This is a genomic window from Psychrosphaera haliotis, from assembly GCF_039523615.1.
Lineage (GTDB): Bacteria > Pseudomonadota > Gammaproteobacteria > Enterobacterales > Alteromonadaceae > Psychrosphaera > Psychrosphaera haliotis.
On sequence record NZ_BAAAFQ010000007.1, the window covers coordinates 57672 to 114130 of the forward strand.

The window sequence follows — 56459 nt, forward strand, 5'->3', positions numbered from 1 at the left end:
ATCCTGCGTGTTCTACGGCTAACGAGTGATCAACAATTAACTGCGTTGGGACAACCGGGTTTACTTTGGCCGGGTCGCCACCTTTTTCAGCAATGGCATCACGTAAGCCAGCTAAATCAACTAATGCTGTTTGGCCAAGAATATCATGACACACAACGCGGGCAGGGAACCAAGGGAAATCTAAGTCGCGTTTGCGCTCGATTAATTGCGTTAATGAGTCCGTCAGTTTATCTTCCGGGCATTTTCGTACTAGGTTTTCTGCTAGTACTTTTGATGTATAAGGTAATTTTGCATAAGCGCCTGGCTTAATGGCATCGACTGCTTCTTTAGTATCGAAAAAGTCGATACCTGCATTTGGTAGTGGCTTTCTGTAATTCATATTCATTTTAATCACCAATTCATTGTTTTGAATGAATGTTGTTTGGTTTTATAAAAAAGAAGCGGGAGTTTAAAAGTCCCGCACCTTTAGAGCATCAAATGCTTTAAAATGTTGAACCTACAAGTGTTTGTAAACTCAATTTAAAGCCTGACGTTAGGGGTTTGCTATTGTCGAGGTATTAACGCTCTGCAATTGGCGTTACTGGACGTAGCTCTTCACCTGTGTAATCTGCAGAAGGGCGAATGATGCGGTTGTCAGCACGTTGCTCCATAACATGTCCAGCCCAACCTGTAACGCGAGACATTACAAAGATAGGTGTAAACAATGGTGTAGGGATACCCATGAAGTGGTATGCAGACGCATGGAAGAAATCGGCATTACAGAATAAGCCTTTTTCACGCTTCATTACTTCTTCACAACGAACAGATACTGGGTATAAAACCGTATCGCCTACATCAGCTGCTAGCTTTTCAGCCCAACCTTTGATGATTTCGTTGCGAGGGTCAGAGTCAGAATAAACCGCGTGGCCAAAGCCCATGATTTTTTCTTTGCGCTCAAGTTTGCCCATCATTTCTTGTTCGGCATGATCAGCAGATGTGAAGCCTTCAATCATTTCCATCGCCGCTTCGTTTGCGCCACCGTGTAATGGACCACGTAAAGAGCCAATCGCACCAGTTACACAAGAGTGCATGTCTGACAATGTTGACGCACAAACACGTGCAGTGAATGTTGACGCGTTAAACTCATGCTCAGCATAAAGAATTAAAGACACGTGCATTACTTGCTCATGCAATTCATTTGGCTTTTCACCGTGAAGCATATGTAGGAAGTGCGCGCCAATTGAGTCATCATCTGTTTCAACATCAATACGAACGCCATCGTGTGAAAAGCGGTACCAGTAACAAATGATGCTTGGGAAGCTTGCTAATAAACGGTCAGTAACGTCTTGTTGTTGATCAAAGCTAGTTTCCATTTCTAGGTTACCAAGCATTGAACAACCTGTACGTAATACATCCATTGGGTGCGCGTTTGCAGGGATGCGCTCTAGCACATCTTTAAGTGCTTGAGGAAGACCACGCATACCGTGAAGCTTCTTCTTATATGCATCAAGTTCAGACTGAGTTGGCAAGTTGCCTTTTAGAATTAGGTACGCCACTTCTTCAAATTGACAGTTGTTCGCTAAATCTTTTACGTCATAACCACGGTAGGTTAAACCTGAACCTGACTTACCAACGGTTGAAAGGGCTGTTTTACCTGCAACTTGACCGCGAAGACCCGCGCCACTTAATACTTTAGCCATGATTTCTCTCCTGAGTTAACCTGTTAAATTTATTCATGTTGAGCGCCTTATTTACGACGCTTTATTATTTTTTAAGCGAGCCAAAAATTGACTCACTTTTTATCTAGTTGTACTAATCAATATTTATAAATTGACTGTTTTTATTACTTATTTTTGCCTTCGGCAAATAGTGAATCTAGCTTTTGCTCGTAGTCGTGATACCCAAGGTAATCATACAAGTCCATACGAGTTTGCATTGAATCTACTACGGCTTTTTGATCGCCATCGTTCAAAATATGTTTATAAACATTCTCAGCAGCTTTATTCATTGCGCGGAACGCACTTAATGGATAAAGAACCATGTCGCAGCCCCATTCACCTAGCTGTTCTTTGTTCCAAAGTTCAGTTTTACCAAACTCTGTGATGTTCGCTAGAATTGGCACATCTAACGCATCAGAGAATGCACGGTAATGCTCTTCTGTTTGCACAGCTTCAGCAAAAATACCGTCGGCACCGGCAGCAACATACGCTTTAGCACGGGCAATAGCCGCTTCTAAACCTTCTTGTGCAAAAGAATCTGTACGCGCCATGATGAAAAAGTCTGGATCAGTACGAGCATCAACCGCCGCTTTTATACGGTCAACCATTTCAGCAGTAGACACGATTTCTTTGTTAGGACGGTGACCACAACGCTTTTGCGCCACTTGGTCTTCCATGTGAACGGCAGCTGCACCAGCTTTTTCCATATCACGAATGGTTTTGGCAATATTAAATGCGCCACCCCAACCAGTATCAATATCCACCATTAATGGTAGGTCACAGGCAGATGTAATGCGCTGTACGTCAACAATAACGTCATTTAATGAAGTCATACCTAAATCAGGCAGACCATATGATGCGTTAGCAACACCGCCGCCAGAAAGGTAAATAGCTTGGTGGCCAATTTGTTTAGCCATCATTGCTGAGTACGCGTTAATTGTGCCTACAATTTGTAGAGGTTTGTTGTTTATTAATGCTTGGCGAAACTTCTTACCTGCGCTCATGCTGTTCTCTCTTTTTTGTTAAACCTGTTGATGACATTTAATAGCAATGTCGGTTAATTTGATTGCATCGAGATTAATTTGTTCTCGATATTATTTTTAGAATAAAGGATGTGTCGACGCATTAGCATTTCAGCGAGTTCTTCGTCGCGGTTACTAATGGCCTGAACAATATGTTTGTGCTCATCAAAAGCAGTAGTGACACGAGGGCCTGCCATGCCTAGTTGCACACGATACATGCGAACTAAATGGTAAATTCCGTTAATGAGCATATCGATCAAATGCTGATTTTTACTGCCTAATATGACACGGTAATGAAAGTCTAAATCGCCGGCTTCTTGGTAATAAGACTCGCCATCTTTAACCTTGTCAAAATGTTTGCTGAGGAGTTTGTTAAGGTCGGCAATTTCTTTATCCGTCATATTTTTAGCTGCTAGCCTGGCGGCCATACCCTCTAAAGATTCGCGGACTTGATAAAGCTCGATTAAACCTTCTACCGATAACGTTGCAACACGAGCGCCCACATTGGCTTTGCGTTCAACTAAAAAGCTAGACTCCAATCGGTTCATAGCTTCGCGGACAACGGCTCGGCTGACACCATACTTTGTCGACAACTCTGCTTCGCTCAATTTTTGTCCAGCAGCAAGGTCGCCTTCAACGATATCCGCTCTTAATTTAATAAAAGTCTTGTCTGCCGCGGTAACTGGCTGTTCAAATGGAAGTGTAATTTTGCCCACAATCAAACTCTAGGTTTTGTAAATTGTAGACAATATAGGGGCGAAGAGTAAAAAAATCAAACATTAGGACAAAATTTAATAGCTAGAATATTTGGGTTGTCGACAAAACTGTATTGAGAAATTGACAGCTTTGCCTTTCGTTAAAACGGGCTCTATGGTTTTAAGCCGTTTATTTCCCATGCTGACCATTTGTTTAATTTAGCTAACTCCTGCGCGCGCAGGTACATGGCTTTTGCGAGTTCAGGTTTATTCTGTGCTTGCAGTACATCAGCCTTAGCTTTGTACCATTCTGGCATTTTTTTAGCGGCGAGTTTTACTTGTGCAATAATCGCATCGGCTTTACTAAGCTCACCGGTTTTTATTAAACCATTGGCGAGCTGAATAGCGACTTGCGCGTGTGAATTTGGGAATTGTTTATGGACAGCGTTAAGGATTTCAGAAATTTTATCCGTTTGTTCTGACCAAAAAACATATTTACTAAATTGGTAAGCTTGTAACCATTCAATTTGAAAGCCAGCCCATTGAGTGTTTATTGATTCAAAATATTTCAGCACAGCTTTATAATCACCCAACGCCGCAAGCTCACCGCCGTCTTTGCCATATTCAGGTGCCAAAAACTCTAAGCCCTTTAGTAGCGCAGGCAATGCGGTGGAAAAGTGGTTTTCTTCAGGTATAGACGCAAAGGTCCAGTTATCTATCGCTGGATTTACTTTTATTGCGGCAACTAATTCTGTAACGCCCATGCCTTGTTCATTCGCAACGGAAATAAACAATGGCTTTTTATGAGTTGTAGCTGAGTTTGAAGCGTCTATTGAAGCAGCTGGTATTTGTTTAAATCGCTGAATAATAGACATGTCGTCATACCAAACACTTGGGCTCATGGCTAAAAAAGCACTAAACGGTGAGCTCGAATTTAAGTAGTTATTGAGCACAAATAAGCCACCTAAAGAATAGCCAGCTATGGCCCGTTTATCGTTGGTTCTAAACGCTTTATCTATAATTGGCACTAGCTCTGAATTAACGTATTGGTCAAACTTCTGAATACCGCCATATTCTGGCTGTGCTTTGTTTGATTGAGCCGCATCTGCATCTTCATTTTTAACTGTGCCAGGGCCAATCGACCACGTTGTATGATACACGTAGTCAGGATCACTTAAGGTCGCAACGCCAACCACAATCATAGGTGGCATTTTTCCCATGCGAGTTAAATGTTTAATGGTGCTGGCTACATGTAAAAAGTGAAAGTCAGAATCAACGATGTAAAGAGTAGGGTACTTTCGTATAGTGCCTTCGTAGCGTTCAGGCAACGACACTTGGTACTTGCGAGGCGCATTAAGCACTTTAGAGTTATGCCAGTACTCTTCACCTATCACGACTTTAGAAGTGTCTGCTGCATAGACAGATTGACTGCCCGACACCAATAGAAGTAATAACCCTAGAAAAGCTAAAAGTGAAATATGCATGATAGAGCTCCGGCTTATCGTTAACCTATTTTAATACTTGGCTGATAATAACAAACGTCAACATTGCCATTGCCCGGGTATACCAAAAATGGGCCAGGGTTATGTTTGGCATTGTTAATTCGTTTGATAAACTTATCAGACTTAGTATTAGCAATACGAATGTTTTTTTGTTGTGCTTTTAATAACGATGAACCAATAGCCGCACTAAGTATTTTTACTTGTTCAGATTTAGGTTTAACAATGCCGCCTTCTGCTCGTTCTCCGCGATTCATTGCTTGCACAATTGACATGCCATGAACAACTCTGCCAATTACTGACATGTTTCTATCGAGATGGCGAGGTGCTTGTCCAATAACAATATAAAACTCAGTAGACGATGAATCTGGGTCGTTGTTTCTAGCCATCGCTACTGCGCCAGGGCAATGTAATAACCAACGCTCTTTTGTAGAAGGGTCTTGGCCTGCAGGGAAGTTATGCCAGTAGCCTGTTTCAGGTGCGAGCAACGCAGGCGATTGCACAACTTGAAACCCCGATTGCTCACTACTCACGTTGGTAAATTCAGCCGATATAGAACGACGAAAATTCGATTTTTTACTGACACCCTTTTCATAATCCATTTCGCCAGCTTGAGCCACAAAACCATCAATGACTCGATAAAAACTTTGGTTATGGTAAAAACCTTCAGTTACTAAATTTGAAAACTGTTTGGCGGCCATTGGTGACTGTAAGTCAGTTAATTGAATAATAACTTGGCCAATATTGGTTTCCATATAAACAAGCGACGATTGCTCTACAGGAAGGTACTCCGGCTCTGCGTTAGCGCTAGTTGAAAATGCCATAAACTGACTGGCGATAATAGATAGAGTGAAAACAGCAGCGGTCCAAAGTTTCATTAATTTGCCTTAATTATTATTGATGTTGGCTTATCACGGTTGCGTAACCGTGGTTTTTATATAACCTAACGTTATTCTTAAAAAAAACAACTGGAAGATTCGCAAACGTGGACTTAGTAAAAGACTTTTTTAATCCAGATAATATCTACTTCATTGAGCTAATGACGCTGACAGTAACGGCAATTACGTTATTAGTACTTCGCGCGGTGAAAAGTAAGTTACATGCACAACCTCAAAATAAAATATGGGGAGCCAGTTTGTTTTCGCTTTACCTTCCGGCAAAGTCCTTTCTAATTTTCCTTACTTTGTGGCATGCGCTTAAACTTGTGAATCAGTTTTGGGTACTCAAATTAGGTCTATCTGAAATGCCAGTAATACCGCTTCTTATTGCGGTTCATATGAGTTGGTTTGGCTTTAGAGTCGTAAATACATTGGAGTTTGCGTTTCTAGACTCTTCTGAAACGGGTCGATTAGATCAAACGGCCATTATTGGCGTTGCTAAAGTATGTCGATTATTGCTCATGGTAATTTTAGCCATTGTTGCATTTGATTTACTAGGTTTAGATGCCAGTGGCTTAATTGCCTTGGGCAGTGTATCAGGTGCCGCATTGGCGTTTGCCTCAAAAGATTTAGTATCAAATTGGTTCGGCGGCATCATGTTATACATGGATAAGCCTTTTAAAGTTGGCGACTGGATTTGCTCACCAGATAGAGAAATTGAAGGCACGGTTGAATACATTGGCTGGCGAATATCTAAAATTCGAACTTTTGATATGCGTCCGTTATACGTGCCTAATGCCATGTTTAATAATATTGCTGTGCAAAACCCGTCAAGAATGACTCACCGTCGTATCAAAGAAACCATAGGGGTGAGATACGATGACATCAAGCAGGTAAACGCCATTGTTGAGGATATAAAAACCTATTTGAAAGGCTCAGAACATATTGCTCAAGACCAAACTATTATTGTTAATTTTAACGGATTTGGCTCATCAAGCTTAAACATCCTCGTTTATTGCATGACAGTCACTACGTCTTGGGTAACCTTTCATGAACATAAGCATACCGTGCTGTTAGCCATTGCGGATATTGTTGAGCAACACGGTGGAGAGTTTGCGTTCCCAACTCAAACATTACATGTAAACGCTGAACTTGAATCAGGACCTGAGCCGGAAATTAGATAGTAACTATCATTTAGTAAGTATCCGTTAATAAGTATCAGTTAGTAAGTATGAGTTGATAAATATATGCTGGTAACTATGAGTTAGTAAGTATCCGTCGCTAGGTAAGAGTTATTCGATATCGCCCAGTAAGCTAAACCATTTTAGGCCTAGCTTACAGGGGATTATTCACTAAAGTGAGTGATACACTTCGAGGCTTTTTTGTGTTTCGCCTAACAATGCAAGTTCTTGCGCAAACAGTTTAGTGTCAGTAGCGTTGTTTTGGCTGTACACCACTTTCTGTAAAGCTTGTTTAGCCAGTTGATGATCTCGCTGACCGGCTGCTAAATATCCTAATAATGTTAACAACTCTTTGTCGTCGGGCGAATTTACTAAGTGTTTTTGCACTCGCCCAAATAAAATATCCATTTGCACAGAGTGATTAAGTTGATAATAGCGGCGGATTATATTTAGTATAAATTTGTTATTCAGAACCTTCTTTTGCTCTAAAATTATCGATTCTACTTTGTCCGATTGTTGTGCTTTTGACAGTGCAGACAAGTAAGCAAATAGCAGCGCAGGTAATTGTCTATTAGACTTATGCAGCCCTTGCCACGATTGTTCCAACTGATTTAAAGACTTCTGAGCTACGAATGAAGAAAAACCTCTTTCAAACCAAGTTGTAAGTTGTGTCTGCCAAGCTTCAAAAACAGGCTCTGAGCTTTGCTTTTTAATTTGTTTATTTAGCTTTGGTAGCAATTCATCAACTTCTTTCCAGTTATGTTGATAAATATTCACCTCTAGCCATAACTGTTGAAACGCAATGGTTTGCTTCAATACGGGCGTGCTAAGTGTGTTTAATAGTTGTTCAGCTTGCTGATAGTCTTTGGATTGACAAGCCAATACTAATTGAGAAAACGGCACGTTAGACTTATCAAAGGTTAGATTATTCGCATCGTCTAAGTTAGATAACTTTAACTTTTCTTGAACATTCTTAGTCACTGTTTCGTTATTTGCATGAGCGGCACACACTAAGCTCAACGCTTTTGCAGATTCAATTCGGTCGGTGCGACGAACTTTTAAAAATTCCTCTGCGGCTAAATCCCATTGACCTAATGACATAAGGTTTAAGCCATTTTGATAAAAACTGGTGCTCTTTTTTGCATGAAACTTTTGCCACCACTTACTGGGCCAAATTAACATTAAAAATAGATATTGAATCAGCTTAACCACAACGTAAATTGCGACAGCGATAATGATCAATGCCGCGATAACTTGAAAGACAGAGCCTTCAAGAGTCCAGTTAGCAAACGAGATTAAAACGTATCCTTGCTCGCCAGTTAGGCTCGACGCAAAAAGAAATGCACAAACAATGAGTGCTAACGCCAGCAGTTTTTTTAGCCAACTATTCATTGCCGGCCTCCGTGATGCTTTGTAGATTTAGTTGTTGTGCAACGTAAGCTTTTAAAATAGGTTGTGTTGTTAAACCTGCAGGTAGCTGCAATTCAACTTGTTTGTTTTGAATTGCTTCAAGTGTGGTAATTGCTGAAATAACCGCTGGGCTAGATAAATCAAAATATTGGCGTAACCAAGTTAAAGACTGATCAATACTGGTTTGATAAATTTTTTGTTTGTAATTTAGACTCGCGTTTTGCGCTGCCAATAACTGACTCGTAACATTAGCTCTAACAAACCATTGTTGTTTAGGCGGTAGTTCAGGTTCAATTGGCGTATCTCGACGAGTAATGGTGACAAAGTTACCCATAAATCGCTCAACGCTATTTGCTAGGTTTTGCTTCCAATCACTGATGTCTTCCGAAACTTGTGGTTTGCTTTCATTAGCGACAGGATCTGGTGTGTATTTTCGAGCTAAAGGTAAAGTTTCTAACTGGCTTATAACGCCAGATATCGCTAAAAATGAAGACTCTGTATCAGGTTGAACAATGCTATTTAAAACCGCTATGTCTTCACTAATCGCAGTGCGAATGTAAAACACACTTGGATCTTGCATTGCCACTAATCTTACGTTGGCAGCTAATAACAATTGTACAGCCGTTGCAGTGTCTTTTTCGATCAATAAGCGGTGCTCTGCTAAGTTAACCAAGTATAAACTTTCCGCTGCGAGCCATGTATTTGGTTGGCTTTGGCCTAATTCTTTAATTCGATTATTAAGGCTTTGCAAACTTTGCTGAGTATTAAGCACAAAGTCATTGCCACGCTGTTGATTCAGTTGCAATTGTGCCAAGTTATCTTGAACGTTTTGTAACGTATTTCGAGTTTGTTGATAGCTTTGTTCCGCAAGCGTTTTTGTTTGCTCTAAGTCTTTTTGTTGGGTTTGCGTAAATTGCTGAGCTTGCCACCATAAATATGCCACACCGGACACTGCAACAAGGCTAAATAGGAATGCAAATAAAGCTAACCAACTAAATGGTTTTTTAGTTTTGTTTACCGGTACACGAGATGAAGTATTGTGTGTTGAACCTGAACCTGAACCTGAACCTGAACCTGAACCTGAACCTGAACCTGAACCTGAACCTGAACCTGAACCTGAACCTGAACCTGAACCTGGAGCCGGCTTCACGTCTGGCTTAGAGCTTGATGGCTTTGTCTCTTGTCTTGAAGGCGTAGGCTTTGAAGTTGCTTCTGATAATGCTGCCTGAGCTTTTAATTCTGCTTCTAGCTTTTCTATTTCAGCGTTGGCCTTTGCGGTTTTTTGATCGGCTTTGCTCTTTTTTTTGTTCTGCTCATTGCTCACGTCAGACTGAGTGTTCTTTTCTACTTTTGAGTCTGCACCCGCTTTAGGTGTTTTATTGTCCTTGCCTTGCGCCATAATCGTCTCACTTCGCCAATCGTTGGATACTATTGATAATAGAAGAATTGTTCATTTGTTCACAGATAATAATACGAGAATCATCAATTCCCTTTGTCTGTAAATATACCTTTATTCGAGGGCTAAAAACTAGCCATTGCCATTTATTTAAATATTGGGGGAAGTTCTCCGGATTACTGAGCGCCCCATTGTTAGTCTTACTTAAAGCTAGCTGCAATCCATTTACCAGTGCGTTAGCAATATCAGTGCTGGTGGCCAATAGTGTTTGAATGTCTGTCCAAGGCACAGGCAAAGCTTTAAGATCATTCGGGATTCGTTTGTAAAGTGACCACTCGCTTACGTCAAATCCTTTTTCAATTAAAGTGTCTTTAATCAGCTCACGGCCATCATTACCTTTAACAATAATCACGCTTTGCATTCTATTGGCATGATTAAATGGAGCCATGGCTAACAAGCCGTCGCTGTCACTTTGAAGTGGGTAATGGATATTTGTTTTTGGAATTGTTAATAACTGAGCTAGGTACTCCGCTGTGCCTTCACCTACCGCAAATAGTTGTTGGTGACTTTTAGCTGCGTTTAATAACTCTGGGTATTGGCTAATAGCCTCAAAAAACTGCTTAACCGCATTTTTACTAACGAAAATAAACAGGGTGTTTGATGATAGTAACGCATTAAAAATAACTGAAGGTTGCGGTGTAGGTTCAATGGATATAGCAGGGCTATGGATTGATGAAATGTTAGATTCATCAAGTAAAACAGTCAGTTCCTCGCCCATTGGAGTAGGGCGAGTATTTAGTAACTGAATAGATTGAGGTTGCTCGTCTTGTGAGCTCATTCACTAACCTTCGGCGTAAACGGCTTTCAAAATTACGTCAGCCCCTTGCGCTAATAATTTGTTGGCAAGTTCAGCACCTAATGCTTCGGCGTTAGACACAGGACCTTCAATGGAATCACGAATAATGGTTTTACCGTCTAAGCTTCCCACTAGGCCTCTAAGCGAAATGGTATCGCCCTCTATTTCTGCATAGCTACCAATTGGTACCTGACAGCCACCTTCAAGTCCGCGGTTCATGGCACGTTCAGCCAAAACTCTTGCTCGTGTTGGTGCATCTTCAAGTGCCGCTAACAATTGTTTAATTTCTGTGTCATTACTACGACATTCAATACCCACGGCACCTTGCCCGTTAGCAGGAAGTAATAACTCTGTAGGTAAATACTGTTTAATACGCTCAGGCATTTCTAATCGAATTAAACCGGCTGCTGCTAAAATAATGGCGTCGTACTGACCTTCATCAAGCTTACGTAAACGCGTATTAACATTGCCTCTTAAGTCTTTAATAACAAGGTCTGGACGTAATGACTTTAATTGACATTGGCGGCGTAACGACGACGTTCCTACTACCGCACCTTCTGGTAATTCATCAAAGTTAGCATGGTGGTTACTTACAAACGCATCACGAGGGTCTTCTCGTTCGCAAATTGTGTTTAGCATAAGTCCGTCAGGGAACTCTACAGGCACGTCTTTCATTGAATGAACTGCAATGTCTGCACGATCTTCCAACATGGCTACTTCTAGCTCTTTAACAAACAGGGCTTTACCACCAATTTTTGCCAAAGGAGTATCTAAAATTTGGTCGCCTTTAGTGGTCATCGGCACTAATACAACATTAACCGAAGGGTGAGCAGCTTCAAGCTGCGCTTTTACATAATAAGCTTGCCACATAGCTAACGCGCTTTCACGGGTGGCGATTCGAATTTCGGTTACAGAAGTCTGGGTCATAAAATAACTACTAACGGTTGGATTAACATAAGAAAGTGTCGCTAAGACTACCAGTTTTAGCGACACTTCTAAATAATAAAGTGTGGATTAATAGGTAAAGGTTGTGCTCGCGATTACTCGGTTTTGCTCATCAACCGCCTCGACCAACCAAGTGCCTTTTAGGATTGGTACTAAATTTTTACTCGAGTAAGTACGCCATCTATTTGAACCAATATTTAGCGAAACCTCGGCCTGTACTTTACCATCCAAAGACCAGCGGTGAGTGATGCTTTGCCCTGATAAGTCAGTTACTTCCGTAAAAAAGTAAACTTTAGCAGTATTTTCATCAATGGCTGTGGCGTTAAGATTATCCACCGGTTCGCGATCAGTCACCTCAGTGGTTAATACCGCTCGCTGAATAAACTTATTAGATAATTGGCCAGTCTCTTTCGCGATTAAATGAGTAGAGCCTAGCAGGGCAATGAGCCCAATAAAAAAGCCAGCTATGCGAGTCGATGTCACATTATTTTTGTTATTCATAAAGAATCCCTAACTTAAATGTTTAATTGCTCGACCAATTCCATCTACCGTCAATGGAAACATCTGATCTTTAACGAGTTGCCTCATTAAACCAATAGAGGCGTAAAATGACCAATGCTGCTCTTCTTGTGGGTTTAACCATGCAACTTTGTCAAAGTGATTAAGTACTTTGTTCATCCAGTCGGCACCAGACTTTTCATTCCAGTGTTCTACGGAACCGCCAGGCATCATAATTTCATAAGGACCCATAGTGGCATCACCAACAAAAATGACTTTGTAATTACTTCCGTAAGTCCTAATTAACTCGTCTACATCTAGGCCTTTGTCATAACGTCTGGCGTTATCTTTCCAAACTTGCTCATAGAGACAGTTGTGAAAATAAAAGAACTCTAAATGTTTAAATTCACCGTGTGCCGCGGCAAAAAGCTCTTCGCAGATATGAATATAATCGTCCATAGATCCACCAACGTCAAAAAACATCAACACATTTACTGCATTGTGTCGTTCGGGTTGGGTTTTTATATCTAAGTAACCCGCATTGTTAGCGGTGGCTCTTATGGTTTGTTTTATATCTAGCGTTTCACTATTGCCTGTGCGGGCAAATTTACGCAGTTTCTTTAAGGCTAATTTGATGTTTCTTGAGCCAAGGGCGTTGTCTTTATCAAAGTTTTGGAATTCACGTTTATCCCAAACTTTAACGGCTTTACGATGACGACTTTCGTGTTGGCCAATGCGCACACCTTCTGGATTGTACCCGTAGGCGCCAAAAGGCGATGTGCCACCAGTACCAACCCATTTGTTACCACCGGCATGACGCTCTTGCTGTTCTTTTAAGCGTTCTTTCAAGGTGTCCATCAGTTGATCCAGACCACCTAAAGACTTCAGTTTAGCTTTGTCTTCATCGCTTAATTGCTTTTCAAACTCTTTTCTAAGCCAATCTTCAGGAATGATGTGTTCGCTTAAATCAATATTTTGCACGCCTTCAAAGTAGTCGGCAAAAGCACGATCGAAACGGTCATAGTGGATTTCGTCTTTTACTAGGATCAACCTTGAAAGATGATAGAACTCTTCAACATTGGCAAAAATAACACCCTTTTTTACCGCTTCAATTAAGTCCAACAGCTCTTTTAAAGATGTTGGGACCTGATACTTTTTTAGCGTTAGAAAAAAATCGATGAACATAGCTTAGCTTTTTCTTCTGCTCATAAAGGCCAGTTTTTCTAATAACTGTACGTCTTGCTCATTTTTAAGCAACGCGCCAAATAAAGGCACCACGCTTTTATCTTTATCTAGTAACACTTCTTGTGATACGTCGTCGGCAATTAACAGTTTTAACCAATCAATCAATTCTGATGTTGACGGCTTTTTCTTTAGGCCATTTAATTCACGCAAATCAAAAAACACTTCTAGTGCTTCGCGAAGCAAAGTGGCTTTAACGTCTGGGTGATGAACATCAATGATTTTTTCCATTTCTTCACGAGTTGGAAATTGGATGTAGTGGAAAAAGCAACGACGTAGAAATGCATCCGGTAACTCTTTTTCGTTATTTGAGGTAATGATAACGATAGGTCTTTGTTTAGCAGCAACTAGCTGTTGAGTTTCATAAACAAAGAATTCCATTTTATCGAGTTCTTGAAGCAAGTCATTTGGAAACTCAATATCGGCTTTATCTATTTCATCAATTAGCAAAATAGGGCGTTTATCAGCTTCAAAAGCTTGCCACATTTTACCTTTTACAATGTAGTTGCCAATGTTATGCACACGCTCGTCGCCAAGTTGGCTGTCTCTTAATCGTGAAACGGCATCGTACTCGTATAAGCCTTGTTGAGCTTTAGTGGTGGACTTTATATGCCATTGAATAAGCTCAGTATCGAGTGCTTTTGCTAACTCTTCAGCCAACTGGGTTTTACCCGTTCCAGGCTCACCTTTAATTAAAAGTGGCTTTTCAAGCGTAATAGCAGCGTTTACCGCTAAGCGAAGTTGTTCTGAAACAATATAATTATCAGTACCGTTAAAAACCATGCTGTTGATATCCTAACTGCGATTAACTAAAAGAAATGGCGGTGCCAGCTTGTTTAGTGCCAGCGTCATTTAATAGTGTGAACAGCTCTACGTCGGTACGATTATCTATCCATACGCCATCTTTATATTCAAAGTGATGACCGTTAAATTTAGTGGCTACCCAAATTTGATGAAGAGGCGCTTGTTTGTTAATAATGATTTTTGTGCCATTTGGAAAAATCACTTCTAAAATGCCGCCGGCCGTCTCGTAATCAAGATCAAAATCAATTTCGTCAATGTTGTCTTGAAGTTGATTTAAAAGGTCATCGGCTAATTGATGATATTGGCTGTCATTCATAGTAGTTTCCTATTGCATTTACGGATTATGATGCGATTATAGGCGGCAATTAAAATAGATACAGTAAAAACATGACTAGTCGACTTAAATCCCGCATTTTCAACGTCTCGCCTCTTATTGCCGTGTTATTTTTAGCTGGCTCAATAACGGCCTGTGGACAAAAAGGTCCGTTGTATTTACCCGGCGATAAACCGGAGAAGCCAGTAGAATCAAAGGCTGAAGAAAAAGAACAACCGTCTACTGCAAGTAAACCGGTAACTTCAACCCAATAAAACCCTTAATCGGTTTTGGTATATATACTAAATAAAAAGTATAACCGATTAATAAAACAAGAACTTATAAAAGATAGAGCTTAGTACTGTGGATTATTTTAACTTTACCAACCGTCGCCTTCTTGCCGAAAACGTAGACTGTCAGCACATTGCTGAGCAGTTTGGAACGCCCTGTTTTGTCTATTCAAAATCAACAATTGAGCGCCATTATTTGGCATTTGATGATGCGATGAAAGGTTACCCTCATTTAATTTGTTATGCCGTAAAAGCGAACTCAAACATTGCGGTTTTAAACGTACTTGCAAAAATGGGCTCTGGTTTTGATATTGTTTCTGGTGGCGAATTAGCAAGAGTCCTGCACGCCGGTGGCGAAGCAAGTAAAGTTGTATTTTCAGGCGTTGGTAAAACCGTAGAAGAAATTAAGTACGCATTAGACGTTGGCATCAAGTGTTTTAACGTAGAGTCAGAAGCTGAGCTACAACGAATTGCTGCAGTCGCTAAAGAACAAAATAAAGTGGCGCCTATTTCCATCCGAGTAAATCCTAACGTTGATGCTGGTACTCACCCGTACATTTCTACAGGACTTAAAGAAAACAAATTTGGTATTGAATTAGAGCAAGCAATTTCACTCTTTGAATGGGCAAACCAACAGCCATCATTAAGTGTGCAAGGTGTAGATTGTCACATTGGCTCGCAGCTTACTGAAATTGCTCCGTTTTTAGATGCACTTGATGCGCTAATTGACCTTATTGGTAAATTGCAAAGTAAAGGTATTGAATTAAGCCATCTAGATTTAGGTGGTGGTTTGGGCGTTCCTTACAACGGTGAAGCGCCGCCTCATCCAAGTGAATATACTGCCGCTCTTATGTCCAAGTTAAAGGCTTACCCTAACTTAACTATTATTTTTGAACCTGGCCGTGCCATTATGGCCAACGCAGGGATCTTGTTAACCAAAGTAGAGTATTTAAAGCAAAACGCGGACAAGAACTTTTGTATAGTTGATGCTGCAATGAATGATTTAATTAGACCTGCGCTCTATTCAGCGTGGCAAAAAATTGAACCTATTCACCAGCAAGACCTACCGGTTAAAAGTTATGACGTGGTTGGCCCAGTTTGTGAAACTGGCGACTTCCTTGGTAAAGACAGAGAGTTGTCGGTAATGGCTGGAGATATTTTAGCCGTGCGTTCAGCGGGGGCTTACGGCTTTACAATGAGCAGTAATTATAACTCTCGTCCAAGAGCTGCGGAAGTCATGGTAGATGATCAAAACGTTCATTTAATTAGAAAACGTGAAACCATTGAGTCCTTGTGGCATGGTGAGTCGGTAATCACCGATTAATTTGGGAAATAAAATGTTGTTAAATTTTACAAAAATGCATGGTTTAGGTAATGATTTCATGGTGGTAGACGCCGTGACGCAAAATGTATTTTTGTCTAAAGATCAAATTAAAGCGCTAGCGAATAGAAATTTTGGAATTGGTTTTGACCAGCTACTAATGGTTGAGCCTCCTTATGACCCAGATTTAGACTTTCATTATCGGATATTTAATTCAGACGGTACCGAAGTTGCTCAATGTGGCAATGGTGCGCGTTGTTTCGCTAGATTTGTTCAGCTGAAAGGCTTAACAAATAAGTCAGCCATTAAGGTAAGTACTAAGTCTGGCAATATGGTGTTGTATCTTGAGGGCGAAGATAAAGTGACGGTAAATATGGGACGACCTGTGTTTGAGCCGAAACAAATTCCCTTTATCGCCAATCAGCAAGAAAAAACGTACTTGTTAAAAACGAGTCAAAAAACAGTAATGACAGGCGTGGTGTCGATGGGCAATCCGCATTGCGTTATTGTGGTTGATGACTTAGATGATACTGATGTATTGGCTTTAGGAGCAGAGTTAGAGCAACATGAACGCTTCCCTGAGCAAGCCAACATTGGTTTTATGCAAATTATTAACAGTGAACATATTAAGCTAAGAGTCTATGAGCGAGGTGCTGGTGAAACCTTGGCTTGTGGTAGCGGAGCATGTGCTGCTGTGGTAGTTGGTCGAATTCAGGATTTACTTGGCAGCAAAGTTCAAGTAGATTTACCGGGTGGAAGCTTACATATTCGTTGGCATGATGAATCGTCACCGGTCAAGATGACTGGTCCAGCGCAATATGTGTTTGATGGACAAATACATTTATGAGTAAACTCGTTACCCCAAATCTAGATGATTTGGTTTTAGATGCTGACTTAGTAAAGGAATACCTAGAGCAAAATCTAGATTTTTTTGCTAAGTACCCAGAGTTAGTAAATCAACTGCAGATCACGCATGTGTCTCGCGGTGCGGTTTCGCTATTGGAAAAACGCCAAGAAATGCAGCGTGCTAAAATCACTCAGCTAGAAGAAGAGCTAACCACCTTAATTGGTAACGCTCGGGTTAACGAAGTTATTTTTAAAGCGATTAGTGAAATTTATATCGCTCTGGTTGGCTGTAACAGTATTCAGCAATTAGAAGATACAGTTAACAAGATTTGCCAAGAGCATTTATACCTTGTTCAATTCAGACTGTTACAACCTCAAGACGAAGCCTACCTGCACTTACAAGCTAAGCTGGGTGATAGAGGTACTTATTTAGGCCGAGTTTCTCAAGAATTAATGGAAGTGGTTTTTGATGAAAAAGCGCATTCCATTGCCTTAATTGAAGTGGTTCATGAGTCTGAAGATACCGAAGAAATTTTTGGAATCGCAGCCTTTGGCGCCAAAGATGCCGACCACTTTCAACCACAAATGGATACTTTCTTTATTCGAGAATTAGCGCGTTTGTTAAGCCGTCATTTTGTTCATTTAGTTCGTTAAAACCATGCCTTTTGAATTGGAAGAATATCCAGTGTCGCTGGGTGTTCCTCTTCAGCGTTATCTCAACTACCTTAAAAACGAGCGAGGTTATTCTCAGCATACCCTTGCCTCATACACTCGAACACTTTGTCATTTGTGTAAGCACCTACTAGAAAACCAGATAAACTCATGGGTACAGGTAAAGCCTGATGATTTAAAAGGCTGGCTAATGGTCTTTAGGAAGGAGCAATTAAAGCCTTCATCAATTCAAGCAAAGATTTCCGCATCGAAAGGTTTATTCAAATATCTATTGCAAAAGCAGCTAGTTAAAAACGATCCCAGCGAATTACTTATGGCACCCAAAGCGGGTAGAGCCTTACCTAAAAATCTTGCAGTAGATGAAATGGACGTTTTGCTGTCTTTTGTACCTGAGACCACCATTGAATATAGAGACAAAGCCATGTTAGAGCTTTTTTATAGCAGTGGTTTACGACTCTCAGAATTAGCAACGTTAACGATTGGCAATATCGACCTAGCAGAAAAGCAAGTGAGAGTATTGGGTAAGGGAAAAAAAGAACGAATTCTACCCATCGGTCGAATGGCCGTTAAGGCTTTATCTGATTGGCTGTCAGTTCGTATCGAAATTAATAAATATCAATTGGATGCGTTGTTCTTAAGTCAGCTAGGAAATTCAATATCGGTAAGACAAATTGATCAGCGATTGAAGCACTGGGCCAAGAAACAAGGGATTCATAATATCGTCCACCCTCATAAATTACGACACTCCTTTGCCAGCCACATGTTAGAGTCTAGTGGCGATTTAAGAGCTGTGCAGGAGTTGCTTGGGCACGAAAATTTGTCTACAACGCAAATATATACGCATTTAGATTATCAGCACCTGGCGTCGGTTTATGACAGTGCTCACCCTAGGGCTAAAAAAAAGCCAAATAACAAATAAGATTAATATGTTTGCTAATTTAGGAACTATAATACTCAGTCTTATAAAGTAACAAATACCCGAACGGAGACCCAGAAGTAGATGGAGTTTGAAGGATTAAAATCGATTGAAGAGCTTAACGTATTAATAATTGATGACAATTTACTAGTGCATGATTTATTAAAGCGAGCGCTTTATGACCTAGAAATACGAAATGTCATGTGTGCGGAAAACGCTTATTATGGGCTTAGGTTATGCGCTCAAACTCGATTTGACGTGGTTATTTGTGCTTTTAATGTAAAAAGCGATAAAGATGGTTTTCATATTTTAGAAGAAATGAAATTTAAAGGATATGTCTCAAAAAGTACAATCCTCATATTTTTAAGCTCTGAAACCGATGAAACATTAGTTAACAGTATTTCTGAACTTCACCCCGATGACTTTTGGGTAAAACCATTAAACACAGGCCACGTAATAAAACGTCTTTCCTATGCGATTGCGGTTAAGCGCAAGTTATTTAACGTGTTTGAATGTATAGATAATCGTGATTTTGGCAAAGCTATTTACTACATAGAACGCCACCTACTAAATAAAGACTTAAAAAAATATCATATGCAACTCATGCGCATTAAAGGCGAATGCTTGTTGTCTTTAATGGAATACAATGACGCTGAGGAATACTTTAGAGAACTCCTCACGTTAGGAAAAAACTCTTGGATGTACCTTGGTTTTGTAAGCGCTCTATTAAAACAAAACAAAATTGAAGAAATTAAAAAACTTCTGGAAAATTTAACTACGAAAGTGGAAACCCGTTTTGCCACTTACGACTTATTGGCTCAGTTTTACGTTGAAAATGAAGATTTTGTACAAGCTTACGAAACTATTAAAAAAGCCGCAGCACTTGCACCTCGAAATATTGCACGAAACAAAAAGGTATGGGATTTAGCAAGGTTAAATCATGATCAGCGCGAGCAGTATAATGCTACCTTGATGATGGCTAAACATGCCAAAAAGTCTATTCACGACTCTCCTGAACTATTATTGAATGTCATGCGTTCTTGTATCGACTTAGCATTGTCTGTAGACGCTGCAGAGTCATTTGAACTGTTAAGCCGAGTAGATAAGTATATTGCTGAGCTTGAAGCCGACTACGATGATATAAGCCACTTTAAAGAGCAACTTGTTATAGTGCGAGCAAGAGTGTTGACTGCAAGGGAAGAGAAGTCCAAAGCAGAACGTTTGGTGGAGCTGCAGGTTTCATTACGTCCAAACAATTCATTGGAAGACAACTTAGACAAAGTAAAAGTGTTCCATGAAGTAGGCATGAGAGAAGAGGCCTTAGATTTATTAGAGGCGGTTAAAAAGCAGATAGCATGTGACTCTCTGGCTGGGGCAGTAACCAGTAAATTTGTTGAGCAGGAAGCAAAAGAAAAGTCAGAAATTCATTTTACTCCAAAGCAACTCAATAGCATGGCAGTAGAGTTTTTTAAGAAGAAAAAAATGACGCCAGCATTGCGTTCACTTGAGCAAGCACTTCAGCTTACACCTCGAAATGTCAAAGTGGCGCTGAGCCTCTTAAAGGTATTGGTTGCTATTCATCGTAGTGAAGGTTTGGATGACTCACAGAAAGAGCTAGCATCAAATACGATAAACGCGTTACATGTTGGTGATCTTGATGATACCCAGATGATTCATTTTAATGAAATTGTGAATGAGTTAGCGTCGGCCATTGATGAAGGTAAAGCGACCGCTATCAGCTAACGTATAAAAAACCTTAAAGTTTCAGTGGAACATAAAAGAGCCAAGTTAATTAAAGGTAATAATTATTTGGCTCTTCTAAAACAGTATATCTAGCTTTTTACAGGCAAAATAATACTAGTAAGCAATTCTTCTTCCGCTACACTTTTAGGCGAGTTTCTATAAACCTCATAGTCTGCTACACCCTTTAAAGATTTTAACTTAGCGTACTGCTGATAACCTTTTGCGGTTGCCCAGCCGTTAGACAAATAGTTGTAACTACCAGTATGATCAACTTGCAAACCGTCATGTTCTGGAATTTCGCCAAATACCATATTGGTAGGCACATCAAAGCTTGGTTTATTAAAATAAGCAAAGGCACCGGTTAATTCACATTCGCCAGTAACAAAGTCGAACTTGTGGGAAATAGTCACCATCATGTCTGGCAACGGAACCTTTTCGTCAATCAACTGCTGAAAGCAAGGTCCCATGACTTGTTTAATGTCTTCAATGTTGCACTTGTGCCTAAAGCCAACATAATGAAAGCCTTTCTGCTTTTTAATGCCTTGTACCTCTACAGAAGACTGCACGCTACCGCTTTCAATATACTCTTGGAGCATATTAAGGCCACGATCGTAGTCAAAGCTTATAAATGCGATCATCATCTTTTTCATAAAGAATAAGAAGAATGGCAAGCTGCCTTGCATTAACCAGTTCACTTTTGTTGCTTCTTCTCCGCTGTCCGTAGTGATAGCTTCAAAGGTGAATTGAGTTTTTGATTTGCTTTTCCAAGGTTTGAAAAACTCGAGGTCATAACTTAGTTGTTTATCTGCAATAACCTCAGTTAATATCATTTGGCCTGAACCAATTCGCTCGCCATCCCAGTGCTGTTTGTGGTTCTCTTTGCTAGGCTCGCCAGTAACGGTAACTGGACAGCTAGGCTCTTGAATGATCCACGGAGACCAGGCATTCCACTGGTTAAAATCGCCAACAATTGCCATCACTTCACTAACAGGTCGATTGACGGTAATTGAACGCGTCAACGAAAATCCAATTGAAAACATACTGACTCCACTTTTTATTTTATTATCAGAGCGCATTTATCAGTAAGATGAGCGCTTAGCGAATAACTAATTGTTAATATTTTGTCTAACTATTATCTATTTGTGAATTACTTTTTTTTGGCATTCGCAAAGGCGTCAGCAAAAGCACTGTTAACCATGCCACCAAATGCCCCATTGTTTTGTTTATTCTGCTTTTGCGCCGGTGCTTTTTTCTGTTGAGCTCTATTTTCAGTTGGCGCTTTTTTATTGGCGTTTGCTGGTTTAGGTTGTTCCTCTAAACGCATCGTTAAGCTAATTCGCTTTCTGTTGACGTCAACTTCCAACACTTTTACTTTTACAATATCGCCTGCTTTTACAACTTCTGACGGATCAGCAACAAACTTATCTGTAAGTGATGAAATATGCACAAGACCATCTTGGTGAACACCTATATCTACAAAGGCTCCAAAATTAGTAACGTTAGTGATCACACCTTCTAAAATCATACTAGGCTGTAAGTCACTAACTTTCTCAACGCCTTCCTTAAAGGTTGCCGTCTTAAATACAGGTCGAGGATCTCGGCCAGGCTTTTCAAGTTCTTTTACAATGTCTTTAATGGTCAATAAACCAAAAGAGTCGTTTATATAGTCGTTTGCATTTAAAGACGTTAAGAAGGCGTGGTTTGCAATGATATCATCAACGGCACGGTTATGGGTTTCTATTATATTTTTAACGACAGGGTAAGCCTCAGGGTGAACCGATGAAGCGTCTAATGGGTTATCGCCATTCGCTATTTTTAAGAAACCAGCACATTGCTCAAAAGCCTTTGGCCCTAAGCGCTCCACTTTTTTGAGTTCTTTACGGTTATTAAAGCGACCATGTTCGTCTCGGAATTTAACAATGTTATTAGCAAGTGTTTTGTTTAGACCAGAAACTCGCGTAAGCAGTGGCACTGATGCTGTGTTTAAATCTACGCCTACAGCATTAACACAGTCTTCTACTACTGCTTCTAAGCTTTTTGATAATAAATTTTGACTAACATCGTGTTGATATTGGCCAACACCAATAGACTTAGGCTCTACTTTAACTAGCTCTGCTAGAGGGTCTTGTAAACGGCGAGCGATAGATACCGCGCCACGAATAGATACGTCTAAGTCTGGGAATTCATTGGCAGCAAATTCGCTTGCTGAATATACTGATGCACCCGCTTCGCTAACCATGATTTTGGTTAAGTTCAGCTCATTGGCTTTCTTAATAACCTCAGCGGCCAGTTTATCTGTCTCTCTTGAAGCTGTGCCGTTGCCAATAGCAATCAATTCAGCTTTGTGCGTACGAGCTAAATGCTCAATCGTACGTATAGACTTGTCCCAATGGTTTTGAGGCTCATGTGGGAAAATGGTCGCGGTATCTAAAAGTTTACCTGTCTTATCAACAACGGCAATTTTACAGCCGGTTCTAAATCCAGGGTCAATACCAATGGTCGTTTTGGCACCAGCAGGCGCCGCCATTAATAAATCACTTAGGTTTTTAGCAAATACACGAATGGCTTCTACTTCTGCCTTTTCGCGTAGTTCGGTCATTAATTCATTTTCTACAGACAAAGATATCTTTATTTTCCAAGCCCACTGAACAACGGTTTTTAACCATTTATCCGCTGGTTTTTGATTAAAGTTTAAATCAAAGTGGTGAGCAATAATGGCTTCACAATGTGACTCACGAACTGGCGCTTCCGCACCTGGGTCTGCATTTAGTGTTAGTTGTAATACGCCTTCATTACGACCTCTTAACATAGCCAATAAGCGGTGCGATGGCACTTTAGTGGCGAGCTCTGAATGTTCAAAGTAGTCTTGAAACTTTGCGCCTTCTTTTTCTTTGCCCGCAATAACTTTACTTTCAAGGTGGCCATTTTTACGTACGGTACGACGAATCTTATTCAGCAAGTCTGCTTCTTCCGCAATACGCTCCATCAAAATAAACTTAGCGCCGTCTAGTGCCGCTTTCTCATCGGTAATAGTGTCGTTAAAGTACTTAGTCGCTTCTGCTTCAGGATTAAGCATTGGGTTATTAAACAGGTCATTAGCCAGTGGTTCTAGACCTTGTTCTTTGGCAATTTCACCTTTTGTACGACGCTTTGGTTTATAAGGTAGGTATAGGTCTTCTAAGCGAGTTTTGTTGTCGGCGGCTAATAATTTAGTTTTTAATTCTGGAGTTAACTTGTCTTGTTCAGTAATACTTTTAATTATAACGGCACGTCGGTCTTCAAGTTCTCTTAGATAGCTTAATCGACTGTCTAAGTTACGAAGTTGAGTGTCGTCTAGTCCGCCGGTTTTTTCTTTACGATAACGAGCAATAAAGGGAACAGTGGAACCTTCATCAAGCAAGGCTACTGCGGCCGCAACTTGTTCTGATTTAACGGCTAGCTCTTCTGAAATTTGATTGATAATCTGGGTGTTAACTACAGTCATAAAAATTTTATTCCAACAACTTCATTTAATTTGGTTTGGCAGGGTATGCGATAGTATTGATAATCCATACTTTCTTGCCGCTTGGGGTGTTCACTTCAAACTCATCATCTACCGATCGTTTTAGACACGCGCGTGCCATTGGAGAGTCAATGGAGATGTAATCTTTGCGGCCATATATTTCGTCAGGGCCAACAATTCTGAAAGTTAAAAGCTCTTCTTGTTCGTTTTCGATTTCAACTAATGCGCCAAAAAACACTTTGCCTTCTTGCTGAGGGGAATAATCAACAATTTGAAGGTCTTCTAGTCGTTTTCTTAAAAAACGGATGCGTCGATCTATTTGCCTAAGCAATCGCTTGTTTTCTTTGTAATCTGCATTTTCTGAGCGGTCACCAAGGCTCGCTGCCCAAGTAACTTTTTTGGTGACTTCCGGTCGGGTTACCCGCCATAACGTATCCAATTCAGCTTGCAGCGCAAGGTATCCTTCGCGAGTAACTAAGTTTGTATTCATAGAGTTCAAGTTAGTTTCGATTAGTTGATCATTGTAGCAAGATTATTTAAATCAAGGCTACAACAAACGGTTTTTGGTACGTTTTATACACAACTGACAAACTTTGTAACAACCAAGTTGGCTTGGTGCTTTGGCAATCCATGCATTTTACTTTATATTCGGACTTGTTATAGGCACATAGGATTTGAAATGGAACAGGAAACGACAAAAATATTAGTAGTAGATGACGACATGCGTCTGCGCAGCTTATTAGAGCGCTACTTACTGGAACAAGGTTTTATCGTAAGAAGTGCAGCGAATAGCGAGCAAATGGATAGACTACTAGAGCGTGAAAATTTCCATTTATTGGTGCTAGACCTAATGTTGCCTGGTGAAGATGGCTTGTCTATTTGTCGCCGTTTACGCCAAAACGAAAATGAAATTCCAATTGTTATGCTAACGGCTAAAGGTGATGAAGTTGACCGTATTATTGGCTTAGAACTCGGCGCCGATGATTATTTACCAAAGCCATTTAATCCAAGAGAGTTATTAGCAAGAATTAAAGCAATACTACGTCGTAAATCCAAAGAGCTGCCAGGTGCTCCGTCTACGGAAGAAGAAGAAGTAAGCTTTGGTGACTTTACCTTAAACTTAGCAACTCGCGAGATGCGCAGTGGCGATAAAATCATGCCATTAACCAGTGGAGAGTTTGCGGTATTAAAAGCCTTAATTAATCACGCCCGTGAACCTCTGTCGCGAGACAAGTTAATGAACATGGCTCGAGGTCGAGATTATTCAGCGCTTGAACGTAGTATTGACGTACAGGTGAGTAGGCTTAGAAAGATGATTGAAGAAGATCATACTAAACCTCGTTATATTCAAACAGTTTGGGGTGTGGGTTACGTTTTCATACCGGATGGTAAAGGTTAGTGATATTTTTAAAGGGGCTTAAATGAGATTGTTACCGCGCAGCGCATTTGGCCAAACGGTTTTTCTTTTAGGCTTTGTACTATTAGTAAACCAAGTGGTGTCGTATTACAGCGTTGCGTTATATGTCATTAAACCTAGCTATCAGCAAATAAATAATTTACTGGCCAAACAAATTAAAGTGCTGTTTATTGCTGATGACCGTGAATTCATTATTAGTGCAGACTTGTCTAAAAAATACTTAGAAGCCACCGATATTAATATTCTAAATGAGCGTCAGGCTATTGAGAATGGCCTCAATGACGCGGAGTATTATCAACACTTTTCTTCACAAATGTCCGAACAACTTGGTGGTCCTGCGGAAGTTAGAATATCCCAAGGGGATATGTTTTATGTTTGGATAAGACCACCTCAGGCTCCTCATATTTGGGTCAAAGTTCCCTTAGACGGTTTTCAAAAGAAAGATTTATCACCACTACTCATTTACCTGATTGCAATAGGTGTGCTCAGTGTTGCTGGTGGTTGGTTATTTGCGCGTCACTTAAATCGCCCTATGCAATCCTTAAAACAAGCGGCTGAACAGGTTGGTAAAGGTGAGTTTCCACCGGAAATAAAAGCACAAGGCTCAGAAGAAGTCGTGGCGGTAACACAAGCCTTTAACCATATGTCTAGCGGTATTCAGCAGTTGGAAAAAGACAGAAGCTTTTTAATGGCAGGTGTATCTCATGACTTGAGAACGCCATTAACTCGAATTCGCCTGGCAACAGAGATGATGTCGCAAACCGAGCAATTTCTTCGAGAAGGCATTATCAAAGATATCGAAGACATGAACGCAATTATTGATCAGTTCATGGAATATATTCGTCATCATAAAATGGAAGAATTGGAGTTTTATCAAATTAACTGTTTAATTTCTGACGTTGTTGAAGCGGAAGAGGTCAACAGGCCACGAAGTTTTGAATTGAAGCTAGATGATAGCCTGCCAGCAATCACCATCAGGCCGGTGGCAATTAAACGTGCCATTTCAAATTTAGTGGAAAATGCGTTACGGTATTCATCTGATGAAATAATCGTCAGTTCATATTTAGAAGAAGATAAGCAACACATAAGCTTTGAAGTTTCTGATAAAGGGCCGGGTATACCAGAGCAAGATATGAAACGCTTGTTTGAACCTTTCACCCAAGGCGACTCAGCTCGAGGCGTGGAAGGAAGTGGTTTAGGCTTAGCTATTATTAAAAAGATAATAGATATGCATAACGGTAACATTGTCTTAATTAACAGAAAAGAAGGTGGTTTGACGGCTAAAGTTACACTACCAGTCAACATTAAATAGCATCAAGGAGTATTGGTTATGTCACAACAAGGTTCTGCTGGGAACGTTATTGCCGCTTTGTGCAATGTCTTTTTTCCAGGCTTAGGTTTTTTAGTTCAAGGTCGAATTTTAGCTGCTATCGTGACAGCAATGCTAGTGTTCGGTGGTTATGCGTTGTTTTGGTTAGTTGTACCAGCAATTATTGGCGGGCTTATCCACTTGTGGTCAATTATTAATGCCGCTACGTTTAAAGGCGACAGAGTGATTGTGGTTCGAGACGAATAAGCTTTTAGAAGAATCGTTGTTTCAAAAATAATTGTTTAAAAAAAATAGTTGTTTTAAACGAATCATAACGACTGTTCAGCAACTCTACTTATATCGAGTTGCTGAACAGTAATGTATCGTATTTACTCTTTTGTAAATAGGTGTGCAATTTCCGCTAAGTCACTTTTACCCGACTGCAACTCTTCTTGCGTTAAGCCTGAGAGCTCATGTGGAAATACAAGCCACTCATCACTTTCTTGAACAAAGTAGTCAGGTACAATATCCACTTTAGAATTTGTAGGTTTGTACCAAGGGCACGCAATTCTAATATCCGACGGTGTATTAAGCCTAGACAGGCTTTTGATTTGCTTTATCAATGCTTCAATACTTCTGCCGGTATCAAATACATCATCTACAATAAGCAAACTGTCGCTAGCGTTCGCATTTTCAATTAGATAGTGCAAACCATGTACTTTTATTTCTTTAGATTGCCTACCAATGCCATAGTAAGAGGATGTACGGACGGCAATATGGTCTGTTTCAACCTCTTTAAAGTCAAAAAACTCTTGAACCGCGATACCTATTGGTGCACCGCCGCGCCAAATACCAATAATGAAGTCAGGGCGAAAACCATCTTCATACACTTGGTGTGCTAGTTTAAAAGAATCAACTAATAATTCTTGAGAGGTAATGTATTTTTTATCTGTCATTAGTAATGCCTAGCGTAAAAATTAAATCTGAGTATAGGTTAGTTTTCATTAGAAAGAGATCGTTGAGTATGTGATTCTAATGCGCGCTTTGTGTAATCGTCAAAGGCATCGGCCTCTAGTTCTTCCATAGAACCGCTATCACTAATATCCGTATTTAAAGGCTCTGAAGGGTCAGAGCTATCTTTGGTTAATTCTGCTTCTAAATGCATTTTAATTGTGTAGTCAATTTTGTCATTTAGGTTGTCTACAATTTTAGGAGCACGGTCGGAATAAAACTGTGCGTTATATTGTGTAGGCACTTTAGGAAGGCGCTGTGCAACATTATTTAATGCCTCAATAAGGTCCTCTTTGACAGTAAATGGTGCTGCTTTTAGCTTATTGATCGCACTATCAAGTTTGTTCATCAACTCGTAAAAATGACTGCAATTTATTTCATTTACGGTTTGAAAAACAAAATAGTTATTGGCAAGCATAATAAATGGCTGCTTTTGTTGCGGGTTTAGCCAGCCTTCTTTTTGTATGGATTGAAGAAGATCTCTAAACTCACGCTGCCTAATCCTGCAGTTGTGAGCAATTCGCTTTTGCTTAAGCTCTTTCAGTTTCAACTCTTGGTAGCGAGAATAGATAATTATCGCAATAAATACGATGGCAACAACCAGTAATGTGGCCAAAAACCACAATGCCACGGTAATCATCCCAGACCTCCAAAATCCATCATTTCTTCTTATTATTTATTGTTATTATTTTATATTTTAAATATTTTTCAGTGCCTTAAAACACTTGTACCATTCTATTACTAGTATTGGTACTTTTCTTTAGTTATTGATTGGTCAGAAATTTCCTTAGGCATATAATTTTCGTCATGCTTAGCTAATACTTCACTTGCTAAAACGCTGCCGTTTGATTGCAAAGTTCCATTGGCTACAATGCCTTGCTCTTCTCTAAATAGGTCCGGAAGAATGCCACTGTAAGTCACGGTAACCGTTGGGTCCGTGTCATTAAAAACTAATGGTGTCGCCATGTCTATAAGGTCAAAACTAACTTTCAGGCTAGTAGGGTCACGCTTTACTGAACCAGGTACAACAATGCCACCAATTCTTAATCGTTGTCCTGCTTCAGGCTTAATGCCCGTTTCTACTTTGCCAAAATGTATTTCAGACGGTTTGTAAAATAAATCAATATTCTGGCTCAACGCATAAAGAACCAAACCAGAAATTGCACTAAAGCCAATAAGCAATGTGATAACTATAGTGAGTCTTTTTTTTCTGCGGGGATTCATTTCTTTTTACTACCTTTTAAATTCTAACGGTGATTATTCTGTTGTTGAGCAGCCAGCTTTTGCTTTTGTTCGGTAACAATGCGCTTTGCTATGTCACTCTTTGCGCGCTTTAATGCTGACTTACTTTGTAATACTAATATCAGCAAAGCAATAAACCCAAAACCAAAAGACAACCAAACAAAAAAGCCATATCCGCCCATATCTAAAAATGCGGTGATACTATCAAATTGCATAATGACTCCTACTTAGCTTGCTCAAGCATTAAGTTTTTTACCCAAGGGCGACTGCTATTACGAAGTAAAATTTCCGTTTTAAATCGTATACAGGTAACCGTAGCGACAAAAAATGCAAACCCAAGAAAGCAAACTACAAATGGCCAAAACATTTCTAAGCTCATTGCAGGCTTGCCCAACTTGCTTACTGTTGCACCTTGGTGAAGGGTGTTCCACCACTCCACTGAATATTTAATAATAGGCAGATTAATGACGCCAACTAAAGCAATAATTGATGCAGCTTTACCTGCCATTTGCTTGTCTTCAAAGGCGTTGTTTATCGCGATAACGCCAAGATATAAAAACAGTAACACCAACTCAGATGTTAAACGCGCATCCCAGACCCACCAAGTGCCCCACATAGGTTTTCCCCATGCTGCGCCGGTAAACAATGCTATAGCTGTAAACACCGCGCCAACAGGAGCTAGAGCTGCAACGGCAGCATCTGATAGCTTTAATTGCCAAACCATGCCGCATAGTGCAGCGATGGCCATACCTAGATAAATACCCATCGATAAACTTGCCGCTGGCACATGCAGATAAAAAATTCTGAAACTGTCGCCTTGTTGGTAGTCAGCTGGAGCAAATAGTAGTGCCCAAACTAAACCTATTGTTAGTAAAGAGCCACTTAACCAGCCAAACCAAGGAATAACTCGGTCACTCAGGTGGTAAGTTGTTTCAGGGTTTGCGTATGGGTGTAACCATTTCCACATTTAATTCGTACTCACTTTTAAAGCTGATGTAATTGCAAAAGGGGTTAATGTTAATGCACCCACTAGTAATGCGCCAATAATAGCAAGTTGACCACCATAGGGTAAACCATATGACGCTGCGTCAATTGCACTAGTGGCGAATATTAGTACAGGAATATAGATAGGTAGAATAATCAAGCTCAATAAAACACCGCCTTTTTTTAGCCCTACCGTCAATGCCGCACCAATTGCACCAATAAAACTTAGTACGGGAGTACCTAATAAAAGGGTCCAAAAAGTTGCTAAAAAACTCTCAGCCGGTAAATTAAGCATAGCTGCAAGGACAGGCGCAATAATGATCAACGGAATACCAGTTAAAATCCAATGGGCAATAACTTTTGCTAATACCCAAATAAAACTCGGATAAGGACTTAATAAAAGTTGCTCAAGCGCGCCGTCTTGATAATCAGATTTGAACATTCTGTCTAACGATAACAAGGTCGCTAAAAGTGCCGATACCCAAATAATACCAGGTGCTATTTTTGCTAAGGTTTGTGGCTCTGGACCTATTCCAAGCGGAAATAAGGTGATAATAATAATAAAAAACAGTAATGGATTAAGCACATCGTCGCGGTGACGAAGCGCAATTTTTAAATCTCGGCTTAATACCAACTTAAATAAGTTAAAGTAGGAAAGTACGTTACCTTGTTCCATATTAAAACCGATAATCCAATTCTAGGCGTGACACTCTGTTGCTAGGAAGATTTAATTCTTGGTGAGTCGTCAATATAACGCAACCGCCATTATTGGCATGTTCTAGTATTTTTTGCTCAATAGCTTCAACCCCTTTTGCATCGATTGCGGTAAAGGGTTCGTCTAAAATCCAAATTTTGGCTTTGCTTTGCCACAACTGAGCCAGTGCGATACGCCTATTCTGGCCAGCACTTAATTGGCCAGCTAATGACTGTTCAAACGCCAGTAAACCAACATCTGCTAACAATGCTTCAGCGTCGCTGTTACCATAGCCATGCAGAGATAGTTGAAACTCTAGGTTTTCCTGGGCGGTTAATTCACTTTTAACACCAGGTAAGTGGCCCAAATAAAGTAGGTTTTGTCGGTATAGTTCAAGTTGTTCATTGATATTATTCTGATCAAACTCAATAGTGCCTTCGTAAGGCTGAGCTAATCCAGCTAAAATTCTAAGTAAGCTTGTTTTTCCGGCACCGTTAGGCCCCGCCACTTGGATAATATCTCCACGGCGAAACTGAACGTTTAGATCTTCAAACAATATGCGGTCTTGTTTAATACAAGTGAGTTGTTTGGTTTCTAAATAAATTTGTGCACTTAAACTTTGCAAAGCAATAAATAAACTAATGAATTCAATTGTGTTGTTATTCTCCCACGGCAATTAAAAATTGCCAATATATACTTACCGATAAACGGACAACACTTTAATACACATCAAACAAAATAGGGCTAATTGTGAGAAAAATGCGAAACGTGACAGACCAACCTAATGCTGAGTTTAGTTGGCGAAGCCTTACTGCGCTAGTGCCATACCTGTTGGAGCATAAGGTTAGGGTGTTTCTTGCATTATCTTGTTTAGTGCTAGCTAAAGTTGCCAGCGTTGGTTTGCCTTTTGTATTAAAAAACTTAGTGGATACGTTAAATGCGAAAGACTCAGTAGAGCCTGCGTTAGCCATTCTTGCCGTGCCAGTTGCTTTAGTTGTTGCATACGGAGCCATACGCTTTTTAAATGTCATTTTAGGTGAAGTCAGAGACACTTTGTTTGGGCGAGTTACAGAACGCGCTATGCGTAAAGTGGGGCTTAAAGTTTTTAATCACTTACATAAACTAGAGTTAGATTTTCACTTAAATCGTCAAACGGGCGGCCTATCTCGAGACATGGAGCGGGGCATCAGTGGCATCAGCTTTTTGATGCGATTTATGGTCTTTAATATTGTCCCAATTTTATTGGAAATCCTTTTTGTTGTCGGTATTTTCTTTACTAAATACGGTTGGGATTTTGCGGTCATTACGTTATCGGCCATCGTTTTATATATTGGCTTTACCGCTTACGCAACAGAATGGCGTACTCGCTACATTAGAGCCGCTAATGAAGCCGACTCACAAAGTAATACCAGAGCCATTGATAGTCTATTAAATTACGAAACAGTTAAATATTTTAACAATGAAAAGTATGAAGCAAATCGTTATGACGAAGATTTAGAAAAGTGGGAATCTGCAAGACGAAGTAACCGCTTAACCTTATTTGGACTAAACAGCGGGCAAGCGCTTATTGTTGCAACTGCCATGACTTGTATGTTGATGTTAGCTGCTCAAGGTGTAGTGGATAAAAGCATGACGATTGGTGACTTTGTATTAATCAATGCCTTTATGATGCAACTGTTTATGCCTCTTAACTTTCTTGGCTTTGTGTATAGAGAAATCAAAGGGTCACTCGCCAATATTGAAAAAATGTTTTTGTTGTTAGAGCGAAAAGAGCAAATCACTGATAACCAAGACGCCACTGATTTAACCATTAAACAGCCAAGCATTGAATTTAGAAATGTAGACTTTGCCTACAACAAAGAGCGACCTATTTTACAAAACGTCAGCTTCACAATTCATCCAAAGCAAAAAGTAGCGGTTGTTGGATCTAGCGGCGCGGGCAAGTCTACTTTGGTTAAAGTTTTGTTTCGTTTTTACGATGTAAATAACGGCCAAATCTTCATTGACGGTCAAGATACAAAAACCGTGACTCAAACATCGCTTAGAGAAAATATAGGAATTGTGCCGCAGGATACTGTGTTATTTAACGATACTATTTTTGAGAACATTCGTTATGGCAAACCAACTGCAACCGATAAGGAAGTGTGGAAGGCCATAAAAATGGCGCATTTAAACGACTTTGTTAATTCCTTACCTGACGGTAAAGACTCAAAAGTAGGTGAGCGCGGATTAAAGCTGTCTGGTGGTGAAAAACAGCGAGTAGCCATTGCTAGAGTCTTATTAAAAGCGCCTTCAATTTTGGTATTTGACGAAGCAACTTCATCGTTAGATTCAGGCTCGGAGCAAGCAATATTAAAGTCGTTGAGAGAGATTGCAGAAGGTCATACATCTTTGGTGATTGCGCACCGCTTATCAACCATTGTTGATGCTGATCAAATAGTTGTAATGGAGCAGGGCAGAGTAGTTGAAGTGGGTAATCATAAAACGCTATTAGAAGCTGAAGGGCGTTATTACCATTTATGGAAAATGCAAAACGACAAGCTTTAAGCTTGTCGTTATTGATATTGATAATGAAGTTATTTAAAGCTTAAGCAACATGGGTCGCAGACTCCATGCTTTTACGGCGCTTTTTAAAAAAGTTGATCATAAAAGTAGGGTATAAAAAATAACCTTTATTACGTGATATTTTTTTTATCAGTAAATACAAAGTTACCATCATTAAGTACAGTACGTAAACTCCACCAATACCCGATGCAGCGCTTAGCGCAAATAAGTTATCGAGTTTGAATAACAGTAATAAAATGACACAAATACACCACATCTTGTGGAATTCAATACCAGGGTACGAGTGAAACTCAAAATACTTTAGCTTGTTATAATAGAGGTTTCCGTATTTGTCCCCTACATATTCCTTATGGGTTGACTGTCGGTATTGACGTTTCACTCTTGTTCCTCGTTACCAAACATAAACATCAGTGGCAGGTGGATTCTACTCGCCCATGATACTTCGTCATGTTTGTGGCCCGGGAAAAACTCTGTCTTCCATAAATCATTTGGATAGGATGCGGCAAAGATTGCATCGATACGCTTTTGCAACGGAGGATATACCGCGTCTAAAGTTTGATCACCCAAGTCAAAATACACTTTATGGCCATCTAACTTGTTTATATTTTTTCGTATGTAGTCTTCAAACCCTTTTGGAAACGGATTGTCCACATCGTACATACCAGGCCAATGTGTTGACATAGCAATCGCTCCGCCAAACACATCAGGTCTTTCTAGCAATGCATACCATGACATTAAGCCGCCCATGCTAGAGCCGCCAACAAAACGATGTGCTGGTTCAGAATGAACATTAAAGTTTTTCTCAATGAATGGCACAACTTCATTAGCTAAAAAACGAACGTAATTATCGCCGTAAAAGAAGTCACCAATAGGCGCAAAGGACTTTGACTGAAATGCCAGCCTAGTTTTTATAATCGTTCTGTCTAAAAGAGAAAGCTCTCGGTATACCTTTTCAGGGAAGTACTCTGGGTAACGTTTTTTACCCGCGTTCCAAATGCCAACCACAATAAACGGTCTAACTTTTCCTTCCTTCATCAGCTTAGCTGCCGCTTCATCCACTTTCCATTCTTGGTTATTCCAAGTGTCAGATGAATCAAATAACATGTTGCCGTCGTGCATGTACAAAACGTCATATTTTTGGTCGTAGGAATAATCTTCAGGTAGCCAAACATCAATAGTTCGGCTTGATATAAATTCAGAATGAAAATCTTCAAAGCGTTTGATAACACCACTTGAAGGAATAGCAGATGGGTCGGCATTGACCGCAAAAGTCATTAACAACACTATGTAAAATATTAGTTTTTTCATTAAAACTCCGTCTTTAAAAAACTATGAATTAATAGAATAAGATGCTTTGTGTTTTTGCGAATATAAAATTGGAATTAACTGATCCATATGTCCGTATGATTCTAGTGTACTCTTAAACCAGTCGTCTAAAAGTCTTGATGGATACACCTTGTTAAACAAATAGAAATTAGCAAAATCACCTATTATTGGTACGTTCATGCCCATACTACCGTTTATTTGTATAGAGGTGCCATTTTTATTCGCAGTATATTTGTATTCTATACTTCCAATAGCATAGCCAGCATGCAGAACGTCAAGCGTTAGGCCTTCGTCGCCAAAAGAGCGAATTTTATATCGCATTTGCCATTGCTCATCGTCAAAGCTGGATTGTTCTTGAAAGACAACTCCGTGTAAAAGGCGGTTATTTTGAGGCTCAGGCGAAGTGACAATAAAAAGATTACTGAGGGTTCTAGGTTGCGCAAGCTTAAACCAAGATAAGCTTTGACCATTAAAGGTTAGCTTATTTTGAATTTGATTTTGATAAAACCAATGTAGCATTCTAGGTGTTACATTGATCAATTCTGATGTGGCGCTAAATTGATAGTGACCGTTTGTAGACTTTTGTAGTCTCTGCGGCTTTAAACTCTCGTTTAATTCCGTCGATTTCAACGTCCATGGATGTGCCATCACCGGCACGCTATCAAAGGTAGCCTGGGGCTTTAACCATAAGCCTGCTAGCAATAGTACTAGCAGGTAACCTGAAAATTTTAAAAAGTACTGCATAATAAGCTTTTTATTTTTATTATTGCTTATAAGAAGGATCCTACCAGAACATCTTTAAGCCTTGCCACTGTGTATCGAACCCGTCCATTGGGCTACGAGTGAATCCTGAACGTACAAACTGATTCATTTTACCTTCGGTGTAAGCTAACAATAAATTAGCTAAAGCAGCGTCGTCAATTGGAAAGCTTTTGCCTTCACGAAGTTTACGCTCTCGTAAAACTTGCTTAAATTGTGTTTCAAGCTTCTCGAACAAAGACACAACACGCTCTCTTAATCGGTCATGCTCACCTAAAAGTGCATCACCAGTTAAAATAGCAGTAATGCCACGATTCATTTCTGCGAAACCAAGAATTAGCTTCATGATATTCTGAATGCGACCTTCCGTTGTTTTGTCTTTTTCCAAAATAACGTTAATACGGCTTAATAAAGTGTTTTCTATAAATTCAATTAACCCTTCATACATTCTCGCTTTGCTTGGAAAATGTCGATATAACGCAGCTTCAGAAACACCGACTTTCTCGGCTAGTTTAGCTGTTGTAATCCTTTGCCCCGCGTGGCTTTCTAACATCTCAGCAAGACATTGTAGAATTTGCTCTTTACGGTTACCCTTTTTAGCTGCAGGCATACTTCCCCTCGGCGCACATTTATAATTTAATGATTAAACTTTATTTAACTGCTCAAACACAACGTCTAATAAATCATAAGACAGGTGTTTTTTGGAATTCAGAGGTAAGTCCTTACTTCCATCATTCCAGTATACTTTTAATGCATTATTGTCAGAATTAAACCCTTGACCAGATACGGATACATCATTTGCACAGATCATATCTAGGTTCTTTTTGGTAAGTTTCCCTAATGCATATTTTTCTACCTCTTGTGTTTCGGCCGCAAAACCGATTACAAAAGGTCTATTTTTATTTAGTGCTGCTACATCAGCAACGATATCTGGATTTTTCACCATAGTGACGGTCATGTCGTCATCATTCTTTTTTATTTTCTGGTCGGCACAAATTTCAGGTCGATAATCGGCAACTGCAGCACAAGCAATAAAAACATCTGACTGTTGTGCTAATTCTAACGCTGCGTTTTGCATTTCTCGGGCACTTTGAACATCATAACGAAGCGTATCTTTAGGTGTTGAAAGAGAAACCGGACCAGCAATAAGATTTACTTTTGCGCCTAGCTCTGCCGCAGCTTCAGCAATGGCAAAGCCCATTTTTCCACTTGAATGATTTGAAATATATCTAACCGGATCAATTGACTCGCGAGTTGGACCTGCGGTAATTGTGATTGTTTTACCAGCTAATATTTTTGTATTTGATTTGAACATTGAAACAGTGCGTTCAACAATTTCACTTGGCTCAATCATGCGGCCTGCGCCTACATCTCCACAAGCTTGCTCACCAACAGCGGGTCCCCAAATATGGACTCCACGAGAGGACAATACTGATAAGTTTTCTTTGGTAGCTGCATGGGCATACATTTGTTGGTTCATGGCTGGGCAAACAACAACTGGGGCTGGAGTGGCAAGTAATAGTGTACTTGCTAAATTATTGGCTAAACCTGCTCTCATGGTTGCCAGCATATCGGCCGATGCAGGACTAACAATAACTAGGTCTGCCCACTTGGCAAATTCAATATGACCCATTGCCGCTTCTGCGTTTGGATCTAACAAATCTTCAGCAACTGGTTCGCCACTAACTGCCTGCAAGGTCAAAGGGGTGATAAAAGCTTTACCGCCAGAAGTTAAGACCACTTTTACTTCAGCGCCTCGCTCTTTTATTCGGCGAATATATTCCGGCATTTTATAGGCAGCAATTCCGCCACTGATAATTAATAAAATGCGTTTATGGTTCAGTTCTGACATATATCGGTCGCTTTGAGTGGTTGTTAACCTAAAGCAGGCTATATTTTATATTCAAATTAGGTGCTTACTTTATCGGTTTTGAAACCATTTCACCATAAAAAACTCACATCAATGGCAAGGAGGCAAAATGTCGATACAACAATGGCGATTATCCGACCGACCAAGAGAAAAATTACTCAATCAAGGAGCTAGTTCATTATCCGATGCAGAGCTTTTAGCAATATTTTTTAGAACTGGCATATCGGGAATGGATGCAGTTAGTTTGGCTAACCATACGCTTCATGAATTTGGTTCGCTCAATGCATTACTGAGCGCTAACGTTGAACAGTTTACTGCAATTAAAGGCATGGGGCAGGCTAAGTTTGTGCAACTTCAAGCCGTTTTGGAGCTCTCAAATCGATATTTTAGTGAGGTAATGAAGCGCGATACATTGTTAGATTCGCCACAGGCGGTTCGCATTTATTTACATAGGTTATTAAGAGATGAGCCTTATGAGCAGTTTGTACTGGTGCACTTGGATAATCAACATCGTGTTATTAAAAGCGAGGTATTGTTTAAGGGCACGATTGACTCTGCTGCTGTTTACCCAAGAGTGGTTGTAGATACAGTAATTAAACACAATACAGCCGCTGTTATTTTTGCGCACAATCATCCATCAGGCATTAGTGAGCCAAGCCAATCGGATATAAGGTTAACGGAAAGATTAAAAGACGCGCTGTTACTCATTGACGTGAGGACTCTAGACCATTTCATTATTGGTAATGAAGAAGTGGTGAGCTTTGCTGAAAGAGGATTGATCTAACTTTTTGAATCACAGAAACGTCGCAAAATAATTAACAATAAACGACGCCCCTTATTACTAGTTTTATTTTATGAGTGCTAAATACTTTTGTGTTGCTTGTTCAAGTCCAAATTTCTCACTCACTCCATTGATATCTATTGTGGGAGGTGACTTCAGTACTTGATTTATCTTATCCGCTAGGGCTTTATGATCGCCGGTTGGCACTAAAAAGTCAGCAAGGTTACCGGTTAAAATTTCATTAGGACCAAAGTCACAATCTGTGCTTACAACAGGCGTACCGCATATAAGGCTATCGATCAGGTTCATCCCTAAACCTTCAAAGTCTGAACTTGATACTAAAGCTTTCGCATTTTTAATCCAAACATAAGGGTTGTCTTGAAACTGTGGCGTAACTATTCTGTCAGCGACACCATAACGTTTCGCAAGTTTGAGTGCCTTTGGTATATTTTTACACAGCAATACTAGTTTTATATCCGGGACTAATCTCAACGCTTTAAAAAGAATGTCATGGCGCTTCTGTTTTACAACTCGGCCGGCGTGAATGAGGTAAGGTTCATTAGGGATGCCAGGGTTTGTTGCTTCAGAAGCGGTTACAATCTCAGCCTTATTAATCGGATTATAAATTGTAGTTACGCTAGCTGGTTTTATAAGCTTTCCAGATAGTGCTTCTTGAGCTACGCCTTCACTTACAGCAATAATATGTTTGTTGTTATAAGCTTTTTTCTGCTTCAGCTTTCTGAATAACTTTAGCGGGCCCAACTTACCTTCTCTTTTAATTTCTTGGGCCATGGCATTATGCAAAACGTAGTAAATGTTTTTAAATGAACATAGATTTGCAACTTGGCAAGAAGGGTCAAGGTTAGCCAAGTGAAGATTAAATTTACCGACACTTTTTTCCGTTTGTAAGACAAGTTGCTGCATGTCTCTTGCTGTTTGCTTTAACCGACCCGTCGAAGTACTTTTACGATGGCAGGTGGTTTCGTACAAAACGCTATAATTTAAACTCTTATCCGTATATTCAATACGAGGCTCTAAGATAAAAAAGTGAACATAATGACCTTGATGCTGCATTTGTCGCGCTAACGTTATCATTACCTTCTCAGCGCCACCGCCACCAAGGCTATCAATAAATATGGCAATGTTTCGTTTTGTCATTAATGTCATCTTGTTAGGATTTAGAGTTGAGCGGAAGAAATTTGAAGCATCATAATATCGTAAAATGCCTAGAATATAACGGAAATATTAAAAAAAGCTTGTTTACGTCGATCATCTCCTTAGAATCTTATTCTAATGATGAGTAAAAGAACTCTTTTTTTAGGTTAGGTTGTTTAAATTAGGTATATGAAAAAAATTAAATATTTGTTTATATCGCGGGTATCGTCTCATTATCGCTACTATCGTAAGCTTACGAAATTCTTAGGCGATGAAGCTCACCTACAAAAACTAAAGTTTTTCGCTTTTCCTCGACCATCATTTTTCTCACAAGTTAATGACCTTGATTTAGATGACCTAGTTAATGTACATGTTGAAAGAAAGAAAGTTAGGCACCCAATTCTAAATACTAACCCTATATTGCTAGGTGCTATTACTCGTTACTATCGTTTTATTGAAAAGTGCAGAGCAAGTTACTATTTTAGCTATTTCTCTAGTCATGATATCGATACTGTCATTGTCTGGAATGGCATGAAGCAACCAAATAAAACACCTTATGAAGTCGCCAAAGCATGCGGTATCAAAACTCAATTGTTTGAAAACGGATTGCTTCCAAATACAACAGTACTTGATCCAAAAGGTGTGAACGCTTTAAATTCAGTGCCTAGAGATGCAAACTTCTATTTAAATTGGGACTCAGGCTCCACTGAAAAAAATGAGTTGTCGTCTAATTTAGTGAAAAGAGCGCCACATAAGAATCGGAAATCTGATGATGCCCAAGTGACATTGCCAGAACGATTTATCTTTGTTCCATTTCAAGTGCCGAATGACACCCAGATTGTTTGTCACTCGCCATGGATTAAATCAATGGAAGCTTTTTACGAAGAACTCGAAAAAGCAGTTAGCTTTATGGATTCGGACGTAAAGTTTGTCGTTAAAGAACATCCATCTTGGCCGCGCTCATTTGTAGATTTACACCATAAAAACCCACAAATTATTTTCGCAAATAACAATGAAACGTCATCACTCATTCAAGAGTCCGAAGCTGTACTAACAATAAACTCAACTGTGGGTATTGAAGCATTATTGTTGAACAAAAAAGTGATCACGTTAGGCAATACCTTTTTAAATATTCAAGGTCTGGTAAAGCACTGCCAATCGCCCAAAGAGTTAGCAGATGCGATCACTGAACTTAAGATCTGGAACTTTGATCCTATTTTACGTGTTCAGTTCTTAGATTATTTAGCCAATGAATATTTAATCAAACAAAGTTGGAATAACTTATCTAACGAGCAAGAGCATTTTAGAGAAGTAAAAGCTAGGCTGGAAACTCCTTACCAAGTCGATTAGTACTTTATTAGGAGAACAGTGAAAGATCTCGTTGTTCATCTAGGTTTTCGTTTAAATATCCGTTAGTTAAAGTGGCGAAGTGAATTTAATTTGAAATGAAGCCAGTAAAAGTGATCTTTTCTTTGTACTGTTGCCGAAAAAAAAGTAGAATACGCGCCACTAAATTAGTCACTCTGACGTTATATTTTCCAGATTTTGATTGTAAAAAGACCAATATCGAGTTTTTCGAGGTGCGAACACGAATTAACTTGATCTTTAGCGTCAAATTCTGTATAAATTGCGCCCTTTCAAATGCCCGGGCAAATAATTAGCCGTAAGGGTTAATTAGATTGGCGTCAGAATTTAAGTTTTGGAGTAAATTGACATGTCAAAAGTGTGCCAAGTAACTGGCAAGCGTCCTACAGTTGGTAACAACCGTTCACACGCTCGCAATGCTACACGACGTCGTTTCTTGCCTAACCTACAAACTCACCGTTTTTGGGTTGAAAGTGAGAAGCGTTTCGTTAAATTACGTTTATCTACTAAAGGTATGCGTATCATCGATAAAAATGGTATTGATTCAGTGCTTGCAGATATGCGTGCAGCTGGTCAAAAGGTTTAAGGAACTAAATCATGCGTGATAAAATTCGTTTAGTTTCAACGGCTGGAACTGGTTATTTTTATACAACTGATAAAAATAAGAAGTTAATGCCTGAAAAGATGGAAATCAAAAAATTTGATCCAAAGATCCGTAAGCACGTGATCTTCAAAGAAGCTAAAATTAAGTAAGCTTTAAATTGATTCTATTGAAACTTTTGCAAAAGTTTTAAAAACCCAGCCAAGTGCTGGGTTTTTTGTATCTTCAAATCCCTCATTCACAGCTTTTCCTTAATTTTCTTCCTATAAGTTGCTAACCTTTAAGAATCTTATTTAAAAAGAAGAATCAATCTTATGCGTCTTTCTCAAAAAGGCTGGAACAACGTTCTTATTTTCGCCTGTTTATTTATGATTATTCTGTTTAACTACACGAGTAATATGTTTGCTACAAACTCAGAAAAAATGGCCGTTGAACCTTTGGTGCAAAACTCCAAGCTAGTTCAAGCTATCGACTTTAGTGGCATTGAAATTCAAAGGTTAGGGGCGAGTTGGCGAGTGTTGAGTAAAATCCCTACAGCGACTATCAGCAATCCTGAGGAATACGTAGAAACATGGGTTCAACAACCTCTTGAACAAATTGAGTCAGTGCCTTTAGTTTTAGACAGCGCGGTGTCATTGCCAGTTGTAGTTTGGTTAGCGGGTAACGAAGAGGGTTTAATTTTTGAATTTGTCATCGATCATCAAGAGCAGTCCGTATACGTACAAAACAAAATGACGGGAAATTGGTATGCGTTAAAGTATTCGATGCTACCTCAGTTTATCCCAAGAGAGCTTTTAGATGCCTGAATTACCAGAAGTAGAAGTCAGTCGGTTAGGTATATCACCTCACATTACCGACCAAAAAATATCAAAAGTGATAGTACGAAACCCTAACTTGCGTTGGCCTGTTCCCGATGATGTGAAAAGCGCAGAAGGACAAGTGGTTGACTCAGTGAGTCGAAGGGCTAAATACCTGTTATTAAATACCAAAGTAGGTAGTATTATTTTGCACCTGGGGATGTCAGGGAATTTGCGAGTCGTTGATAAGTCGGTACCGTTATTAAAGCACGATCATATTGATATTGAATTTGACAATGGCGCGGTACTTAGATTAAACGATGCTCGTCGTTTTGGAGCTTGTTTATGGCAGGTACCAGACACAGAACATGAATTAATGGGAAAACTTGGCCCTGAGCCATTAACCGACGACTTTACAGATATTCATTTGTTCGAAAAATCCAGAAACAAACAAGTTGCTGTGAAGAACTTTATAATGGACAACCATGTTGTGGTTGGCGTCGGTAATATTTATGCCAACGAAAGTTTGTTTAAGGCTGGTATACATCCCAATCGGGCGGCAGGGAAGATATCAAAAAAACGATATGAAGTTCTCACTCAACATATTAAAGAGACTTTGGCGAACGCGATAGAGCAAGGCGGTACAACGCTTAAAGACTTTATACAAACCGACGGTAAACCGGGCTATTTTGCGCAAGAGCTTTTAGTTTATGGGCGCAGCGGCGAAGCGTGTGTAAAGTGTGACCAAAAGCTAAAAGAAATAAGATTAGGACAGCGCAGTACCGTATTTTGCGGGCATTGCCAACGATAATTAAGTGGGAAACGATGAAATTTTTAAATACGCTACAAGCTACTTTTAACGAAGGTAAAACAAAACCACTGTCATGGCGGAAGTCGCAATTGTTAGCATTAAAAAGAATGTTAATGGAAAACGAAAATGCAATATATGACGCGCTATCTTCGGATCTCCACAAGTGTCAATTTGAAGCTTACGTTTCTGAGTATCAATATGTATTAAAAGACATTAAGCATTCTATTAAGCAGTTAAAGTCTTGGAGCAAACCGCAACACGTTTCCACACCAATGTTAGCGCAACCTGGTCGAAGCTTTATACGTCCAGAACCATACGGTACTGTGTTAATTATGGGAGCATGGAATTATCCATTGCAACTAGTTTTAAGTCCTATGGTGGCTGCTATAGCCGCTGGTAACTGTGTTGTATTGAAACCATCAGAACTTGCTGCGGCAACATCAACATTGCTTGCTAGTTTAATTCCCAAATATATGGATGCCAGTGCTATCTCCGTTTATGAAGGTGGTGTTGAAGAAACTACAGCGCTATTAAAACTCCGATTTGACTACATAATGTATACCGGTAGTGAAAACGTTGGGAAGATAGTGATGCGCGCGGCCAGTGAACACCTAACCCCTGTTACCCTAGAGCTTGGTGGCAAGAGCCCGTGCATTATAGACGCCGACGCAAATCTTAAAGTGACGGCCGATCGTTTAATTTGGGCAAAGTTTTTAAATGCCGGGCAAACCTGTATTGCACCAGATTACGTGCTAGTTGAGCGCAAACACTCAAAAGCGTTAATTGAAGCTTTAAAACAGTCATTATTAAAGCAGTATGGTGAGTCTGCAAAAGAGTCGCAAGACTATGGCAGGATCATTAATCAGCGTCACTTTGACCGTATATCTGAGTATGTTGCTGCAGAATCTGACACGATTGTGCATGGTGGACAGGTTAATCGCGATGAAAAGTATATTGAACCAACACTGATGTTAAACCCTGATTTAACCAGTGGTGTGATGCAAGAAGAGATTTTTGGACCTGTGTTGCCAATTATCGAAGTGGAGTCGCTACAAGAATCAATAGATTTTGTTAACAGTCGTGAAAAACCATTGGCGCTATATATGTTCAGCAACAATGATAAGAATGTTAAATTAGTCACTCAGCGAACGAGCTCTGGCACCTTATGTATCAATGATGCCGTTATATTCATGGTGAACCATAACTTACCATTTGGTGGTGTAGGCAATTCGGGCATGGGGAGTTATCACGGTAAATGGGGATTTGATACGTTTAGTCACCTCAAGCCGATTATGCATCGTAGCTTTTGGGCAGATGCACCAATCAGATATGCACCTTATACATCGCTTAAAAAGAAACTATTTAAATTAGTGGCTAAATTATAAAGATAAACGGCGGGGTAAAGGCTTAATTAATATGACGTTATTTCCGCTAAGTCGTCTCTAAAGCCGTTGTACTGGCAGTATACGCTGTCATCAAAACGGGCGATGATATTGCTGGTACAGTATCGCTGCGCAACATCCGCATCAATATAAATAAGATCGCCCGCATTACAAGGATGCGGGCTTTTTCTTACGTAAACGTTTTCGCATTGAGTGTATTTAGGCTCATAATTTTTTGTTGAAAAATCATTCACTTTAACTTCCCAAAGAAAAACAACGGTGACCGCAATAATAAGTGCAGCAATAACACCAATTAATGACTTGTTCACTGTTGTTTCTCATTACGTTTCATTTTGTTAAGCGTCCAGTTTCGCAAAATAAACTTTGGCTGCGGCTTTTACTTTTGGTGCTAAAAGGAACGCAGAAAGCATTGTTGGTATAGCCATTAAGCCATACATACCAATCATGAAATTAAACACAACGTCGAGCGTTACAATACAACCAGCAACGATAGACAATAGATAGAACCATTTATATAAGTGGGCATTTTTGTCACCTACCATAAAGGCAAAACATTTTTCACCGTAATACCAATAGGTAAACATGGTTGATGCAGCTAAGAACAGAATTTGAATTGCGAGCAGTATCTGGCCAACTAAACCTAGTTCTTGACCAAACACTTGCATGGTCAGTTCAACGCCTTTAACACCTTCAACGTCTTGCCACATGCCAGATGCTAAAATTACTAGAGCAGTACAAGTACAGATTAATAGCGTATCGATCATTGGACCTAACATGCCAACCAAACCTTCTCTTATTGGCTCGTCCGTTTTAACTGCACCGTGTGCTAGAACTTCAGTACCAATACCCGCTTCGTTTGAGAAAACACCGCGTGAAACACCAATAATGATGACACCTAAAATCCCTCCTGATATTGCTTCAGCTTTAAAAGCTTGTACAAATATACTAGAAAATATGGCCGGTATCTCAGGTAAATGGTTAAACAGAACCGCAAGTGTCATTAAGAAATAACTAATAGCCATGATAGGAACTAAACGACTCGTTACATAAGCAACGCGTTTTAAGCCACCTAAAATTACGCCAGCAACAAGGGCCGTAATAACAACCGCTATAATGGCATTGAACATCATTGGGTTAGTGACCCAACTATCTGGAACCAATTCTTCTCTAAATGCAGCTGTTAATTGGTTAGCTTGAAACGATGGAATAGTGCCAAACAAGCCAGCAAATGCGAACAATAATGCAAGCGGTTTCCAGCGTTTACCAAGGCCTTCCATGATGACGTACATTGGACCACCATGAACATCTCCATTTTCATCTGTTTTACGGTACATAACACCAAGTGAACAGGTGAAAAATTTAGTGGAAACACCTAATAATGCTGTTAGCCACATCCAGAAAACCGCACCTGGACCGCCAGCGGTAATTGCTAGTGCTACGCCACTAATATTACCCATGCCCACTGTACCGGCAAGCGCTGCCGATAATGCTTGCGCGTGAGTAAGGTCACCCTTTTCTGAGTCATGATCATGCTTGCCAGTTAATAAGCTGATGCCATGAGACAAGTAACGGAAGGGAATTAACCGCGAGTATATTGAGAAAAAGATACCGCCGCCAACAAGCCACACTATCATTGGCATTCCCCATACAAAATTGGAGAATGCGGCTGTTACATTAATTAACCATTCCATCTAAAAATCCTAAACGTTATTATTATTTTTTCTGCTTTTTTGCCAAACATAAACTATCCACAGAGTTAACAGTAGCAGTGGAATACACATAGTTAGCAAACTATTCCAACCGTACGACTTTATTACCCACCCAGCGGAGAGCGATGCTATGGCTTGGCAAGAGAACATTATCAAGTCGTTAAACCCTTGCACTCTAAACCGTTCTTCTGGCTCGTAGCTCTTGGGAAGCAAGGATGTTGCAGATATGAACATAAAGTTCCACCCAACACCTAACAGTACCAATGACGCCCAGTAATGAACATACTCTTTTCCTAAAAATCCGATCAATAGGCATAAAAAGAAGATAATAACGCCAGAAATGATCATTTTTTTGTGGCCAAAGCGCTTTACTAAAGAGCCAGTGAAAAAAGAAGGCAGGTACATGGCGATAATATGACTTTGAATTACCCATTTAGTATCGGCCATATCAAAGCCATGATGAACATGCATACTGATAGGTGTTGCGGTCATAATGAAACTCATGACACTAAATGCAACGGTTGCAGAAATTATGGCAACGAGGAAGATTGGTTGGGAGATAATCGTTTTTAACGACCTAGCTTCACCTTCAACCTGGTTGGTGGCTTTATGAACATCCACATACTTTGAAAGAAGTAATAAAGCAGGAATATAAAGAAGTGACATAACCGCAAAAGAGCCGACAAATTCAATGTCGAAAATATCCTTTCCAACATAGGCAATCTCGGGCCCAATATAAGCGGCAATTAGTCCTGCTATTAACATAACAGAAATGGCTTCACTGGCATGTTGCTCTTTCACAGATTCCATAGCGGCAAAGCGGAACTGCTGGGAGTTTGCAATCATAAAACCAAAGTTAAAGATGGCGAAACAGAACATCCAAAAGTGCTGTAAGTAAATGGCATAACTAGTTATTAAGCAGTTTATCATCCCCCAACTCGCAGCAAGCAAAAAGCCTTTTTTACGACCAATTGTTGCGAGCAGCTTTACGGCGGGCAACATATAACAAGCAATGCCAACAATCATGCAAGCAATAGGCAGGGTTGCTAAAACAGGAGATGGGGCGAGTTTTAATCCAACAAAACCACCAACAAAAACAACAACAGGGCCAATAGAGCCCATTAAGGCTTGAGCGAACATCAGTAGCCAGACGTTCTTATGCATATTTGAAAACACAGGAATTCCAATTTGAACTAGTATTAAATTTGAACTAGTGTTAATAGAAGGGCAAACCTGTTAAGTTAGATTCAACCACGTAGTATGGTATGACTATGTGAAACTTTAACCTTTAACGCAAGAGGGAAAAAAAATATGAGGACTTTTAATCTTTTATTTATCGCTACTAGCTTGTTAGTAACTTTTAGTAGTGTTGCGAATGAAAAGGCGGACAAATCTTCAGTTAGCTTTGACACCCCTAAGAAGTTTAGGGACATTCGCGCGAGTGATGAAAGCCAAAAGCGGTTTACTTCTCGTCTACAAAAGAAACTGGATAATTATGTTCAGAAATTATCGAAAGAGTTACCTGAGGGACATTCACTAAATATTGTTTTTACGGACATTGATTTGGCTGGACGCGCTGAATACAACGTTACGATGAGTAGAGAAATCAGGGTAGTAAAACACCATGATTGGCCGAGGTTAAACTTTAAAGCGGAGTTGCTAAAAGGCGGAAACGTCATACAAAGTGAATCCGTTGAACTTAAAGATTTAGTATTTATGGATCGCTCATTTGTCGGGTATTCGTCAGGTGACACGCTACGCTATGAAAAAAGAATGCTTAAAGATTGGTTTAGAAAAGAGTTGTTGAATAGCATTTGAACATTGAACTAATTAGAGGGAGTAGAACTTCACCGATTACTACTCTCTCTAACTAATATATCGCGAGATATTACTTAATTTAGCTACAAGATGCTTCGCGAACAGAATTGATAAACACATTCTCCACGGGCACATTGCTCATACCGCCAACACTGCCTGTTTGAACTGCTTCTATGGCATCTACAACATCCATACCTTCAATTACACCACCAAAGACTGTATAGCCATAACCGTCGCTAGCTTCATCTTGATTTAGGAATGAGTTGTTTACTGTGTTAATAAAAAACTGAGACGTAGCTGAGTTTGGTGCCGAGGTTCTTGCCATCGCAATACGTCCACGGTAATTTTTTAGTCCATTTCGAGATTCAATCTCTATGGCATCTGCTGTTTCTAATCTATTTAGTCCAGCATCAAAACCACCACCTTGGATCATAAAGTTAGCTATCACACGATGAAAAATAAGCTCATCGTAGAACCCAAGTGTTGCATAGTTTTTAAAATTCTCAGCAGTGGCCGGTGCATATTTCTCATCAATTGCAATCTTGATTAGGCCAAAGCTCGTTGTCATGTCATAACAAGCATAATCGCCTCTGGATACGTCGATGGCTGCGGTGTTGTCATTGGCTAATACAGGATAGTCAGGAGCTGGGTTACTGTTTGAGTCATCAGATCCACAACTGATTAGTAAAGTAGCGGATAATACAGAGACTAATAACGTTCGAAGCATAGGTCTAAATTCCATAAAAAGTTATTTATTTTCATTTGAGTGTACGTAGTTCATACAACCTTCACAAGCCCAACTACCATAAAAAAATAGCTCTGTTATTATGAGCATAATCAAAAATAAAATAACGGAATTTATCATGCAACAACAAATTTTAACGATGTTGACTATGCAAGATGAGATGAACACAAAGGTTCATCCAGAGTGGCGCAAACAGGGCTTTGCTTGGCATAGAGCTATGTGGGTTGAATTGGCAGAAATGTTAGATCACTACGGTTGGAAATGGTGGAAACACCAGCAGCCAGATATTGAACAGGTTCACTTAGAACTAATCGACATTTTTCACTTTGGCCTAAGTGCTAGGTTAGTATCTGGTGAGTCTGTAGATGTTATTGCAAATAGTGTTGAAGAGTTGCTTAAAACACCAAACAAAGAAGCATCGTTTGCCGAAACTATTGAAACTATGGTTGCTAACACTCTTGCTACAAAAGGTTTTGATGTTGCTACGTTTGCAGGCTTGATGGAGCAAAGTGAATTAAGTTTTGATGAGTTATTCCGTCATTACGTCGGTAAAAATGTATTAAACTTTTTTAGACAAGATCACGGTTATAAAACAGGCGAATATATTAAAATTTGGAATGGCAAAGAAGACAATGAAGTATTAATGGACGTTTTACGTTCAACGGATGCTTCACAAGCTGATTTCAAAGACAAAGTTTACCAAGGTTTAAAAGCGGCTTATCCAGCGTAATATAAACTAAGTAAAAAAAGCGCTCAATGAGCGCTTTTTTTATGTTTGTAGCAACAAAGTAATTTGCTGCTATAAAACGAGTATTAACTTTATCTGAAAGCTAACGATTACTTAATCGCACCTTTAAACTCAGTTAGAGTGCTATGAAGCGCGTGCAGTTTTTTCACTACGCTCTCAATTTCATTTTTCTGCATCGCTGGAGTTTGGTTAGACTCTTTGATTTGTAAAATTTGCTCAGCGGTTTCTTCTAGGTAAGGCATAAACTTTTTAGCAGAACAGTTAAATCCCGCTTCTTCCTTAAAAATATTGCCAAACTTACCGTGGCCCTGCTTTTTTAATTCATCTATAGACTTATCGGCGTCGATGGCTTTGCGATATAACTCTTTTAAATTCTCTTCAAGACTAACGATTAAACTTTCCACTCAAGATTTTCCTGCATTTTCCGATAACTGATAGTGGCTAGTTTAACCGAAATTAACTAGGCTAAACAGCGAGACATCCAATTTAAGTAATTTTATTGGTACCTTGAATAAACAAACCAGGAGAAAAACTGTGTTCGTTTCATCATCAAGTAATGGAATCGCCTCACAAGCAATGGAAGGTGGCGAGGCATTGGCGGCTAACTTAGCCAAAAATGCACAGGAAATTGAAGGTCAGGCCGCATTGCAGTTATTAGCAAGCACGGCTCAACTTCAACTTGCAACGCCCTCTGTTGGCAGTACAGGTGGACTAATAGGGACTACAATTAATATTACCGCATAACGTAATGTTATTTGGCGCAGGCTTTACAGCTCAATGCGTCATCGTAATCCTAGATTGTTAGGGGAGAGTTAGAGGCTAATTGGCGTTTTACTGGCCTCTCCCCCTATTTCTCTCACTAATTTAGGCATCAAAAAGCCAGGTAATTCTACTAACATTTCGCTATAAACTCGCTTAGCATCAGCCTCGTCTACGTTAAAGTGACTCGCACCATCAACCTTATCAAATAAATGTAAGTAATAAGGCAGTATCCCAACCTCAAATAATCGTTCACTCAAGTTAACTTGTGTTGCAACGTTATCATTTATGTTCTTGAGTAAAACGGCTTGGTTTAACAAGGTGCAATTAGCTTGCTTTAATTTTAGTAAACCATTGGCCAGCTCAGGCGAAATCTCATTTTCATGATTAATGTGCAAAACCATAATGGTTTTTAATCGGCTGTTTTTAAGGATGTCACAAAGAGCTTGTGTAATTCTTGATGGAATTACCACTGGCAGTCGAGTGTGGATACGTAAACGTCTAATATTTGGAATGAGTTCAAGTTGCGATACAAACCATGAGATAGCGTCGTCTTTTGCCATTAGCGGATCGCCACCACTTAAAATGACTTCATTTATTTCAGGGTGATCCTCTAAATATTGTAAATGTTGTTTAAGTTGCGACTTATTTACCGAGTTATCTGCATATGGAAAGTGTCGTCTAAAACAATAACGGCAATTTACAGCGCAGCCGGTTTTGAACATGATAAGCACCCTAGACTTGTATTTATGCAATAAGCCAGGTTGCTCAGAATTGTGCTCATCAAGTGGATCGGTAATAAACCCAGCTTTGGTCTCAAACTCCTGAACACTAGGCATCACTTGCTTTAGCAATGGATCGTCAATATCACCTGGTGTCATCAATTTAGCGAATGGTTTTGGCACGCGCATCGCAAAAAGGCGTCTAGCTTCGTTGTGTTGGTCTATATTTTCAGTACTAATTTCTAGAAATGACAGCAAATCATCCAGGCGTGAGAAACTTTGTTTCAATTCTTTTTGCCATTGGGACTCAACAGATAGGTTTGCTTGTTGTATCATTCGTTTCACTTATATTTTGGTATTAATCTACTTAGAGGATGACATGGCTTCATTCAGCACAAACCAATTTAAAGCTGGCCTAAAATTAATGATCGACGGCGAGCCTTGCAACATTTTAGAAAATGAAATTGTTAAACCTGGTAAAGGCCAAGCCTTTAACCGAGTTCGCATCCGTAAACTGGTTAGCGGTAAAGTTTTAGAGAAAACATTTAAGTCTGGCGAATCAGTTGAAGGCGCAGACGTAATGGATACCGATCTTGCTTATCTTTATACAGATGGCGAATTCTGGCATTTTATGAATAACGACACGTTTGAGCAAATTGCTGCTGACGATAAAGCCGTTGCCGATTCAGTAAAATGGTTAGTAGAAAACGACGTTTGTACGCTAACACTGTGGAATGGTAACCCAATTGCCGTAACACCGCCTAACTTTGTTGAGTTAGAAATCACAGAAACAGACCCTGGTCTAAAAGGTGATACTGCGGGTACAGGTGGCAAGCCAGCTACATTAAGCACAGGTGCAGTAGTACGTGTTCCTTTATTCGTTCAAACGGGTGAAGTGATTCGTGTAGATACTCGCAATGGCGAATATGTTGGTAGAGCACAAAAATAATTCTAATAAGATAAATGCGTACCTTTAAAGGTGTGCGTTTAGCTTTATGAGTTAGCACAAATAAACATGTGCATAAAAATTAAGAGTCGCGTAGTGGCTCTTTTTTTTGTTTACAATTTAACGTACCGGATTACAAAGAAGCATAAATATGAACAATAGCACCCTTTGGCAACCTAGCAGCAACATCGAAACTTTAAAGCAACGTGCCGCCTTTATCTCTGATATTCGTCACTTTTTTGCAAGTCGTCATGTTGTAGAAGTGGAAACACCACTGTTAAGCCAAGGCACTGTTACTGATGTTCATTTAGATGCATTTGATACAAACTTTGAGCACGATACGTCAGGTGAAAATAAAACGCTGTATCTTCAAACGTCTCCAGAATTTGCCATGAAAAGACTGCTTTGCGCAGGCTCAGGTCCTATTTTTCAAATAGCCAAAGCTTTTAGAAACGAAAGTGCAGGGCGATTTCACAATCCTGAGTTCACAATGCTTGAATGGTACAGGCCAGACTTTGATGAACATCAGCTAATGGATGAACTTGATGACTTGCTACAACACCTTCTTAAGTGTGAGCGCGGATTACGAGTCAGTTATCAGCAGGTTTTTTTAGATAACCTAGGAATAGATCCGCTGCAGGCGTCATTGAAAGAGTTAAAGGCGGCAGTGTTATCGCATAGTCCAAGTGACGATTGGGTTGAAACAGAAACGAGCAAAGATACATTGCTGCAATGGTTATTCAGTATCCGAATTGAACCTGTACTTGGTTTTGACCCTAATAGTAAAAGTTGGCAGCCTTGTTTTGTTTACGACTTTCCATCCTCACAAGCGGCATTAGCTAAAGTGAATTCAGAAAACGAACAAGTATCTCACCGATTTGAGCTTTATTTTAAAGGCATAGAATTGGCTAATGGTTATTTTGAACTGCAAAGTGAAGTAGAGCAGTTGCAACGATTTGAAAAAGACAATCAGCAACGACTAAGCATTCATAAAGCAGCTAAACCGATAGACCACAACTTGATAGATGCACTTACGGTAGGCTTACCTTCTTGTGCTGGCGTTGCCGTTGGCATTGATAGGTTGTTCATGCTAAAAGTTGGTGCAAAATCTATAGCGGACGTCATTAGCTTTGATGTTTCTCGCTGCTAAACCTAAACCAATCCATAGATTGATAGATTCGCTTTTTAATAACCAAATAACCAAATAACCAGTTAACCAGTTAACCAAATAAACCCGACAAGGTTTGTTTAAGTCCGTCCAACGTAATTGGTTTAGTAAGTTTATGCTTAAAGAGTTTTTCATTTTCGTGAGAAAAAACATCTGCAGTTAATGCAACCACTATGCTATCTGGGTCATGTGCTTTTATCAATTCGGTTGCTTCAAAGCCATTAATATCAGGGAGGTTAATATCCATTAACACTAAATCAAACTCATGGTTCTTATACAGTTCAGCGCTTTCTTCTCCTAAATCCGTAAGGGTTACGACGCAATTTAAGTTTTCTAACATCGCCTTAACTAACACCTGGTTTATCATGTTGTCTTCTACAACTAAAATGCGAAGTCCTTCTGGGATAGGTTTTTCAATACTTTCTTCTATATCTGTAGAAGCTACTGGCGGTGGAGCTAGTGGAATAGAAATAGTAACGTGAGTACCAACATTAACTGAACTTTTTAGTGAAATTTCACCACCCATTAGCTCAACCAAACCTAGGGTGATACTTAAGCCTAATCCTGTTCCATGCGTTTTTTTCTGCCCAACCTGATGATATTTATCAAATATTGTTGAGAGGTCTTTTTCTGCTATGCCGATACCTTGATCAACAACATCGATAACAGCTTGGTTATTTTCAATCTTTAAATTGAGTTGTATCGTTGAATCGGACGGTGAAAATTTTATGGCGTTGTTCACTAAATTAATGATGATTTGTGAAAACTTACCTGCGTCGAGGTATACGTCAAAGTTACTGTCCGACGTATATGAATGAACAATTTTAATACCACTTTGTGAAGCTTTAAGATTAAGCATGTTTAACAAGTTGTCTAGTGTGTCACATATATCAAATTGATTAGGCTCAAGTTCCATTTTACCCGCTTCAATTTTACTTAAATCTAATACGGCGTTAATCATCGACAATAAGTGTTTCGAACTGAAATCTATGTTTTCTAAGTAGGTTTTAGCAATAGGTGTTTTTAAATACTCATCGGCATTATTCAATACTAAATCAGTGAAGCCTAAAATTGCATTGAGAGGAGTACGAATTTCATGAGACATGTTAGATAAAAATTCAGTTTTGAACTGATTCGCCTGCTCCAAACGCTTTGTCTTAACTCTCAGCTCAAGTTTACTAATAACTTCGCTGCCAAGGATCTTCAATGCCTTTCGTTGGTGCTCATCTAACTTTTTAGGCTCTCGGTCAATGACACACAAGGTACCAATAGGAAGGCCATCAGGAGAAATTAAAGGCATGCCAGCGTAAAAGCGAATATCTGGATTACTAGTGACTAATGGGTTGTCAAAAAAGCGTTCATCTTTTGCTGCATCCTCAACTTCAAATATTTCATCTTGAAGGATAGCATGGCTACAGAAGGCGATATCGCGTTCCGTTTCATTTGCGCCTAAGCCAACTTTGCTTTTGAACCATTGCCTGTTTGGGTCAACTAAGCTAATTAAGGAAATTGGCGTACCGCATATTTCTGAAGCTAACTCAGTCAAGTCATCAAAAGACTTCTCGGCCTCAGTATCAAGAACTTCATATTCCAATAGCTTTTGTATACGTGCTGATTCGTTTTTGTGCAGAGGTGCGGACTTCATTTACTGCGTTCCTTATTCAGAACAGTTCGATTGCTTCATCATTAGAAGTAGTATTGAGTTCTTTTTTAAATATTTCAATAGCTTCTGTAATACTAGCACCGTTCATTACTGCCTCATACATAACAACTTCACTATCGATGCTATAACTGCTTTTAATTCTAGTTCTCAAAGACTGCCAGTCGTCAGGGTTATCAAGCTTTTCGTTATCGCTAAGTATTTCAGATAATAAAATTAAATTTTTCTGCACATGATCAAGTCGTTGTGCTAGGCGATCATAAAATTGAAAAGCAACAATAGCCCCGTTTACCTTTTGGTACATTAATGCCGCTTCTTGTTTTAGTTCAGCAGGGCACTCGGATTTATTTTGCATGTTTAAACAAAAGCTTGCTAAATCTTGAAAAGAATCGCCAATTTGCTCAATGGAGTTTTCGCCATCTAGCATTCCAGTTTGTATTTGAGCTACATTCAAAGCTAGTAATCTAGCGGTTTCAGAACGAAAGCAAAGATCCGGCTTAGGCGTCAAATTAATAGACATACACGCTCTCCTAGCTAGTAGGTGTTGGTTTAAACTGCTCAATTATATTAAAAGCTTGTCTTGGGTGATTAGCAAATATGCCATTGGCCCCCACGTTAAATAACCACTCAATTTCTTCAGTGTGGTCGACCGTAAAAACAAACACTTTTAAACCAAAAGATTGGATTTTATGTATCAAAGCTTCATTTAAACAGTCCATATCTAGATGGACGCTATATAGCGGAAAGTCCTTTAGCAACAGCTCAATATTAATTGGGTTTACCGCTAATAATAGACCAAGTTTGAGATCTGGCAGGTGTGTCGCGATATTTTCTAAATAATGATGGTTAAATGATGAAATTATTAGTCTTGAACGGTCAAAGTTATGTTGACTACAAAGCAATGATAATTCTTTTTCAAATTTATGAATAGACTTCAAATATTTAATTTCAATGTTGAGGGTGAAGTTAAATTGGGCGCAGTATTCAATTAACCAAGCGAGCGTTGGTAATGGTTCACCGTCATTACCTTTTATTGTCGCTAAGTCATAGTCGGTGAGTTGCGTAACGTGCTTATCAATGTTGAGTAAGCGAGTTAACCAACGGTCATGGAAAATAACAAAATCATTCTCGGTCTCAAAAACGTCGACTTCAATGCCATCCATCATCTGATCATTACAATGACGGATAGCGACTTGACTGTTTTCTGGGTGAATTGCGGACTCACCTCTGTGTGCAAACACTATCATAAAGAGCGGTCGCTACTTTGCTGGTGGTGAACTGGGCTTGGCTCTTTTTGTTGCTTGTGTTTCATAAATTGCCGCCGCTAAAATAATGGAACCTCCACCAATAGTAGCAAGTGCAGGCACTTCAGCAAGAATTAAAAATGCGAAGGTAATTCCATAAACAGGTTGTAAGCAACCAACCAAAGAGGCGGTTTTTGCAGAGGTCAATGAAATAGCAGACGCAAATAAAGCATGTGCACAAGCGGAGAATACAACAGCAAACAAAACAAGTTTGGCGATGGTTTCAAACGTTAGATCAAGCGCTGGGGTTTCTGTAATTGGAAACAATAAAAGTGCAGTCACTAAAAATTGAAAGAACATGGATTGGCCGCCAGAATAGTGACTAAATTTATGTTGTACTAGGATGTTACGAAGCGCAAAACAAAACGCAGAAATTAAACCACAGCCTATGCCTATTAATGTATCGTCACTTAATGACTCTCCACCAAACCATAAATCTGGGAATAACATAGCCACACCAAATAAAACCGCTAAACCCAAAACCATATCTTTATTGGTTGGGCGAGTACGCCTAAACAACGGCTCAATAAAAACGGTCATCATTGGGTAGGTGAAAAGCGCTAACATGGCGATAGCAACGGTTGTAATTTGAATCGCGTAAAAATAGGTAACCCAATGGATAGCAGCCAATGTGCCAATCGCTAAAGCGGTCAGTGCATCTTTTTTTGACTTAAGCGTTAAGGATTGTTTTTTATAACGAATGAATAAAGCCAAAAAAATAACGGCAAAAATGGCTCGATAAGCCGTCATATCCAATGCGGGTAAATCAATTAATTTGGCAAAAAGCCCGGCTCCACCTAGTAATAAAACACCTAGGTGGAGTTGAAGTAAACCTGACATAAAGGTTTAGCTAGACTTTTTAGTTGCGAACAGTTCGCCTAAACGGGTTGTTGAGCCTGCTTCAACATCGTCTGCAAATTCAATAGCGTCTTTTCCAAATAGGCAAACAACCGTTGAGCCTAGTTTAAAGCGGCCCATTTCTTCGCCACGCTCTAGTTTCACAGACTTTTCGCCTTCCGCTGGATAATCCCAACGGTTCACAAACTTACCGCGAGGAGGTGTGA

At 39.7% G+C, this 56459-nt stretch carries 64 protein-coding genes (2 of these 64 cut by a window edge); 23 read left to right on the top strand and 41 right to left on the bottom strand.

The annotated features are described in order from the left end of the window. The 6 genes from acnD to ABD009_RS09790 all read right to left on the bottom strand — a co-directional run. Positions 1-385, bottom strand: partial view of a Fe/S-dependent 2-methylisocitrate dehydratase AcnD gene (gene acnD / locus ABD009_RS09765; protein ID WP_155696502.1) — the 5' end (the start) only. The gene continues 2207 nt to the left of window position 1, outside the view; only the first 385 of its 2592 coding nucleotides appear in the window; the start codon lies at positions 383-385; its stop codon lies beyond the left edge, outside the window. 172 nt (positions 386-557) lie between these two features. Then, positions 558-1679, bottom strand: a complete 1122-nt coding sequence (gene prpC / locus ABD009_RS09770) for a bifunctional 2-methylcitrate synthase/citrate synthase (protein ID WP_155696501.1) — start codon at positions 1677-1679, stop codon at positions 558-560. A gap of 143 nt (positions 1680-1822) precedes the next feature. Then, positions 1823-2701, bottom strand: a complete 879-nt coding sequence (prpB, locus tag ABD009_RS09775) for a methylisocitrate lyase (RefSeq protein ID WP_343824961.1) — start codon at positions 2699-2701, stop codon at positions 1823-1825. A 53-nt stretch (positions 2702-2754) separates the two neighbouring features. After that, positions 2755-3426: a GntR family transcriptional regulator gene (locus ABD009_RS09780; protein ID WP_330997856.1), complete on the bottom strand. Its 672-nt coding sequence runs from the start codon at positions 3424-3426 to the stop codon at positions 2755-2757. Positions 3427-3587: 161 nt separating this feature from the next. Continuing rightward, on the bottom strand, positions 3588-4898 hold the full coding sequence (locus ABD009_RS09785; RefSeq protein WP_343824963.1) for an alpha/beta hydrolase-fold protein: 1311 nt from the start codon (positions 4896-4898) through the stop codon (positions 3588-3590). 20 nt (positions 4899-4918) lie between these two features. Further along, positions 4919-5791, bottom strand: a complete 873-nt coding sequence (locus ABD009_RS09790) for a peptidylprolyl isomerase (RefSeq protein WP_343824965.1) — start codon at positions 5789-5791, stop codon at positions 4919-4921. 107 nt (positions 5792-5898) lie between these two features. Here ABD009_RS09790 and ABD009_RS09795 point away from each other — a divergent pair, with 107 nt between their 5' ends. Further along, positions 5899-6975 carry a mechanosensitive ion channel family protein gene (locus tag ABD009_RS09795; RefSeq protein ID WP_343824967.1) on the top strand — a complete coding sequence of 359 codons (1077 nt, stop codon included), beginning with the start codon at positions 5899-5901 and terminating at the stop codon, positions 6973-6975. 168 nt (positions 6976-7143) lie between these two features. Here the strand turns inward: ABD009_RS09795 and ABD009_RS09800 are convergent, their stop codons facing one another. The 8 genes from ABD009_RS09800 to cyaY form a co-directional block, all read right to left on the bottom strand. Beyond that, complete coding sequence (locus tag ABD009_RS09800) at positions 7144-8364, bottom strand: heme biosynthesis HemY N-terminal domain-containing protein (protein WP_343824969.1); 1221 nt, start codon at positions 8362-8364, stop codon at positions 7144-7146. Next, the gene (locus ABD009_RS09805) at positions 8357-9781 is read right to left on the bottom strand and encodes a uroporphyrinogen-III C-methyltransferase (protein ID WP_343824971.1); all 1425 of its coding nucleotides are present in this window, start codon (positions 9779-9781) and stop codon (positions 8357-8359) included. Before ABD009_RS09805 ends, ABD009_RS09800 begins: the two co-directional genes overlap by 8 nt. 7 nt (positions 9782-9788) lie before the next feature. Beyond that, positions 9789-10616, bottom strand: coding sequence for a uroporphyrinogen-III synthase (locus ABD009_RS09810; RefSeq protein WP_343824973.1), 828 nt, complete (start codon positions 10614-10616; stop codon positions 9789-9791). Positions 10617-10619: 3 nt separating this feature from the next. Then, the gene (gene hemC / locus ABD009_RS09815) at positions 10620-11561 is read right to left on the bottom strand and encodes a hydroxymethylbilane synthase (protein WP_155696492.1); all 942 of its coding nucleotides are present in this window, start codon (positions 11559-11561) and stop codon (positions 10620-10622) included. An 87-nt stretch (positions 11562-11648) separates the two neighbouring features. After that, positions 11649-12080, bottom strand: a complete 432-nt coding sequence (locus ABD009_RS09820; protein ID WP_343824976.1) for a DUF2914 domain-containing protein — start codon at positions 12078-12080, stop codon at positions 11649-11651. Between the two features lie 9 nt (positions 12081-12089). After that, complete coding sequence (locus ABD009_RS09825; protein WP_343824978.1) at positions 12090-13262, bottom strand: vWA domain-containing protein; 1173 nt, start codon at positions 13260-13262, stop codon at positions 12090-12092. Between the two features lie 3 nt (positions 13263-13265). Beyond that, positions 13266-14102: an AAA family ATPase gene (locus ABD009_RS09830; protein WP_343824979.1), complete on the bottom strand. Its 837-nt coding sequence runs from the start codon at positions 14100-14102 to the stop codon at positions 13266-13268. 22 nt (positions 14103-14124) lie between these two features. Beyond that, a complete protein-coding gene (cyaY, locus tag ABD009_RS09835) occupies positions 14125-14439 on the bottom strand; it encodes an iron donor protein CyaY (RefSeq protein WP_155696488.1) in 315 nt (104 codons plus the stop codon). 71 nt (positions 14440-14510) lie between these two features. On the opposite strand from cyaY, the gene lptM reads away from it, so the two are divergent. The 6 genes from lptM (at position 14511) to ABD009_RS09865 (ending at position 20224) form a co-directional block, all read left to right on the top strand. Further along, positions 14511-14711 (top strand): LPS translocon maturation chaperone LptM, encoded by a 201-nt coding sequence (gene lptM / locus ABD009_RS09840; protein ID WP_155696487.1) that lies wholly within the window; start codon positions 14511-14513, stop codon positions 14709-14711. Between the two features lie 88 nt (positions 14712-14799). Continuing rightward, positions 14800-16050, top strand: coding sequence for a diaminopimelate decarboxylase (gene lysA, locus ABD009_RS09845; RefSeq protein ID WP_343824982.1), 1251 nt, complete (start codon positions 14800-14802; stop codon positions 16048-16050). A gap of 13 nt (positions 16051-16063) precedes the next feature. Next, on the top strand, positions 16064-16894 hold the full coding sequence (dapF, locus tag ABD009_RS09850; protein WP_343824984.1) for a diaminopimelate epimerase: 831 nt from the start codon (positions 16064-16066) through the stop codon (positions 16892-16894). After that, positions 16891-17547, top strand: coding sequence for a DUF484 family protein (locus ABD009_RS09855; RefSeq protein WP_343824986.1), 657 nt, complete (start codon positions 16891-16893; stop codon positions 17545-17547). The genes dapF and ABD009_RS09855 overlap by 4 nt, the downstream gene beginning before the upstream one ends. 4 nt (positions 17548-17551) lie before the next feature. Then, complete coding sequence (xerC, locus tag ABD009_RS09860; protein WP_343824988.1) at positions 17552-18484, top strand: tyrosine recombinase XerC; 933 nt, start codon at positions 17552-17554, stop codon at positions 18482-18484. 81 nt (positions 18485-18565) lie between these two features. Further along, positions 18566-20224 carry a response regulator gene (locus ABD009_RS09865; RefSeq protein WP_343824990.1) on the top strand — a complete coding sequence of 553 codons (1659 nt, stop codon included), beginning with the start codon at positions 18566-18568 and terminating at the stop codon, positions 20222-20224. Between the two features lie 89 nt (positions 20225-20313). Here ABD009_RS09865 and ABD009_RS09870 read toward each other — a convergent pair whose 3' ends face one another. From ABD009_RS09870 to greB, 3 genes are all read right to left on the bottom strand, one after another. Then, positions 20314-21264, bottom strand: coding sequence for a GyrI-like domain-containing protein (locus tag ABD009_RS09870; protein WP_343824992.1), 951 nt, complete (start codon positions 21262-21264; stop codon positions 20314-20316). 107 nt (positions 21265-21371) lie between these two features. Further along, entirely contained in the window at positions 21372-23708 is a 2337-nt protein-coding gene (locus tag ABD009_RS09875) for a Tex family protein (RefSeq protein WP_343824994.1), read from the bottom strand. Positions 23709-23733: 25 nt separating this feature from the next. Further along, entirely contained in the window at positions 23734-24216 is a 483-nt protein-coding gene (gene greB, locus ABD009_RS09880; protein ID WP_155696480.1) for a transcription elongation factor GreB, read from the bottom strand. A 189-nt stretch (positions 24217-24405) separates the two neighbouring features. Here greB and ompR point away from each other — a divergent pair, with 189 nt between their 5' ends. The 3 genes from ompR to ABD009_RS09895 are packed head-to-tail and all read left to right on the top strand — an operon-like array spanning position 24406 to position 26719. Continuing rightward, entirely contained in the window at positions 24406-25125 is a 720-nt protein-coding gene (gene ompR, locus ABD009_RS09885) for an osmolarity response regulator transcription factor OmpR (protein WP_343824998.1), read from the top strand. Between the two features lie 22 nt (positions 25126-25147). Next, complete coding sequence (gene envZ, locus ABD009_RS09890; protein ID WP_343825000.1) at positions 25148-26455, top strand: two-component system sensor histidine kinase EnvZ; 1308 nt, start codon at positions 25148-25150, stop codon at positions 26453-26455. 18 nt (positions 26456-26473) lie between these two features. Further along, a complete protein-coding gene (locus ABD009_RS09895; protein WP_155696478.1) occupies positions 26474-26719 on the top strand; it encodes a hypothetical protein in 246 nt (81 codons plus the stop codon). A gap of 122 nt (positions 26720-26841) precedes the next feature. Here ABD009_RS09895 and ABD009_RS09900 read toward each other — a convergent pair whose 3' ends face one another. The 7 genes from ABD009_RS09900 to ccmA form a co-directional block, all read right to left on the bottom strand. Next, positions 26842-27408, bottom strand: a complete 567-nt coding sequence (locus tag ABD009_RS09900; protein ID WP_343825003.1) for a phosphoribosyltransferase — start codon at positions 27406-27408, stop codon at positions 26842-26844. 38 nt (positions 27409-27446) lie between these two features. Beyond that, the gene (locus ABD009_RS09905; RefSeq protein WP_343825005.1) at positions 27447-28094 is read right to left on the bottom strand and encodes a hypothetical protein; all 648 of its coding nucleotides are present in this window, start codon (positions 28092-28094) and stop codon (positions 27447-27449) included. A gap of 110 nt (positions 28095-28204) precedes the next feature. Then, complete coding sequence (gene ccmE, locus ABD009_RS09910; RefSeq protein WP_343825007.1) at positions 28205-28687, bottom strand: cytochrome c maturation protein CcmE; 483 nt, start codon at positions 28685-28687, stop codon at positions 28205-28207. A gap of 23 nt (positions 28688-28710) precedes the next feature. Then, positions 28711-28920 (bottom strand): heme exporter protein CcmD, encoded by a 210-nt coding sequence (gene ccmD / locus ABD009_RS09915; protein WP_343825009.1) that lies wholly within the window; start codon positions 28918-28920, stop codon positions 28711-28713. 8 nt (positions 28921-28928) lie between these two features. Further along, positions 28929-29672: a heme ABC transporter permease gene (locus ABD009_RS09920; RefSeq protein ID WP_155696473.1), complete on the bottom strand. Its 744-nt coding sequence runs from the start codon at positions 29670-29672 to the stop codon at positions 28929-28931. Then, positions 29673-30365, bottom strand: coding sequence for a heme exporter protein CcmB (ccmB, locus tag ABD009_RS09925; RefSeq protein WP_343825011.1), 693 nt, complete (start codon positions 30363-30365; stop codon positions 29673-29675). Between the two features lies 1 nt (position 30366). Then, positions 30367-31008 (bottom strand): cytochrome c biogenesis heme-transporting ATPase CcmA, encoded by a 642-nt coding sequence (ccmA, locus tag ABD009_RS09930; RefSeq protein ID WP_343825013.1) that lies wholly within the window; start codon positions 31006-31008, stop codon positions 30367-30369. A 134-nt stretch (positions 31009-31142) separates the two neighbouring features. On the opposite strand from ccmA, the gene ABD009_RS09935 reads away from it, so the two are divergent. After that, positions 31143-32930 carry an ABCB family ABC transporter ATP-binding protein/permease gene (locus tag ABD009_RS09935; RefSeq protein ID WP_343825707.1) on the top strand — a complete coding sequence of 596 codons (1788 nt, stop codon included), beginning with the start codon at positions 31143-31145 and terminating at the stop codon, positions 32928-32930. A gap of 40 nt (positions 32931-32970) precedes the next feature. Here the strand turns inward: ABD009_RS09935 and ABD009_RS09940 are convergent, their stop codons facing one another. From ABD009_RS09940 to coaBC, 5 genes are read right to left on the bottom strand one after another with little or no spacing between them, the layout of a single operon-like run. After that, a complete protein-coding gene (locus ABD009_RS09940; RefSeq protein ID WP_343825015.1) occupies positions 32971-33327 on the bottom strand; it encodes a hypothetical protein in 357 nt (118 codons plus the stop codon). Continuing rightward, positions 33324-34256, bottom strand: coding sequence for an alpha/beta hydrolase (locus ABD009_RS09945; RefSeq protein WP_343825017.1), 933 nt, complete (start codon positions 34254-34256; stop codon positions 33324-33326). Before ABD009_RS09945 ends, ABD009_RS09940 begins: the two co-directional genes overlap by 4 nt. Positions 34257-34277: 21 nt before the next feature. Beyond that, a complete protein-coding gene (locus tag ABD009_RS09950) occupies positions 34278-35018 on the bottom strand; it encodes a hypothetical protein (RefSeq protein WP_343825019.1) in 741 nt (246 codons plus the stop codon). 40 nt (positions 35019-35058) lie between these two features. Further along, the gene (gene slmA, locus ABD009_RS09955) at positions 35059-35643 is read right to left on the bottom strand and encodes a nucleoid occlusion factor SlmA (RefSeq protein ID WP_155696468.1); all 585 of its coding nucleotides are present in this window, start codon (positions 35641-35643) and stop codon (positions 35059-35061) included. A 33-nt stretch (positions 35644-35676) separates the two neighbouring features. Beyond that, positions 35677-36885, bottom strand: coding sequence for a bifunctional phosphopantothenoylcysteine decarboxylase/phosphopantothenate--cysteine ligase CoaBC (gene coaBC, locus ABD009_RS09960; RefSeq protein ID WP_343825022.1), 1209 nt, complete (start codon positions 36883-36885; stop codon positions 35677-35679). Positions 36886-37012: 127 nt separating this feature from the next. Between coaBC and radC the strand changes: the two genes are divergently transcribed. Then, positions 37013-37687, top strand: a complete 675-nt coding sequence (gene radC, locus ABD009_RS09965; protein WP_155696466.1) for a RadC family protein — start codon at positions 37013-37015, stop codon at positions 37685-37687. Positions 37688-37750: 63 nt separating this feature from the next. Here the strand turns inward: radC and ABD009_RS09970 are convergent, their stop codons facing one another. Continuing rightward, complete coding sequence (locus ABD009_RS09970) at positions 37751-38842, bottom strand: glycosyltransferase (RefSeq protein ID WP_343825025.1); 1092 nt, start codon at positions 38840-38842, stop codon at positions 37751-37753. Between the two features lie 186 nt (positions 38843-39028). Here ABD009_RS09970 and ABD009_RS09975 point away from each other — a divergent pair, with 186 nt between their 5' ends. The 6 genes from ABD009_RS09975 (at position 39029) to ABD009_RS10000 (ending at position 43798) form a co-directional block, all read left to right on the top strand. Continuing rightward, positions 39029-40189, top strand: coding sequence for a capsular polysaccharide export protein, LipB/KpsS family (locus ABD009_RS09975; RefSeq protein ID WP_343825027.1), 1161 nt, complete (start codon positions 39029-39031; stop codon positions 40187-40189). 364 nt (positions 40190-40553) lie between these two features. After that, the gene (gene rpmB, locus ABD009_RS09980) at positions 40554-40790 is read left to right on the top strand and encodes a 50S ribosomal protein L28 (RefSeq protein ID WP_155696463.1); all 237 of its coding nucleotides are present in this window, start codon (positions 40554-40556) and stop codon (positions 40788-40790) included. Between the two features lie 11 nt (positions 40791-40801). Further along, entirely contained in the window at positions 40802-40957 is a 156-nt protein-coding gene (gene rpmG, locus ABD009_RS09985) for a 50S ribosomal protein L33 (protein WP_105050859.1), read from the top strand. A 162-nt stretch (positions 40958-41119) separates the two neighbouring features. Next, a complete protein-coding gene (locus ABD009_RS09990) occupies positions 41120-41611 on the top strand; it encodes a hypothetical protein (RefSeq protein ID WP_343825033.1) in 492 nt (163 codons plus the stop codon). After that, a complete protein-coding gene (gene mutM / locus ABD009_RS09995) occupies positions 41604-42413 on the top strand; it encodes a bifunctional DNA-formamidopyrimidine glycosylase/DNA-(apurinic or apyrimidinic site) lyase (protein ID WP_343825035.1) in 810 nt (269 codons plus the stop codon). Before ABD009_RS09990 ends, mutM begins: the two co-directional genes overlap by 8 nt. Before the next feature lie 14 nt (positions 42414-42427). After that, positions 42428-43798, top strand: coding sequence for an aldehyde dehydrogenase family protein (locus ABD009_RS10000; protein WP_343825037.1), 1371 nt, complete (start codon positions 42428-42430; stop codon positions 43796-43798). 26 nt (positions 43799-43824) lie between these two features. Here the strand turns inward: ABD009_RS10000 and ABD009_RS10005 are convergent, their stop codons facing one another. The 3 genes from ABD009_RS10005 to ABD009_RS10015 are packed head-to-tail and all read right to left on the bottom strand — an operon-like array spanning position 43825 to position 46701. Beyond that, the gene (locus ABD009_RS10005) at positions 43825-44124 is read right to left on the bottom strand and encodes a hypothetical protein (protein ID WP_343825039.1); all 300 of its coding nucleotides are present in this window, start codon (positions 44122-44124) and stop codon (positions 43825-43827) included. A 27-nt stretch (positions 44125-44151) separates the two neighbouring features. Further along, positions 44152-45507, bottom strand: coding sequence for an alanine/glycine:cation symporter family protein (locus ABD009_RS10010; protein ID WP_343825041.1), 1356 nt, complete (start codon positions 45505-45507; stop codon positions 44152-44154). 9 nt (positions 45508-45516) lie between these two features. Beyond that, positions 45517-46701, bottom strand: coding sequence for an MFS transporter (locus ABD009_RS10015; protein ID WP_343825043.1), 1185 nt, complete (start codon positions 46699-46701; stop codon positions 45517-45519). Positions 46702-46836: 135 nt separating this feature from the next. On the opposite strand from ABD009_RS10015, the gene ABD009_RS10020 reads away from it, so the two are divergent. Beyond that, positions 46837-47343: a DUF3016 domain-containing protein gene (locus ABD009_RS10020; RefSeq protein ID WP_343825045.1), complete on the top strand. Its 507-nt coding sequence runs from the start codon at positions 46837-46839 to the stop codon at positions 47341-47343. A 79-nt stretch (positions 47344-47422) separates the two neighbouring features. Here ABD009_RS10020 and ABD009_RS10025 read toward each other — a convergent pair whose 3' ends face one another. Beyond that, entirely contained in the window at positions 47423-48070 is a 648-nt protein-coding gene (locus ABD009_RS10025) for a peptidylprolyl isomerase (protein WP_425543071.1), read from the bottom strand. Between the two features lie 136 nt (positions 48071-48206). Here ABD009_RS10025 and ABD009_RS10030 point away from each other — a divergent pair, with 136 nt between their 5' ends. Next, positions 48207-48818 carry a dUTP diphosphatase gene (locus ABD009_RS10030; protein WP_155696456.1) on the top strand — a complete coding sequence of 204 codons (612 nt, stop codon included), beginning with the start codon at positions 48207-48209 and terminating at the stop codon, positions 48816-48818. Positions 48819-48925: 107 nt separating this feature from the next. Here ABD009_RS10030 and ABD009_RS10035 read toward each other — a convergent pair whose 3' ends face one another. Continuing rightward, the gene (locus ABD009_RS10035; RefSeq protein ID WP_343825048.1) at positions 48926-49240 is read right to left on the bottom strand and encodes a prephenate dehydrogenase; all 315 of its coding nucleotides are present in this window, start codon (positions 49238-49240) and stop codon (positions 48926-48928) included. A 130-nt stretch (positions 49241-49370) separates the two neighbouring features. Between ABD009_RS10035 and ABD009_RS10040 the strand changes: the two genes are divergently transcribed. After that, positions 49371-49580 carry a hypothetical protein gene (locus ABD009_RS10040; RefSeq protein ID WP_343825050.1) on the top strand — a complete coding sequence of 70 codons (210 nt, stop codon included), beginning with the start codon at positions 49371-49373 and terminating at the stop codon, positions 49578-49580. Positions 49581-49648: 68 nt separating this feature from the next. Here the strand turns inward: ABD009_RS10040 and epmB are convergent, their stop codons facing one another. Further along, positions 49649-50653, bottom strand: coding sequence for an EF-P beta-lysylation protein EpmB (gene epmB / locus ABD009_RS10045; protein WP_343825052.1), 1005 nt, complete (start codon positions 50651-50653; stop codon positions 49649-49651). A gap of 43 nt (positions 50654-50696) precedes the next feature. On the opposite strand from epmB, the gene efp reads away from it, so the two are divergent. Both efp and epmA read left to right on the top strand, forming a co-directional pair. After that, a complete protein-coding gene (gene efp / locus ABD009_RS10050; RefSeq protein WP_343825053.1) occupies positions 50697-51266 on the top strand; it encodes an elongation factor P in 570 nt (189 codons plus the stop codon). Between the two features lie 148 nt (positions 51267-51414). After that, positions 51415-52413 (top strand): elongation factor P--(R)-beta-lysine ligase, encoded by a 999-nt coding sequence (gene epmA / locus ABD009_RS10055; RefSeq protein ID WP_343825056.1) that lies wholly within the window; start codon positions 51415-51417, stop codon positions 52411-52413. A gap of 70 nt (positions 52414-52483) precedes the next feature. Here the strand turns inward: epmA and ABD009_RS10060 are convergent, their stop codons facing one another. The 5 genes in view from ABD009_RS10060 to asd are tightly spaced (at most 16 nt apart) and all read right to left on the bottom strand, a layout consistent with a single transcriptional unit that may run on beyond the window. After that, on the bottom strand, positions 52484-54076 hold the full coding sequence (locus tag ABD009_RS10060; protein ID WP_343825058.1) for a hybrid sensor histidine kinase/response regulator: 1593 nt from the start codon (positions 54074-54076) through the stop codon (positions 52484-52486). Positions 54077-54092: 16 nt separating this feature from the next. Beyond that, a complete protein-coding gene (locus tag ABD009_RS10065; RefSeq protein ID WP_343825060.1) occupies positions 54093-54611 on the bottom strand; it encodes a hypothetical protein in 519 nt (172 codons plus the stop codon). Positions 54612-54621: 10 nt separating this feature from the next. Further along, the gene (locus ABD009_RS10070) at positions 54622-55338 is read right to left on the bottom strand and encodes a glycerophosphodiester phosphodiesterase (protein ID WP_343825062.1); all 717 of its coding nucleotides are present in this window, start codon (positions 55336-55338) and stop codon (positions 54622-54624) included. 12 nt (positions 55339-55350) lie between these two features. Further along, on the bottom strand, positions 55351-56235 hold the full coding sequence (locus ABD009_RS10075; RefSeq protein ID WP_343825064.1) for a DMT family transporter: 885 nt from the start codon (positions 56233-56235) through the stop codon (positions 55351-55353). Between the two features lie 6 nt (positions 56236-56241). After that, positions 56242-56459, bottom strand: the end of a protein-coding gene (gene asd / locus ABD009_RS10080) for an archaetidylserine decarboxylase (protein WP_330997811.1). The gene runs 652 nt beyond the window's last position; the window shows 218 of its 870 coding nt (coding positions 653-870); its start codon lies beyond the right edge, outside the window; its stop codon occupies positions 56242-56244.

What these genes read in the sequence shown, in the direction of transcription:
- prpC (WP_155696501.1), bottom strand. Translation starts at nt 1,679, where the DNA reads ATGGCTAAAGTATTAAGTGGCGCGGGTCTTCGCGGTCAAGTTGCAGGT.
- prpB (WP_343824961.1), bottom strand. Translation starts at nt 2,701, where the DNA reads ATGAGCGCAGGTAAGAAGTTTCGCCAAGCATTAATAAACAACAAACCT.
- ABD009_RS09785 (WP_343824963.1), bottom strand. Translation starts at nt 4,898, where the DNA reads ATGCATATTTCACTTTTAGCTTTTCTAGGGTTATTACTTCTATTGGTG.
- ABD009_RS09790 (WP_343824965.1), bottom strand. Translation starts at nt 5,791, where the DNA reads ATGAAACTTTGGACCGCTGCTGTTTTCACTCTATCTATTATCGCCAGT.
- ABD009_RS09800 (WP_343824969.1), bottom strand. Translation starts at nt 8,364, where the DNA reads ATGAATAGTTGGCTAAAAAAACTGCTGGCGTTAGCACTCATTGTTTGT.
- ABD009_RS09805 (WP_343824971.1), bottom strand. Translation starts at nt 9,781, where the DNA reads ATGGCGCAAGGCAAGGACAATAAAACACCTAAAGCGGGTGCAGACTCA.
- ABD009_RS09810 (WP_343824973.1), bottom strand. Translation starts at nt 10,616, where the DNA reads ATGAGCTCACAAGACGAGCAACCTCAATCTATTCAGTTACTAAATACT.
- hemC (WP_155696492.1), bottom strand. Translation starts at nt 11,561, where the DNA reads ATGACCCAGACTTCTGTAACCGAAATTCGAATCGCCACCCGTGAAAGC.
- ABD009_RS09820 (WP_343824976.1), bottom strand. Translation starts at nt 12,080, where the DNA reads ATGAATAACAAAAATAATGTGACATCGACTCGCATAGCTGGCTTTTTT.
- ABD009_RS09825 (WP_343824978.1), bottom strand. Translation starts at nt 13,262, where the DNA reads ATGTTCATCGATTTTTTTCTAACGCTAAAAAAGTATCAGGTCCCAACA.
- ABD009_RS09830 (WP_343824979.1), bottom strand. Translation starts at nt 14,102, where the DNA reads ATGGTTTTTAACGGTACTGATAATTATATTGTTTCAGAACAACTTCGC.
- cyaY (WP_155696488.1), bottom strand. Translation starts at nt 14,439, where the DNA reads ATGAATGACAGCCAATATCATCAATTAGCCGATGACCTTTTAAATCAA.
- lptM (WP_155696487.1), top strand. Translation starts at nt 14,511, where the DNA reads ATGACTAGTCGACTTAAATCCCGCATTTTCAACGTCTCGCCTCTTATT.
- dapF (WP_343824984.1), top strand. Translation starts at nt 16,064, where the DNA reads ATGTTGTTAAATTTTACAAAAATGCATGGTTTAGGTAATGATTTCATG.
- ABD009_RS09855 (WP_343824986.1), top strand. Translation starts at nt 16,891, where the DNA reads ATGAGTAAACTCGTTACCCCAAATCTAGATGATTTGGTTTTAGATGCT.
- xerC (WP_343824988.1), top strand. Translation starts at nt 17,552, where the DNA reads ATGCCTTTTGAATTGGAAGAATATCCAGTGTCGCTGGGTGTTCCTCTT.
- ABD009_RS09865 (WP_343824990.1), top strand. Translation starts at nt 18,566, where the DNA reads ATGGAGTTTGAAGGATTAAAATCGATTGAAGAGCTTAACGTATTAATA.
- ABD009_RS09870 (WP_343824992.1), bottom strand. Translation starts at nt 21,264, where the DNA reads ATGTTTTCAATTGGATTTTCGTTGACGCGTTCAATTACCGTCAATCGA.
- ABD009_RS09875 (WP_343824994.1), bottom strand. Translation starts at nt 23,708, where the DNA reads ATGACTGTAGTTAACACCCAGATTATCAATCAAATTTCAGAAGAGCTA.
- greB (WP_155696480.1), bottom strand. Translation starts at nt 24,216, where the DNA reads ATGAATACAAACTTAGTTACTCGCGAAGGATACCTTGCGCTGCAAGCT.
- ompR (WP_343824998.1), top strand. Translation starts at nt 24,406, where the DNA reads ATGGAACAGGAAACGACAAAAATATTAGTAGTAGATGACGACATGCGT.
- envZ (WP_343825000.1), top strand. Translation starts at nt 25,148, where the DNA reads ATGAGATTGTTACCGCGCAGCGCATTTGGCCAAACGGTTTTTCTTTTA.
- ABD009_RS09895 (WP_155696478.1), top strand. Translation starts at nt 26,474, where the DNA reads ATGTCACAACAAGGTTCTGCTGGGAACGTTATTGCCGCTTTGTGCAAT.
- ABD009_RS09900 (WP_343825003.1), bottom strand. Translation starts at nt 27,408, where the DNA reads ATGACAGATAAAAAATACATTACCTCTCAAGAATTATTAGTTGATTCT.
- ccmE (WP_343825007.1), bottom strand. Translation starts at nt 28,687, where the DNA reads ATGAATCCCCGCAGAAAAAAAAGACTCACTATAGTTATCACATTGCTT.
- ccmD (WP_343825009.1), bottom strand. Translation starts at nt 28,920, where the DNA reads ATGCAATTTGATAGTATCACCGCATTTTTAGATATGGGCGGATATGGC.
- ABD009_RS09920 (WP_155696473.1), bottom strand. Translation starts at nt 29,672, where the DNA reads ATGTGGAAATGGTTACACCCATACGCAAACCCTGAAACAACTTACCAC.
- ccmB (WP_343825011.1), bottom strand. Translation starts at nt 30,365, where the DNA reads ATGGAACAAGGTAACGTACTTTCCTACTTTAACTTATTTAAGTTGGTA.
- ABD009_RS09935 (WP_343825707.1), top strand. Translation starts at nt 31,143, where the DNA reads ATGCGAAACGTGACAGACCAACCTAATGCTGAGTTTAGTTGGCGAAGC.
- ABD009_RS09945 (WP_343825017.1), bottom strand. Translation starts at nt 34,256, where the DNA reads ATGAAAAAACTAATATTTTACATAGTGTTGTTAATGACTTTTGCGGTC.
- ABD009_RS09950 (WP_343825019.1), bottom strand. Translation starts at nt 35,018, where the DNA reads ATGCAGTACTTTTTAAAATTTTCAGGTTACCTGCTAGTACTATTGCTA.
- slmA (WP_155696468.1), bottom strand. Translation starts at nt 35,643, where the DNA reads ATGCCTGCAGCTAAAAAGGGTAACCGTAAAGAGCAAATTCTACAATGT.
- coaBC (WP_343825022.1), bottom strand. Translation starts at nt 36,885, where the DNA reads ATGTCAGAACTGAACCATAAACGCATTTTATTAATTATCAGTGGCGGA.
- radC (WP_155696466.1), top strand. Translation starts at nt 37,013, where the DNA reads ATGTCGATACAACAATGGCGATTATCCGACCGACCAAGAGAAAAATTA.
- ABD009_RS09970 (WP_343825025.1), bottom strand. Translation starts at nt 38,842, where the DNA reads ATGACAAAACGAAACATTGCCATATTTATTGATAGCCTTGGTGGCGGT.
- ABD009_RS09975 (WP_343825027.1), top strand. Translation starts at nt 39,029, where the DNA reads ATGAAAAAAATTAAATATTTGTTTATATCGCGGGTATCGTCTCATTAT.
- rpmB (WP_155696463.1), top strand. Translation starts at nt 40,554, where the DNA reads ATGTCAAAAGTGTGCCAAGTAACTGGCAAGCGTCCTACAGTTGGTAAC.
- rpmG (WP_105050859.1), top strand. Translation starts at nt 40,802, where the DNA reads ATGCGTGATAAAATTCGTTTAGTTTCAACGGCTGGAACTGGTTATTTT.
- ABD009_RS09990 (WP_343825033.1), top strand. Translation starts at nt 41,120, where the DNA reads ATGCGTCTTTCTCAAAAAGGCTGGAACAACGTTCTTATTTTCGCCTGT.
- mutM (WP_343825035.1), top strand. Translation starts at nt 41,604, where the DNA reads ATGCCTGAATTACCAGAAGTAGAAGTCAGTCGGTTAGGTATATCACCT.
- ABD009_RS10000 (WP_343825037.1), top strand. Translation starts at nt 42,428, where the DNA reads ATGAAATTTTTAAATACGCTACAAGCTACTTTTAACGAAGGTAAAACA.
- ABD009_RS10010 (WP_343825041.1), bottom strand. Translation starts at nt 45,507, where the DNA reads ATGGAATGGTTAATTAATGTAACAGCCGCATTCTCCAATTTTGTATGG.
- ABD009_RS10020 (WP_343825045.1), top strand. Translation starts at nt 46,837, where the DNA reads ATGAGGACTTTTAATCTTTTATTTATCGCTACTAGCTTGTTAGTAACT.
- ABD009_RS10025 (WP_425543071.1), bottom strand. Translation starts at nt 48,070, where the DNA reads ATGCTTCGAACGTTATTAGTCTCTGTATTATCCGCTACTTTACTAATC.
- ABD009_RS10030 (WP_155696456.1), top strand. Translation starts at nt 48,207, where the DNA reads ATGCAACAACAAATTTTAACGATGTTGACTATGCAAGATGAGATGAAC.
- epmB (WP_343825052.1), bottom strand. Translation starts at nt 50,653, where the DNA reads ATGATACAACAAGCAAACCTATCTGTTGAGTCCCAATGGCAAAAAGAA.
- efp (WP_343825053.1), top strand. Translation starts at nt 50,697, where the DNA reads ATGGCTTCATTCAGCACAAACCAATTTAAAGCTGGCCTAAAATTAATG.
- epmA (WP_343825056.1), top strand. Translation starts at nt 51,415, where the DNA reads ATGAACAATAGCACCCTTTGGCAACCTAGCAGCAACATCGAAACTTTA.
- ABD009_RS10060 (WP_343825058.1), bottom strand. Translation starts at nt 54,076, where the DNA reads ATGAAGTCCGCACCTCTGCACAAAAACGAATCAGCACGTATACAAAAG.
- ABD009_RS10065 (WP_343825060.1), bottom strand. Translation starts at nt 54,611, where the DNA reads ATGTCTATTAATTTGACGCCTAAGCCGGATCTTTGCTTTCGTTCTGAA.
- ABD009_RS10070 (WP_343825062.1), bottom strand. Translation starts at nt 55,338, where the DNA reads ATGATAGTGTTTGCACACAGAGGTGAGTCCGCAATTCACCCAGAAAAC.
- ABD009_RS10075 (WP_343825064.1), bottom strand. Translation starts at nt 56,235, where the DNA reads ATGTCAGGTTTACTTCAACTCCACCTAGGTGTTTTATTACTAGGTGGA.